Source organism: Streptomyces polygonati (genome assembly GCF_042650325.1).
Classification (GTDB): Bacteria; Actinomycetota; Actinomycetes; order Streptomycetales; family Streptomycetaceae; genus Actinacidiphila; species Actinacidiphila polygonati.
Genome location: NZ_JBHSBB010000003.1, coordinates 309,735 through 364,961, shown reverse-complemented (window position 1 = coordinate 364,961; position 55,227 = coordinate 309,735). Strand labels below are relative to the sequence as shown.

Annotated in this window: 54 protein-coding genes and 1 riboswitch (2 of these 55 running past the window's edge); of the genes, 28 read left to right on the top strand and 26 right to left on the bottom strand. The window is 73.5% G+C overall.

Annotated features, from left to right (window positions below):
- On the bottom strand, positions 1-280 hold the 5' portion of the coding sequence (locus ACFO3J_RS03565) for a DNA-3-methyladenine glycosylase (protein ID WP_386426007.1). It extends 359 nt beyond the left edge of the window; only the first 280 of its 639 coding nucleotides appear in the window; it begins with the start codon at positions 278-280; its stop codon lies beyond the left edge, outside the window.
- Between the two features lie 166 nt (positions 281-446).
- Here ACFO3J_RS03565 and ACFO3J_RS03560 point away from each other — a divergent pair, with 166 nt between their 5' ends.
- On the top strand, positions 447-986 hold the full coding sequence (locus tag ACFO3J_RS03560) for a YbhB/YbcL family Raf kinase inhibitor-like protein (RefSeq protein ID WP_386426005.1): 540 nt from the start codon (positions 447-449) through the stop codon (positions 984-986).
- Positions 987-1,310: 324 nt separating this feature from the next.
- Positions 1,311-1,814: an HNH endonuclease gene (locus ACFO3J_RS03555; protein ID WP_386426004.1), complete on the top strand. Its 504-nt coding sequence runs from the start codon at positions 1,311-1,313 to the stop codon at positions 1,812-1,814.
- Between the two features lie 54 nt (positions 1,815-1,868).
- Here ACFO3J_RS03555 and ACFO3J_RS03550 read toward each other — a convergent pair whose 3' ends face one another.
- The 4 genes from ACFO3J_RS03550 to ACFO3J_RS03535 all read right to left on the bottom strand — a co-directional run bounded on the left by ACFO3J_RS03550 (position 1,869) and on the right by ACFO3J_RS03535 (position 5,264).
- Positions 1,869-2,642 (bottom strand): sulfite exporter TauE/SafE family protein, encoded by a 774-nt coding sequence (locus ACFO3J_RS03550; protein ID WP_386426003.1) that lies wholly within the window; start codon positions 2,640-2,642, stop codon positions 1,869-1,871.
- 134 nt (positions 2,643-2,776) lie between these two features.
- The gene (locus ACFO3J_RS03545; protein ID WP_386426002.1) at positions 2,777-3,730 is read right to left on the bottom strand and encodes an SPFH domain-containing protein; all 954 of its coding nucleotides are present in this window, start codon (positions 3,728-3,730) and stop codon (positions 2,777-2,779) included.
- Positions 3,731-3,945: 215 nt separating this feature from the next.
- Positions 3,946-4,377: an NfeD family protein gene (locus ACFO3J_RS03540; RefSeq protein WP_386426052.1), complete on the bottom strand. Its 432-nt coding sequence runs from the start codon at positions 4,375-4,377 to the stop codon at positions 3,946-3,948.
- Positions 4,378-4,454: 77 nt separating this feature from the next.
- Positions 4,455-5,264, bottom strand: coding sequence for an ABC transporter ATP-binding protein (locus ACFO3J_RS03535; RefSeq protein ID WP_386426000.1), 810 nt, complete (start codon positions 5,262-5,264; stop codon positions 4,455-4,457).
- Positions 5,265-5,369: 105 nt separating this feature from the next.
- Between ACFO3J_RS03535 and ACFO3J_RS03530 the strand changes: the two genes are divergently transcribed.
- Positions 5,370-6,158 (top strand): hypothetical protein, encoded by a 789-nt coding sequence (locus ACFO3J_RS03530; RefSeq protein ID WP_386425998.1) that lies wholly within the window; start codon positions 5,370-5,372, stop codon positions 6,156-6,158.
- Between the two features lie 48 nt (positions 6,159-6,206).
- On the opposite strand, the gene ACFO3J_RS03525 is transcribed toward ACFO3J_RS03530, so the two are convergent.
- Together ACFO3J_RS03525 and ACFO3J_RS03520 are read right to left on the bottom strand one after the other, a co-directional pair.
- A complete protein-coding gene (locus ACFO3J_RS03525) occupies positions 6,207-6,836 on the bottom strand; it encodes a response regulator (RefSeq protein WP_386426050.1) in 630 nt (209 codons plus the stop codon).
- A 169-nt stretch (positions 6,837-7,005) separates the two neighbouring features.
- On the bottom strand, positions 7,006-8,157 hold the full coding sequence (locus ACFO3J_RS03520; RefSeq protein ID WP_386425996.1) for a GAF domain-containing sensor histidine kinase: 1,152 nt from the start codon (positions 8,155-8,157) through the stop codon (positions 7,006-7,008).
- Between the two features lie 198 nt (positions 8,158-8,355).
- Here ACFO3J_RS03520 and ACFO3J_RS03515 point away from each other — a divergent pair, with 198 nt between their 5' ends.
- From ACFO3J_RS03515 to ACFO3J_RS03505, 3 genes are all read left to right on the top strand, one after another.
- Entirely contained in the window at positions 8,356-9,075 is a 720-nt protein-coding gene (locus tag ACFO3J_RS03515; protein WP_386425994.1) for an SDR family NAD(P)-dependent oxidoreductase, read from the top strand.
- Positions 9,072-10,184: an S-adenosylmethionine:tRNA ribosyltransferase-isomerase gene (locus ACFO3J_RS03510; protein WP_386425992.1), complete on the top strand. Its 1,113-nt coding sequence runs from the start codon at positions 9,072-9,074 to the stop codon at positions 10,182-10,184. The genes ACFO3J_RS03515 and ACFO3J_RS03510 overlap by 4 nt, the downstream gene beginning before the upstream one ends.
- A 250-nt stretch (positions 10,185-10,434) precedes the next feature.
- Positions 10,435-11,346: a transglycosylase SLT domain-containing protein gene (locus tag ACFO3J_RS03505; protein WP_386425991.1), complete on the top strand. Its 912-nt coding sequence runs from the start codon at positions 10,435-10,437 to the stop codon at positions 11,344-11,346.
- A 92-nt stretch (positions 11,347-11,438) separates the two neighbouring features.
- On the opposite strand, the gene ACFO3J_RS03500 is transcribed toward ACFO3J_RS03505, so the two are convergent.
- Entirely contained in the window at positions 11,439-14,006 is a 2,568-nt protein-coding gene (locus ACFO3J_RS03500) for an FHA domain-containing protein (protein WP_386425989.1), read from the bottom strand.
- A gap of 206 nt (positions 14,007-14,212) precedes the next feature.
- Between ACFO3J_RS03500 and ACFO3J_RS03495 the strand changes: the two genes are divergently transcribed.
- Both ACFO3J_RS03495 and serB read left to right on the top strand, forming a co-directional pair.
- Positions 14,213-15,880, top strand: coding sequence for a streptophobe family protein (locus ACFO3J_RS03495; protein ID WP_386425988.1), 1,668 nt, complete (start codon positions 14,213-14,215; stop codon positions 15,878-15,880).
- Between the two features lie 88 nt (positions 15,881-15,968).
- Positions 15,969-17,207, top strand: a complete 1,239-nt coding sequence (serB, locus tag ACFO3J_RS03490; RefSeq protein ID WP_386425986.1) for a phosphoserine phosphatase SerB — start codon at positions 15,969-15,971, stop codon at positions 17,205-17,207.
- A 24-nt stretch (positions 17,208-17,231) separates the two neighbouring features.
- On the opposite strand, the gene ACFO3J_RS03485 is transcribed toward serB, so the two are convergent.
- From ACFO3J_RS03485 to ACFO3J_RS03460, 6 genes are all read right to left on the bottom strand, one after another.
- Entirely contained in the window at positions 17,232-17,753 is a 522-nt protein-coding gene (locus ACFO3J_RS03485) for a SixA phosphatase family protein (RefSeq protein ID WP_386425984.1), read from the bottom strand.
- Positions 17,754-17,842: 89 nt separating this feature from the next.
- Entirely contained in the window at positions 17,843-18,109 is a 267-nt protein-coding gene (locus ACFO3J_RS03480) for a hypothetical protein (RefSeq protein ID WP_386425982.1), read from the bottom strand.
- 223 nt (positions 18,110-18,332) lie between these two features.
- On the bottom strand, positions 18,333-18,455 hold the full coding sequence (locus tag ACFO3J_RS03475) for an SGM_5486 family transporter-associated protein (protein WP_386425981.1): 123 nt from the start codon (positions 18,453-18,455) through the stop codon (positions 18,333-18,335).
- A 200-nt stretch (positions 18,456-18,655) separates the two neighbouring features.
- Positions 18,656-19,423 (bottom strand): enoyl-ACP reductase FabI, encoded by a 768-nt coding sequence (gene fabI / locus ACFO3J_RS03470; RefSeq protein ID WP_386425979.1) that lies wholly within the window; start codon positions 19,421-19,423, stop codon positions 18,656-18,658.
- Positions 19,424-19,428: 5 nt separating this feature from the next.
- Positions 19,429-20,148, bottom strand: a complete 720-nt coding sequence (gene fabG, locus ACFO3J_RS03465) for a 3-oxoacyl-[acyl-carrier-protein] reductase (RefSeq protein WP_386425977.1) — start codon at positions 20,146-20,148, stop codon at positions 19,429-19,431.
- Positions 20,149-20,269: 121 nt separating this feature from the next.
- Positions 20,270-21,160 carry a lytic polysaccharide monooxygenase auxiliary activity family 9 protein gene (locus tag ACFO3J_RS03460; RefSeq protein WP_386425975.1) on the bottom strand — a complete coding sequence of 297 codons (891 nt, stop codon included), beginning with the start codon at positions 21,158-21,160 and terminating at the stop codon, positions 20,270-20,272.
- Positions 21,161-21,418: 258 nt separating this feature from the next.
- Here ACFO3J_RS03460 and ACFO3J_RS03455 point away from each other — a divergent pair, with 258 nt between their 5' ends.
- The 5 genes from ACFO3J_RS03455 (at position 21,419) to ACFO3J_RS03435 (ending at position 25,908) form a co-directional block, all read left to right on the top strand.
- Entirely contained in the window at positions 21,419-22,942 is a 1,524-nt protein-coding gene (locus tag ACFO3J_RS03455) for a TldD/PmbA family protein (RefSeq protein ID WP_386425974.1), read from the top strand.
- A complete protein-coding gene (locus ACFO3J_RS03450) occupies positions 22,939-24,330 on the top strand; it encodes a metallopeptidase TldD-related protein (RefSeq protein WP_386425972.1) in 1,392 nt (463 codons plus the stop codon). Before ACFO3J_RS03455 ends, ACFO3J_RS03450 begins: the two co-directional genes overlap by 4 nt.
- A gap of 5 nt (positions 24,331-24,335) precedes the next feature.
- A complete protein-coding gene (locus ACFO3J_RS03445) occupies positions 24,336-24,884 on the top strand; it encodes an RNA 2'-phosphotransferase (protein ID WP_386425970.1) in 549 nt (182 codons plus the stop codon).
- Positions 24,885-25,052: 168 nt separating this feature from the next.
- Positions 25,053-25,421 carry a DUF3099 domain-containing protein gene (locus ACFO3J_RS03440; protein ID WP_386425968.1) on the top strand — a complete coding sequence of 123 codons (369 nt, stop codon included), beginning with the start codon at positions 25,053-25,055 and terminating at the stop codon, positions 25,419-25,421.
- Positions 25,422-25,659: 238 nt separating this feature from the next.
- Positions 25,660-25,908, top strand: a complete 249-nt coding sequence (locus ACFO3J_RS03435) for a hypothetical protein (protein ID WP_386425966.1) — start codon at positions 25,660-25,662, stop codon at positions 25,906-25,908.
- Here the strand turns inward: ACFO3J_RS03435 and moaA are convergent.
- Positions 25,891-26,880 carry a GTP 3',8-cyclase MoaA gene (gene moaA / locus ACFO3J_RS03430; RefSeq protein ID WP_386425964.1) on the bottom strand — a complete coding sequence of 330 codons (990 nt, stop codon included), beginning with the start codon at positions 26,878-26,880 and terminating at the stop codon, positions 25,891-25,893. The two genes, ACFO3J_RS03435 and moaA, sit on opposite strands and share 18 nt — an antisense overlap.
- Positions 26,881-27,189: 309 nt before the next feature.
- Here moaA and ACFO3J_RS03425 point away from each other — a divergent pair, with 309 nt between their 5' ends.
- The 4 genes from ACFO3J_RS03425 (at position 27,190) to ACFO3J_RS03410 (ending at position 31,446) form a co-directional block, all read left to right on the top strand.
- The gene (locus ACFO3J_RS03425) at positions 27,190-28,239 is read left to right on the top strand and encodes a DEDDh family exonuclease (RefSeq protein WP_386425962.1); all 1,050 of its coding nucleotides are present in this window, start codon (positions 27,190-27,192) and stop codon (positions 28,237-28,239) included.
- Between the two features lie 133 nt (positions 28,240-28,372).
- Positions 28,373-28,624, top strand: a complete 252-nt coding sequence (locus ACFO3J_RS03420) for a hypothetical protein (RefSeq protein WP_386425960.1) — start codon at positions 28,373-28,375, stop codon at positions 28,622-28,624.
- Between the two features lie 99 nt (positions 28,625-28,723).
- Positions 28,724-29,554, top strand: coding sequence for an SURF1 family cytochrome oxidase biogenesis protein (locus tag ACFO3J_RS03415; protein WP_386425958.1), 831 nt, complete (start codon positions 28,724-28,726; stop codon positions 29,552-29,554).
- 74 nt (positions 29,555-29,628) lie between these two features.
- Positions 29,629-31,446 carry a glycoside hydrolase family 15 protein gene (locus ACFO3J_RS03410; RefSeq protein ID WP_386425956.1) on the top strand — a complete coding sequence of 606 codons (1,818 nt, stop codon included), beginning with the start codon at positions 29,629-29,631 and terminating at the stop codon, positions 31,444-31,446.
- A 19-nt stretch (positions 31,447-31,465) separates the two neighbouring features.
- Here ACFO3J_RS03410 and amaP read toward each other — a convergent pair whose 3' ends face one another.
- The 5 genes from amaP to ACFO3J_RS03385 form a co-directional block, all read right to left on the bottom strand.
- Positions 31,466-32,065, bottom strand: coding sequence for an alkaline shock response membrane anchor protein AmaP (amaP, locus tag ACFO3J_RS03405; protein ID WP_386425954.1), 600 nt, complete (start codon positions 32,063-32,065; stop codon positions 31,466-31,468).
- Between the two features lie 11 nt (positions 32,066-32,076).
- The gene (locus ACFO3J_RS03400) at positions 32,077-32,736 is read right to left on the bottom strand and encodes a DUF6286 domain-containing protein (protein WP_386426048.1); all 660 of its coding nucleotides are present in this window, start codon (positions 32,734-32,736) and stop codon (positions 32,077-32,079) included.
- A 53-nt stretch (positions 32,737-32,789) separates the two neighbouring features.
- Complete coding sequence (locus ACFO3J_RS03395; protein WP_386425953.1) at positions 32,790-33,161, bottom strand: Asp23/Gls24 family envelope stress response protein; 372 nt, start codon at positions 33,159-33,161, stop codon at positions 32,790-32,792.
- Positions 33,161-33,361 (bottom strand): hypothetical protein, encoded by a 201-nt coding sequence (locus ACFO3J_RS03390; RefSeq protein ID WP_386425951.1) that lies wholly within the window; start codon positions 33,359-33,361, stop codon positions 33,161-33,163. Before ACFO3J_RS03390 ends, ACFO3J_RS03395 begins: the two co-directional genes overlap by 1 nt.
- Positions 33,362-33,484: 123 nt before the next feature.
- Positions 33,485-33,988, bottom strand: a complete 504-nt coding sequence (locus ACFO3J_RS03385) for an Asp23/Gls24 family envelope stress response protein (RefSeq protein ID WP_386425949.1) — start codon at positions 33,986-33,988, stop codon at positions 33,485-33,487.
- Between the two features lie 134 nt (positions 33,989-34,122).
- Here ACFO3J_RS03385 and ACFO3J_RS03380 point away from each other — a divergent pair, with 134 nt between their 5' ends.
- Positions 34,123-34,869: a nucleopolyhedrovirus P10 family protein gene (locus ACFO3J_RS03380; protein ID WP_449343637.1), complete on the top strand. Its 747-nt coding sequence runs from the start codon at positions 34,123-34,125 to the stop codon at positions 34,867-34,869.
- A 22-nt stretch (positions 34,870-34,891) separates the two neighbouring features.
- Here the strand turns inward: ACFO3J_RS03380 and ACFO3J_RS03375 are convergent, their stop codons facing one another.
- From ACFO3J_RS03375 to ACFO3J_RS03350, 6 genes are all read right to left on the bottom strand, one after another.
- Positions 34,892-35,671: an enoyl-CoA hydratase/isomerase family protein gene (locus ACFO3J_RS03375; protein WP_386426045.1), complete on the bottom strand. Its 780-nt coding sequence runs from the start codon at positions 35,669-35,671 to the stop codon at positions 34,892-34,894.
- A 105-nt stretch (positions 35,672-35,776) separates the two neighbouring features.
- Positions 35,777-35,998 (bottom strand): helix-turn-helix domain-containing protein, encoded by a 222-nt coding sequence (locus ACFO3J_RS03370; protein ID WP_365384173.1) that lies wholly within the window; start codon positions 35,996-35,998, stop codon positions 35,777-35,779.
- A 415-nt stretch (positions 35,999-36,413) separates the two neighbouring features.
- On the bottom strand, positions 36,414-38,012 hold the full coding sequence (locus ACFO3J_RS03365; RefSeq protein ID WP_386425947.1) for an ABC-F family ATP-binding cassette domain-containing protein: 1,599 nt from the start codon (positions 38,010-38,012) through the stop codon (positions 36,414-36,416).
- 235 nt (positions 38,013-38,247) lie between these two features.
- Positions 38,248-39,639, bottom strand: coding sequence for a hypothetical protein (locus ACFO3J_RS03360; protein ID WP_386425946.1), 1,392 nt, complete (start codon positions 39,637-39,639; stop codon positions 38,248-38,250).
- Between the two features lie 65 nt (positions 39,640-39,704).
- Complete coding sequence (locus ACFO3J_RS03355) at positions 39,705-40,820, bottom strand: alpha/beta hydrolase (RefSeq protein WP_386425944.1); 1,116 nt, start codon at positions 40,818-40,820, stop codon at positions 39,705-39,707.
- Positions 40,821-40,965: 145 nt separating this feature from the next.
- Complete coding sequence (locus ACFO3J_RS03350; protein ID WP_386425943.1) at positions 40,966-41,622, bottom strand: class II aldolase/adducin family protein; 657 nt, start codon at positions 41,620-41,622, stop codon at positions 40,966-40,968.
- Positions 41,623-41,868: 246 nt separating this feature from the next.
- On the opposite strand from ACFO3J_RS03350, the gene ACFO3J_RS03345 reads away from it, so the two are divergent.
- From ACFO3J_RS03345 to cobM, 10 genes are all read left to right on the top strand, one after another.
- Complete coding sequence (locus tag ACFO3J_RS03345; RefSeq protein WP_386425941.1) at positions 41,869-43,110, top strand: inorganic phosphate transporter; 1,242 nt, start codon at positions 41,869-41,871, stop codon at positions 43,108-43,110.
- A 96-nt stretch (positions 43,111-43,206) separates the two neighbouring features.
- Positions 43,207-43,404 (top strand): hypothetical protein, encoded by a 198-nt coding sequence (locus ACFO3J_RS03340; protein WP_386425939.1) that lies wholly within the window; start codon positions 43,207-43,209, stop codon positions 43,402-43,404.
- Positions 43,405-43,626: 222 nt separating this feature from the next.
- Positions 43,627-43,755: riboswitch (cobalamin riboswitch) on the top strand.
- Between the two features lie 211 nt (positions 43,756-43,966).
- The gene (locus tag ACFO3J_RS03335; RefSeq protein ID WP_386425938.1) at positions 43,967-44,959 is read left to right on the top strand and encodes a cobalamin biosynthesis protein; all 993 of its coding nucleotides are present in this window, start codon (positions 43,967-43,969) and stop codon (positions 44,957-44,959) included.
- Positions 44,956-46,461, top strand: a complete 1,506-nt coding sequence (locus tag ACFO3J_RS03330) for a cobyric acid synthase (RefSeq protein ID WP_386425936.1) — start codon at positions 44,956-44,958, stop codon at positions 46,459-46,461. The genes ACFO3J_RS03335 and ACFO3J_RS03330 overlap by 4 nt, the downstream gene beginning before the upstream one ends.
- A complete protein-coding gene (gene cobN / locus ACFO3J_RS03325; protein WP_386425934.1) occupies positions 46,458-50,135 on the top strand; it encodes a cobaltochelatase subunit CobN in 3,678 nt (1,225 codons plus the stop codon). Before ACFO3J_RS03330 ends, cobN begins: the two co-directional genes overlap by 4 nt.
- A gap of 88 nt (positions 50,136-50,223) precedes the next feature.
- Complete coding sequence (locus ACFO3J_RS03320) at positions 50,224-52,251, top strand: putative cobaltochelatase (protein WP_386425933.1); 2,028 nt, start codon at positions 50,224-50,226, stop codon at positions 52,249-52,251.
- Complete coding sequence (gene cobO / locus ACFO3J_RS03315) at positions 52,251-52,856, top strand: cob(I)yrinic acid a,c-diamide adenosyltransferase (protein WP_386425931.1); 606 nt, start codon at positions 52,251-52,253, stop codon at positions 52,854-52,856. Before ACFO3J_RS03320 ends, cobO begins: the two co-directional genes overlap by 1 nt.
- Positions 52,853-54,211, top strand: coding sequence for a cobyrinate a,c-diamide synthase (locus ACFO3J_RS03310; protein WP_386425930.1), 1,359 nt, complete (start codon positions 52,853-52,855; stop codon positions 54,209-54,211). The genes cobO and ACFO3J_RS03310 overlap by 4 nt, the downstream gene beginning before the upstream one ends.
- Complete coding sequence (cobI, locus tag ACFO3J_RS03305) at positions 54,196-54,936, top strand: precorrin-2 C(20)-methyltransferase (RefSeq protein ID WP_386425928.1); 741 nt, start codon at positions 54,196-54,198, stop codon at positions 54,934-54,936. Before ACFO3J_RS03310 ends, cobI begins: the two co-directional genes overlap by 16 nt.
- Positions 54,933-55,227 carry the beginning of a precorrin-4 C(11)-methyltransferase gene (gene cobM, locus ACFO3J_RS03300; RefSeq protein ID WP_386425926.1) on the top strand. Its footprint extends 506 nt past the window's final position, so the window shows 295 of its 801 coding nt (coding positions 1-295); the start codon lies at positions 54,933-54,935; its stop codon lies off the right edge, out of view. The genes cobI and cobM overlap by 4 nt, the downstream gene beginning before the upstream one ends.

The window sequence follows — 55,227 nt, the reverse complement described above, 5'->3', positions numbered from 1 at the left end:
ACACCAGGTTCAGGCAGTGCCACATGCCGTAGGTGAAGTAGACGTAGGTGTGGCCCGGCGGGCCGAACATCACCGCGTTCCGGTCGGTGCGACCGCGGTAGGAGTGGGACCCGGGGTCGTTGGCGCCGTCGTAGGCCTCGACTTCGGTGAGGCGCAGTTCGATCGGGCCGTCGTCGGTGGCGCGTACCAGCACGCGGCCGAGCAGGTCGGGGGCGATCTCCAGGACCGGCCTGTCGAAGAAGGAGCGGGCCAGCGGGGTCCTCTCGGGTGCGGTGATCACAGGGCACGAGCGTAGTGGACCGCGCGCCGCCGGTGGCTCGCCGAGCCGGGCGCCCAGCCGAAGCCGTTCGGGGGCCGAGGCTTAGGCTCGGTCCCGCAGGCTGCCGAGGTCGGGCAGTGTTCTTGCTTCATGTGCGATCTTCATGTGCGATCAGGAGGTGTCGAGGTTGACCGAGCAAGCGCGACGGCCGCTCCCCCATGACTTCCATCCGCCGGTGGCGGCGTTCACGGTGGTGAGCGACGATCTGGCGCCGGGCGCGACGCTGAAGGACGACCAGGTGTACGCCGCCGGGAACGTCTCCCCGCAGTTGCGCTGGGAGGGCTTCCCGGAGGCGACGAAGAGCTTCGCCGTCACCTGTTACGACCCGGACGCACCGACCGGCAGCGGCTTCTGGCACTGGGTGCTGTTCGACCTCCCGGTGTCGGTCACCGAGCTGCCGACCGGCGCCGGGTCCGGGGCGTTCCCGGGTCTGCCGGACGGCGCGGTGCAGGCGCGCAACGACTACGGCAGCCGGGACTTCGGCGGCGCGGCGCCGCCGGCCGGGGACGGTCCGCACCGCTATGTCTTCACGGTGTACGCGGTGGACACGGAGAAGCTGGGGCCGGACGCCGACGCCTCGCCGGCCTTCGTCGGCTTCAATCTGCGGTACCACGCGATCGGGCGGGCCCAGCTGATCGGTGAGTACGAGGTGCCGGCGGAGGGCTGAGCGCCGGCCGGGGCCCGGTGGCGCCGGTTTCGGCACCACCGGGCCGCGCCGCCGGGCTTCGCGCCCCGCGCGCCCCTTCACAACCCTGGCAACGACCCCCGCAACGACCCCGGCACCGGCGGCCGCCCCGGACGCCGTGTCTTCTTCCGCCGTTGGCGGCGCCGCCTTCTCCCCCCCCCCGGGTTTCCGCAAGCTTCGCTGGGAACTTCTTCCCTGCTCACCTGTTGTCCTCCGGCGGGAAATTGCGTTGTCCACCGAGGTGCCCGCGGGCACAGTGGAGCGACTTCGCCCGCACGGGCGGATCGGGCCCGGGAGGTGGGCGGGATGCGAGAGACGCTGGTGCTCAACGCGAGTTTCGAGCCGCTGTCGACGGTGTCGCTGCGGCGGGCCGTCGTCCTGGTGATGCAGGACAAGGCGGTCGTGGAGCAGGCGCATCCCGGGCTGCGCATCCGGGCCGCCGATGTCGATGTGCCGGTGCCGCAGGTGATCCGGCTGTGCCGCTATGTGCGGGTGCCGTTCCGACAACGGGCCGCGTGGTCCCGGCGGGGTGTGCTCGTCCGCGACCGGCACCGGTGCGCCTACTGCGGCCGGCGGGCGACGACCGTGGACCACGTACAGCCGAAGTCGCGCGGGGGTGGCGACACCTGGCTGAACACGGTGGCGGCGTGCACGGAGGACAACCAGCGCAAGGCGGACCGTACGCCGGAGCAGGCGGGGATGCGGCTGCTGGTCCGGCCGTTCGAGCCGACTCCCGCGGACGCCCTGCTGCTGGCCATCGGGGTGCGGGACCGGGACAGCCTGCCGCAGTGGCTGGCGCTTCCGGCCTGAGCGGCTGACGATCCCCAAGCACGGCCGGCCATCATGTCCGGCCGGCCGCGGCGGTCAGCTGTGCTTGAGGATCAGCTGGACGATCGCTACGAGGCCGACGGCCACGATCAGGCCGCGCAGCGCCATGGGCGGCAGGCGGCGGCCGACGCGCGCTCCGATCAGGCCGCCGATGGTGGCTCCGACGGCGATGAGCGCGACGGCCGCCCAGTCCATGGGGGCGACGAAGACGAAGAAGAGCGCGGCAATGCCGTTGACGACGGCGGCGAGCACGTTCTTGAGTCCGTTGAGTCGTTGCAGCGGCTCGTCCAGGAACGGGCCCATCAAGGAGAGGTAGAGGACTCCCTGGGCGGCGCCGAAGTAGCCGCCGTAGGCGCTGGCGAGCAGCATGCCGATCAGGAGTACGGGGCCGCCGTGCGTGGGGGCGGCGGTCCCGGCCCGGTCCCGGCGGGACTGGACGGCGCGGGCGAGCCGGGGCTGCAGGACGACCAGCACGAGGGCGATGCCGATCAGGACGGGCACGATCGCGTCGAACGCCCCGGACGGCAGGGTGGTCAGCAGCACGGCGCCGCTGAGGCCGCCCACCAGGCAGACCGTGCCGAGGCGGAGCAATCGGGGCCGCTGGCCGCCGAGTTCGCGGCGGTAGCCGATGGCTCCGGTGATGGAGCCGGAGACCAGGCCGAGGGTGTTGGAGACGTTGGCCGTCACGGGCGGCAGGCCGATGGCGAGCAGCACCGGGAAGGTGATCAGGGTCCCGGAGCCGACGATCGTATTGATGGTGCCGGCACCGATTCCCGCGGCGAGCACCGCCAGGGCTTCTGCTGGGGACATGGGACTCTCCGTGATCTCCGCGCCGCCCTCCCCGCCTCACGGTCGAGGGGGCGCCGAGATCATGTCACGGCGAAGAAATCCGCCCGGCGGCACCCCTGCCGGGCGGATCGGCGCCTCCGGTTCGGTCCCTCGGGTCAGTCCTTGTCGAAGCGCGGGGATTCACGGCGGGGGGCGGGGGGGCCGGTCACGGCGGGGCCGGCGTCGCCGCTGCCGGGTGCGCCGGGGATGTTGACTATGCCGCCGAGGCCCTTGAGCGCGTCATTGAGTTCGCTCGGGATGATCCAGAGCTTGTTTGCGTCGCCCGCGGCGATCTTCGGCAGCATCTGCAAGTACTGGTAGGCCAGCAGCTTCTGGTCCGGGTCGCCTGCGTGGATCGACTCGAAGACGGTGCGGATGGCCTGGGCCTCGCCCTCGGCGCGCAGGGCCGCGGCCTTGCTCTCGCCCTCGGCGCGCAGGATCGAGGACTGCTTCTCGCCCTCGGCGGTGAGGATCTGGGACTGGCGGATGCCCTCGGCGGTGAGGATCGCGGCGCGCTTGTCGCGGTCGGCGCGCATCTGCTTCTCCATCGAGTCCTGGATGGAGGTGGGCGGCTCGATCGCCTTGAGCTCGACGCGGTTGACGCGGATGCCCCACTTGCCGGTGGCCTCGTCCAGGACGCCGCGCAGCGCCGCGTTGATCTCCTCGCGGGAGGTCAGGGTCCGCTCCAGGTCCATGCCGCCGATGATGTTGCGCAGCGTGGTGACGGTGAGCTGCTCGATCGCCTGGATGTAGCTGGCGACCTCGTAGGTCGCGGCGCGGGCGTCGGTGACCTGGTAGTAGATGACGGTGTCGATGTTCACCACCAGGTTGTCCTGGGTGATCACCGGCTGCGGCGGGAAGGGGACGACCTGTTCGCGCAGGTCGATCCGGTTGCGGATGGTGTCGATGAACGGGACGACGATGTTCAGTCCGGCGCTCAGGGTGCGGGTGTAGCGCCCGAAGCGTTCGACGATGGCGGCGCTGGCCTGCGGAATGACCTGGACCGTCTTGATCAGGGCGATGAAGACGAGCACCACCAGGATGATGAGCACGATGATGATGGGCTGCATGGCCAACTCCCGGCGCCGTTTGACTGCGAGCTTGACTGCGACTTCACTTGCGACCCCGCCTGCGGGTCCGTCGAGGACGTCCGACGGACCCTGTCATGATCAATTCTCGCAGACCACGGGTGCACCGCGTGCGGGCTTCGGCGAATTCCCGGACCGCGATTCGGTGCGGTCCCGCCAAGTGTGGCCTGCGCTCGACCGGCTGACTACAAGGCGATTCACATCACGACCGCGGTGGCACCGTCGATCTCCACCACATCCACGTGCTGACCGGGGTCGAAGACCTGACCGGACTCCAGGGCGCGGGCCGACCAGACCTCCCCGGCCAGCTTGATCCGGCCGCCGGCGCCACCGTCGACGGTTTCCAGTACGACGGCCTGCTTGCCCCTGAGGGCGTCCACGCCGCTGCGCTGCTCCGGCCGTTGGCGGTTGCGGTACGCGAGCGGTCGTACGAAGACCAGCAGGGCGACCGACACCACGACGAAGGTCACGACCTGGGCCACGATGCCACCGCCGAGTCCCGCGGCGGCCGCACCGGCCACCGCCCCGACGGCGAACATCCCGAATTCGGGCATCGCCGTGATCACCAGCGGGATGCCCAGTCCCACCGCGGCTATCAGCCACCACACCCATGCGTCCACATCGCCAATCCTAGGCGTGCGGGGGCCAGTTGCGGCAGGGTGCGGCCGACGGGCGGCGGTCGGGGGTGGATCGGCGCGGGAAAGGCCTAGGAAAGGGGCAGGCCCGCCGCGGTCCAGCGGTCGCCGCGGCGCTCGACGACGAGGGGGAGGCCGAAGCAGAGGGAGAGGTTGCGGGAGGTGAGTTCGAGTTCGATCGGGCCAGCGGTGACGACCTTGCCCTGGCGGATCATCAGCACGTGGGTGAAGCCCGGGGCGATCTCCTCGACATGGTGGGTGACCATGATCATCGAGGGGGCGATCGGGTCGCGGGCGAGCCGGCCGAGGCGGCGTACCAGGTCCTCACGGCCGCCGAGGTCGAGGCCGGCCGCGGGCTCGTCCAGCAGCAGCAGCTCGGGGTCGGACATCATCGCGCGGGCGATCAGGGTGCGCTTGCGCTCGCCCTCGGACAGGGTGCCGAACTTGCGGTCGAGGAACTCGCTCATGCCGAGCCGGTCCAGGAAGGCGCGGGCCCGGTCCTCGTCGACCTGCTCGTAGCCCTCCTGCCAGGTGGCGGTCATGCCGTAGGCGGCGGTGAGCACCGTTTCCAGTACGGTCTGGCGGCGCGGCATCTTCTCGGCCATCGCGGCGCCGGCCATGCCGATCCGGGGCCGCAGGTCGAAGACGTCGACCCCGCCGAGCTTCTCGCCGAGGATCGAGACGGCCCCCGAGGTGGGGAAGAGATAGCTGGAGGCGACATTGAGCAGGGTGGTCTTGCCGGCGCCGTTGGGGCCGAGGATGACCCAGCGCTCGCCCTCGGCGACCGACCACGAGACCTGGTCCACCAGAGCTCGTCCGTCGCGGACCACGGATACGTCCACCAGCTCCAGCACATCGCTCATGAGCGCGTTGTCTCCCATTGCAGTCTCGGCAGGCCGGTGTGCCCACATCGGCACGAGCCAGAAGGAACCCCCGGGGAAAACTTACGCCACCAGCGGTCGGGTCCAGTCCTTAGGCTGGGGGCCATGCTTGATGAACCTCGCTCAGGGCGGCTGACCGCGTGGGGAAATGCCCTGCTTGCCGGACTTGCCGCGCCCGATGACGTCGCCCAGCGGATCACGGCGGACGACGCCGTGCACCGGATCGCCGGGCTGCCAGGAGAGAGCACCCCGGTCGGGCTGACGCTGGGCCTCGGCCGGCTGCGGGCGCTGGGCGTCACCGGACTGCGGCTGGCGCTGCCGGTCGCCGGGCATCCGCTGGGGCTGAGCGGGCCGCCCGAGTTCAACGCCCGGGCGCTGGTGGCCGGTGAGGCGGTGGTCACGGTGGGCGCCGCGGCGCTGGGTCTGGTGCCGGCCGTGCACGAGGCGGGTCCGGCGGGCGATCTGCATGTGGAGGTGGAGTGGGAGTGCCTGCCGGTGCGGGACGCGCCGCCGGCCGATGTGCCCTCGCTCGGGGAGGCGGAGCGGGAGCTGGCGGAGGCACTGCGGGATGCCACCGACGCCCTGGCGCGCCTGGATGTGGCCGGCTCGGGTCCGGCCGCGCAGGCGGCCGTGGAGGCGTACCGGGCGCGGGCCGAGCGCGGGCGCGAGGTGCTGGCGCCGGGGTATCCGCCGCGTGCGGTACGGGTGCTGGCGCTGGCGCAGCGGGTGGGGGCGCTGGTCGGGATCGCGGCCGAGGGCGAGGGCGCGGCGGTGAGCGCGTCGCAGATCGCGGCGCGGGCGGATCTGCTGCGGCCGGTGGAGCGGACCGCGCGCCGGGCGCAGGTGGCGGCGTACAACGCCTACGTGGAGGAGGCGGAGCGCCGCCGGCCGTGAGGGCGCGGGGCGCCGAGGCCGGGGGATCCAGCCCGCCGGGGCCGGCGGTCAGTTCCCCATGCCGTTGCGGACCGCCCACAGCGCGGCCTGGGTGCGGTCGGCGAGGTCCAGCTTCATCAGGATGTTCGACACATGGGTCTTCACCGTCTTCTCCGACAGCACCAGCGCGCGGGCGATCTCCCGGTTGGAGCGGCCGTCGGTGATCAGGGCGAGCACCTCGCGTTCGCGCTCGGTGAGCGCGTTGCCGCGACCGGTGCCGGTGGCGTGCTGGTCCTGGGAGAGCAGGGCGCCGGCCACTTCGGGCTGGAGGAGGACGTGTCCGGCGTGCACCGAGCGGATCGCCCCGGCCAGGGCCACCGGATCGATGTCCTTGTAGACGTATCCGGCGGCGCCGGCCCGCAGCGCGGGCACCACCGTGCGCTGCTCGGTGAAGCTGGTCACGATCAGCACCCGGGCCGGGTTGCCCGCGTCGCGCAGCAGCCGCAGTGCCTCGATGCCGTCCGTGCCGGGCATCTTGACGTCCATCAGGATCACGTCGGGCCGCAGTTCCTGGGCGCGGGCCACCCCCTCCGCGCCGTCGGCCGCCTCGCCGACGACCTCGATGTCGCCCTGGACCTCCAGGAAGGTGCGCAGGCCGCGGCGTACCACCTGATGGTCGTCGACCAGCAGCACCCGGATCGCCCGCCCGTCGCCCGGCGCCGGCCTCGCCTCGCCCGGCGCGGCTTTCGGTTCGGGGCGGCGCGCGCCGACTGGTCGCTCGCCAGCCGGTCGCTCGTCGGCCGCCGGCGGGACCGCCGCCCGGACGGCCGGTCGGATCGCCGTTTCCACCTCGGGCCGGGCCGCTCGATCAGCCACCGGGCACCTCCATCTCGATGACGGTGCCCTTGCCGGGCGCCGATTGCACGGTCAGCCGGCCGCTCACGCCGTCCGCCCGGTCGCGCATGGAGACCAGGCCGAGATGCCGGCCGGCCCTGCGGACCGCGGACGGGTCGAAGCCCCGGCCGTCGTCGCGGATGCTCAGCCGGGCGCCTTTGCCGCGGCCTTCGAGGGTGACGCCGACGGTGGTGGCGTGGGCGTGCCGCAGCGCGTTGTGCATCGCCTCCTGGGCGACGCGCAGCAGCGCCTCCTCCTGGGCGGCGGGCAGCGCCCGCACCTGGGCGGCGGTGAAGGTGAGCCGGGCCGAGTGCACCCGGTCCAGCACCCGGACCTCGGTGCGCAGGGTGGCGATCAGGCCGTCCTCGTCCAGACCGGCCGGGCGCAGCTCGACCACGACGCCGCGCAGCTCGTCGGCGGCCTCGGCGGCGAGCGCCGCGACATGCTTGATCTCGTCCTTGGCGCGGGCCGGGTCGGTGTCGACCAGGGCGGCGGCGGCCTGGGCGGTCAGCCGCAGCGAGAACAGCTTCTGGGAGACGGCGTCGTGCAGCTCGTGGGCGATCCTGGCCCGCTCCCCGGTCAGGGTCAGCTCGCGGCTGCGCTCGTAGAGCCGGGCGTTGGTGAGGGCGATGGCGGCGTGGTCGGCGAGGATGCGCAGCAGCTCCTCATCCTCCTGGGTGAAGCCCTCGACGCCGCCGGCTGAGGCGGGGCAGGTCTTGTTGGCGAGGAAGACGGCGCCGAGCACGTCGTCGTCCTCCAGGATCGGCATGCCGATGAAGTCCTTCATCTCCGGGTGGGTGCGGGGCCAGCCCGCGAAGCTCTCGAAGGTGCGGACGTCGGCGAGGCGCTGCGGGGTGGCCTCGTGCAGCATCGCGGCCAGGACGCCGTGCTGGCGGGGCAGCGGGCCGATGGTCCGCCACTGCTCCTCGCTGATGCCGTCCACCACGAACTGCGCGAAGCCGCCGTGGTCGTCGGGCACGCCGAGCGCGGCGTACTCGGCGCCGAGCAGTTCGCGGGCGGAGGCGACGATGGTCTGCAGGACTTCGCGCACTTCCAGCCGCCGGTTCATCGCCAGCAGTGCGGCGCTCACCGCTTCTATTCCGCCCCTGGGCGTACGGCTGGACATGCGCTCAACCGTACCGGCGCGGGTGGCCGCGGGGATGCGGCGTACGGACCGGCCGTGCTCGGTCCTTCGGACCAGTACCAACTGACCACGTCCGCCGGGACGGGCGGCCGAGGCGGTCCGCGCGGACCCGTTCCTAGCGTGAGGCCCGGTGATCCGGCGTACGGCCGGGTCGCGGGGCTGGTACGGAAGGACGGGATCATGCCGGTAGCGATCATCACGGGCGCCTCGCGTGGGCTGGGGCGGGCGCTGGCCGCCGCGCTGGCCGGGCGCGGCTGGGACCTCGTGCTCGACGGGCGCGGCGCGGACGCGCTGCGGTCGGCGGCGGCCGGGCTGGCGCGGGAGGCGGAGTACCCGGGGCCGGCGCCGGGCCGGGTCACGGCGGTGCCGGGCGATGTCACCGACGCCGGGCACCGGGCGGAGCTGGTGGCGGCGGCGCTGGCGCTCGGCGGGGTGGACCTGCTGGTGAACAATGCCAGCGCGCTGGGCGCCGAGCCGCTGCTGCCGCTGGCCGAGCTGCCGGAGGCGGGGCTGCGCGAGGCGCTGGAGACCAATGTGATCGCGCCGTTCGCGCTGGTCCGGGCATCACTGCCGGCGCTGCGGGCGGCCGGTGGCGCGGTGCTGAACATCAGCTCGGACGCGGCGGTGGAGGCGTACCCCGGCTGGGGCGGCTACGGCGCGAGCAAGGCCGCGCTCGACCAGCTGTCGGCGGTGCTCGCCGAGGAGGAGCCGCGGATCAGGGTGTGGTGGGTGGACCCGGGTGAACTGCGCACCGACCTCTACGCCGCGGCCGTGCCGGACGACGCGGGCTTCGCGGACCGGCTGCCGCCGGCGGAGGTCGCGCCGGCCTTCCTGCGGCTGCTGGACGAGAAGGCGCCCAGCGGCCGGTATGTGGCGTACGCGCTGCTGGCGGCGCGATGAGCGCGCTGATCAGCTGTGTGACGTGCGACGAGCAGGCGGCCCGGGTGCGTACGGCGGGGCTGGCCGGCCTGCGGGTGCCGCCGGAGCTGCTCGCGTCGGCGCCGCCGCCCCGGCGGGACGCGGTGCGGCTGCTGCTCGGCCGGGCCGGCGGCGCCGGGGATACGGATGGCGACGGGGAGGTGACGCATCACGGCTTCCGGGAGCTGCCGCGGCTGCTGCGGGCCGGTGACGTGCTGGTGGTGAACACCTCCCGCACGCTGCCGGCCGCGGTGGACGGGCGGCTGGCCGGTGAGCCGGTGGTGGTGCACTGCTCGACCCGGCGCGACGACGGCCGCTGGGTGGTGGAGGTCCGCGCCCCGGACGGGCACGGCTCGACGGTGCGCCGGGCGGCGCCGCCGGCCGGCGCGGTGCTGGAGCTGGCGGGCGGCGCCCAGCTGGTGCTGAACGGCCCGCTGGACCCGGCCGGGGACCGGCTGTGGGTGGCGACGCCCTCGGTGCCGGACCTCGTGGCGGTGCTGCGCCGCCACGGGCGGCCGATCCGCTACGCCTACACCGAGCGGGACCAGCCGCTGGCCGCGTACCAGACGGTGTTCTCGGCCGAGGCGCCGGACGGCGCGGGGTCGGCGGAGATGCCGAGCGCCGGGCGGCCCTTCACTCCGGCGGTGGTGGCCGAGCTGGTCGGGCGCGGGGTGCGGATCGCGCCGGTGGTGCTGCACACCGGGGTGGCGTCGGCCGAGGCGCACGAGCCGCCGTACGCGGAGCGGTACGAGGTGCCGGCCGGTACCGCGCGTCAGGTGAACGCCGCGCGGGCGGCCGGCCGCCGGGTGGTGGCGGTCGGGACCACGGCCGTACGCGCCCTGGAGTCGGCGGCGGACGAGCGCGGGGTGGTGACGGCGGCCCGGGGCTGGACGGAGTTGGTGATCACCCCCGAGCGCGGCATACGGGCGGTGGACGGCCTGCTCACCGGGCTGCACGAGCCGGAGGCCTCGCATCTGCTGATGCTGCGGGCGCTGACCGGGGATCCCCTGCTGGCCCGCGTCTACGCCGAGGCGCTCCGCGAGCGCTATCTCTGGCATGAATTCGGGGATGTGAATCTGCTGCTCGGATAAGCGTCACATAAAGCACCCCCTCGGTCACCACGGGCGATCGAGGGGGTGTTGCTGTGTGACCTCACCTATAGGACGTGCGTCACATACTAGGCAGCCTAGTGTGCGAGGCCCGGAAAACCGGGCCGGAAACCGCGGAAATCAACTCGGTTGAACGATCCACTACGAGTCCAATTCGTAGCCGCGATTATTGACCCTCGATTTCGGACCCTCTAAGAATTCTCAGGTCCGCAATCGGAAGAGGTTATCCCGCATGCAGCTCCCCACGATCCCGAAGATCGGCCCACTGTCCAAGAAGCGCAAGATCACGGTTGCCGGTGCCGGTGCCGCCGCCGCGGCCGCGGTGGTTCTGACGGTCACCGGTCTCCAGGCGACCGGTGGGTCCGCGGTCGCCGTCGGTGACCCCACCGGGGTCTCCGCGACCGCCAAGCAGCAGGTCAAGAGTCCCGATACCAAGACCGACACGGCTTCCCAGCGCGCCCTGGCGGACCACGCCGCGGCGCAGCGGAAGGCGGCCGGCGGCACCGCCGCGAAGAAGGCTCCCGCCCCGGCCGCGGCCCCGGCGAAGAAGGCCCCGGCGGCTCCGGCCAAGCCGGCACCCAAGCCGGCTCCCAAGCCCGCGACCTCCACGCACCGCGTGGTGATCAAGCCGGCCCCGGCCGCCAAGGCCCCGGCGCCGCTCAAGGCCGCGGTCAAGCCGGCGCCCAAGGCTGTGGTGAAGCCCGCCGTCAAGCCCGTCAAGCCCGTGGTCAAGGCTGCCGTCAGGGCCCCGGTCAAGCCGGTCGTCAAGCCCGCCCCGGCGCCGGCCAGGGCGATCGACGCCGCCCCCGCGGCGGTGACGTACCCCAACAACCTGGACGGCTGGATCCGGCAGTCGCTGGCGATCATGCACGAGAAGGGTATTCCGGGCAGCTACAACGGCATTTACCGGAACATCATCCGTGAGTCGAGCGGCAACCCCAACGCGATCAACCTCTGGGACATCAACGCCCAGAACGGAATTCCGTCCAAGGGTCTGCTCCAGGTGATCCCCCCGACCTTCCAGACGTATCACGTCAACGGAACGTCGTGGAACATCTACGACCCGGTCGCGAACATCACCGCCGCCTGCAACTACGCGGCGGCCAGGTACGGCTCGATGGACAACGTGTACTCGGCGTACTGAGTCCGAGTCCGGGCAATCAGGCCCGGGTGATGCGGCCCGCACAAAAGGGCGGTGGGACCGGAAGGTCCCACCGCCCTTTCGGGTACCCGCGGTTACTTGCGCATGACTTCCGGCTCGTGCCGGCGCAGCAGCCGCGACACCACCACACCGCAGACCAGGCTGAGCGCGAGCAGCACGCCCATGTCCAGGCCCCAGGCGCCCGCCGTGTGGTTCCACGACGGGTCGGGATGGTGCACGTCCCAGGGCATGACGTGGTTGAGGTCGGCGGTCACGCTCAGCGCCGCCACCGCCCAGCGGGCGGGCATCAGCCAGGCGAACTGCTCGATGCCGGGTGAGCCGTAGAGCTGGAAGAGCACGCCGGTGAACACCACCTGGATGATGGCGAACATGACCAGCAGCGGCATCGTCTTCTCGGCGGTCTTCACCAGCGAGGAGATGATCAGGCCGAACATCATCGAGCCGAAGCCGAGGCCCATGATGGCCAGGGTCATCTCGACGGCGGGCTGGGCGTGGACGAGGACGCCGTCGACGGGCATCCGGCGCGGGGCGAAGCCGATACCGGAGATGATCGCGCCCTGGAGGGCGGTGATCAGGCCGAGCACGATGATCTTGGACATCAGATACGCCGAACGCGACAGCCCGGTGGCCCGCTCCCGTTCGTAGATCACCCGCTCCTTGATCAGCTCGCGCACCGAGTTGGCCGCCCCGGAGAAGCAGGCGCCGACCGCGAGGATCAGCAGGATGGTGCCGATGTCCTTGTTGACCCCGCCGTCCTTGGCCGGACCGGGGCCCAGGCCGCTCGGCGCCGGGATGACGATGCTGACCACGCCGAGCACCGCGGGCAGGATGAACATCAGCGCGATGAAGCCGCGGTCGGAGGCGATCACCGACAGATAGCGGCGGATCAGCGTGATCAGCTGCGCCGTCCAGCCGGTGGGTTTGGGCGGCTTGGCGACCTCGTGCGGGATGTCCGGGGCCGCCTGCGGGGCGGCGGCGTCGAGTTCGGCGGCGTACATCTGGTAGTGCTGCGAGCCGTGCCAGCGGCCGGACCAGTCGTAGTCGCGGTAGTTCTCGAAGGCGGAGAAGACATCGGCCCAGGTCTCGTAGCCGAAGAAGGTCAGGGCCTCGTCCGGCGGGCCGAAGTAGGCGACCGAGCCGCCCGGCGCCATCACCAGCAGCTTGTCGCACAGCGCCAGTTCGGCCACCGAGTGGGTGACCACCAGCACCGTGCGGCCGTCGTCGGCCAGACCGCGCAGCAGCTTCATCACATCGCGGTCCATGCCCGGGTCGAGGCCGGAGGTCGGCTCGTCCAGGAAGATCAGGGACGGCTTGGTGAGCAGCTCCAGGGCCACCGAGACCCGCTTGCGCTGGCCGCCGGACAGGGAGGTGATGCGCTTGTCCGCGTGGATGTCGAGCTTGAGCTCGCCCAGCACCTCGTCGATCCGCGCCTCGCGCTCGGCGGTCGCGGTGTCGCCGGGGAAGCGGAGCTTGGCCGCGTACCGCAGCGCGGTCTTGACCTGGAGTTCCTTGTGCAGGATGTCGTCCTGCGGGACCAGGCCGATGCGCTGGCGCAGTTCGGCGAACTGCTTGTAGAGGTCGCGGTTGTCGTAGAGCACGGAGCCCTGGTCGGCCGGGCGGTAGCCGGTCAGCGCACGCAGCAGGGTGGACTTGCCGGAGCCGGACGGGCCGATCACCCCGATCAGCGATTTCTCCGGCACCCCGAAGGAGACGTCCTTGAGGATCGTCTTGGTGGTCCTGCCGTGCGGCACGGTCACCGACAGCCGCCGGGCGGAGAAGGACACCTCGCCGGTGTCGACGAACTCCTCCAACTGGTCGCCCACCAGCCGGAAGGTGGAGTGCCCGACGCCGACGATGTCGTTGGGGACCAGCAGATGGCGCTGCACCGCCCGGCCGTTGACATAGGTGCCGTTGTGGCTGCCGAGATCCACTATCTCGTAGCGGCCGTCGGGGTGCGCCCGGAACTCCGCGTGGTAGCGGGAGACCTGGAGGTCGGAGACGACCAGCTCGTTCTCCAGCGCGCGGCCGATCCTCATCACCCGGCCCAGGGCGAGCCGGTGGAAGGTCGTCGGGTTGCGGTCGCCGGCGCCGCCGGAGGGCGCCTGCGGGCGCGGCTGCGCCTGCGGGGCCGGGGGCTGGGCGAGCGGGCCCGGAACCTGGGCCTGGGCCCGAGGCCGGGGCTGCGCGAGCGGTGCGGCCCGAGGTAAACCCTGGGCCGGTTCGGCGTACGACGGCGCCTGGGCCTGGGCCTGTTGGTAGTGCGGCTGCTGGTACTGCGGCTGCTGCGCGATCCCGGCGGAGGCGCCCGCCACCGCGCCCGCCGCGGCCTGCGGCGCCGCCTCGCCGCGGAAGTCCAGCCGCGGGCCGTCCGTGGCGTTGCCCAGGTGGACGGCCGAGCCCGGCCCCACCTCTGTCTGCTGGACCCGCCGTCCCTGCAGATACGTGCCGTTGGTGCTGCCGAGGTCCTCGATCAGCCAACCCCGGTCGCCACGGCGGACGGTGGCGTGCCGCCACGAGACCCGCGCGTCCTCGAAGACCACATCCGCCCGGGGGTCGCGCCCCAGGCTGTACGACCGCGACGCATCCAGCGTGACGGTCCGTCCGTTCCATTCCAGTACGAGTTCAGGCACCCCAAGCCCCATGTGTTGTCCCCCGAGTAGTCCTGCTTGTGGGGGAGTGTAGGGACAGCGAACAACGTGAGGAACGCTTACGGGCTCCCATCTCGTAACAGAAAGCCGCATCCTGTACCCGTTCGGTCCCGGGCCGTTGACGCTCCTGGCCAACACCCCGACAGTTGGGCACACTTGCGGGCGGTTGGTTGGGGGACGACGACCTCGGGGGTCGAGTGATGGCACGGAGTACGCCCTGGTTCAGAGTGCTGCTCGGCGCGCTGGCCGCGGTGAGTTGGGCGTTCGCGGGAATGGTGGGCGTCGCGGCGCTGGGACTGCATCTGCTCGGCGCCGACGCGTCGGCCTCGCTGGGCCCGATGACCGCGGCGGTGGTCGCGATGGCGGTCGGCGGGAAGGTGCGGCCGGCCGGTGACATCGGGGTGTTCGGGCTGACCGGGCCGCAGACGGACGCCGCGCTGGGCATCACACCGCTGGGCGTGGCCCTGGTGGGCGCGCTGCTGCTGGCCTGGGTCTTCCTGCGGTCCCTGCGGCGCGCGGGAGCCGGTGTCACACCGGGCGAACTGGCCGCGCGGGTCGCCACCACGGCGGCGCTGTTCCTGGCACTGGTGGGCGGGCTGGCCTGGGCCGGGCAGGACACGGTGGCCATCGACGCGGGCTCGGTCGGGCCGCCGCGCGGCGCCACCGACGACCTGCTCGGCCGGCTGCCCGGGATCGGGGACATCAGCGGCGGCCTCGCCGACGGGCTCCAGGACATCGTGAAGACCCAGGCCTCGGTGACCTTCCAGGTGGACACCGGGCGGACGCTGCTCGGGGCCCTGGTGTGGGTGCTGGTGGTGCTGCTGATCGCGCTGCTCGCCTCCCGCCGGACGCCGTTGCCGGACGGCTGGGGCGCGGTGCACCGGGTGGTCCGGCCCGCGGTGTCGGCGGTGAGCGCGGTGATGCTGGTGGCGGTGCTGGCCGGCTTCGCCGCGGCGGTGTTCGCGGCGGCCACCGGCGACCAGCCGGGCCGGATCCTGGGAGCGGCGCTGATCGGGACGCCCAACGGGGTGTGGCTCGCGGTGCCGCTCGGCCTGTTCGTGCCGTGGAAGGGTACGGCGTCGGGGCCGCTGGCCGCGCTGCTGCCCGATCCGGTGGACCGCTTCCTGGCCGGGCACGGCGGCGCCACGATCACGCCGGGCGGCCTGGCCGGCCTCGACGGACGGGTGTGGCTGCTGCCGGTCGCCACCGCGCTGCTGATGCTGCTCGCCGGCGCGCTGACCGCGCGGCGCACGGCGGTGGACGGCCCGCCGTCGCGCTTCGTGGCGGCCTGCGCGGTGCGGCTCGGGGTGGTGACCGCGGTGACGCTGCCGCTGCTGGTGTGGCTCACCCGGGTGAAGGTCGACGCGAGCCTGTCCGTCTTCGGCGTCGACGCGGTCGGCGCGGGTGTCGACCTGCGCGGCAGCGCGGTGCTCGCCGTGCTGCTCGGGGCGGCGTGGGGGGCCGGGGCCGGGGCGGTGGGCGCGCTGCTGGCGCTCGCCGCGGGTTCGGCCGGGCGCGGGGCCGCTCCGGCGGCACGGCGGGCGTCGGCGGCACCGCTGTGGGCGGGTCCGGCCGAGCCCGCGGACGCCCCGGCGGCGGCCGCCGCTCCGCCGGTTCCCTCCGCTCCGCCCGCTCCCCCGGCGCGGCCGCGGCCTCCCGCCCGGCCCGCGCCGGCGGACCGCCCCAGGCCTCCCGCACCGCCGGCGCCGGCGAGCCCGCCCGGTCCTCCCGGTCCTCCTGTCGCGGACTCGGCCCGTACGTATCCGGAGGTCGCCTACCAGCCGGGCCCGTATCAGCCGAGCCGGCCCTACCGGCCCGAGGAGGAGCGCAACCCGTACGCGGAGCCGCCCGGGGGCGACGCCGAGTAGTCCCCGACGGCGCGAACCGGCGGGTAGCTGTCCGCCAGGCGGGACGGGGGTGAAGCGGGGCGCGCGGGCCGGATAGCGTGTACCCACCATGAGCGACGTCTCGCAGAGCCCCGCCTCCGTCCCTTCGGACACGCCGACCCTGCTGGTCAAGATCTTCGGCAAGGACAGACCCGGCATCACCGCCGGGCTCTTCGACACACTCGCCGCGTACGGCGTGGACGTGGTGGACATCGAGCAGGTCGTCACCCGGGGCCGGATGGTGCTGTGCGCCCTGGTCACCGCGCCGACCGAGCGCGGGGCGGAGGGCGAGCTGCGGGCCACCGTGCACACCTGGGCCGAGGCCTCGCGGATGCAGGCCGAGATCATCTCCGGCCTGGGCGACAACCGGCCGCGCGGCGAGGGCCGCAGCCATGTCACCGTGCTCGGCAGCCCGCTGACGGCGGAGTCCACCGCGGCCATAACGGCGCTGATCACCGGGGCCGGCGGCAATATCGACCGGATCTTCCGGCTGGCGAAATACCCGGTGACGGCGGTGGAATTCGCCGTCTCCGGCGCCGAGCCCGCCGTGCTCCGCTCGGTGCTGTCCCCGCAGGCGGCGGCACGCGGGGTCGATGTCGCGGTGGTGCCGGCCGGCCTGCAGCGCCGGGCGCAGCGCCTGGTGGTGATGGACGTGGACTCGACCGTGATCCAGGACGAGGTGATCGAGCTGTTCGCGGCGCACGCCGGCTGCGAGGAGGAGGTCGCCGAGGTGACGGCCGCGGCGATGCGCGGCGAGCTGGACTTCGAGCAGTCGCTGCACGCCCGGGTGGCACTGCTGGCCGGCCTGGACGTCTCGGTGGTGGACAAGGTCCGCTCCGAGGTGCGGCTGACCCCGGGCGCCCGCACCCTGATCCGCACCCTCAAGCGCCTCGGCTACCAGGTGGGCGTCGTCTCGGGCGGCTTCACCCAGGTGACCGACGACCTCAAGGAGCGGCTGGGGCTCGACTTCGCCGCGGCCAACACCCTGGAGGTGGCGGACGGCCGGTTCACCGGCCGGGTGATCGGGCCGATCGTGGACCGGGCGGGCAAGGCCCGGCTGCTGCGCAGCTTCGCCGAGCAGGCCGGGGTGCCGCTGAGCCAGACGGTGGCGATCGGTGACGGCGCCAACGACCTGGACATGCTGAACGCGGCCGGTCTCGGCGTCGCCTTCAACGCCAAGCCGGTCGTCCGCCAGGCGGCGGACACCGCGGTGAACGTACCCTTCCTCGACACCGTGCTGTACCTGCTGGGCATCACCCGGGAGGAGATCGAGGCGGCCGACGAGCTGGACGGCGTCGTCACCGGCTGACCCCGGGAGGTCGCGGCGCCGGGGCTACCCCTTGTGCGGTGTCCAGAAGCCCGTCAGGCGGCCCACGCCGTGTTCGACGGTCTTCCAGGAGCCGGTGAAGGTCAGCACGGCGAAGGCGGCGGTGGGGAAGCCGATCCGGGTCATCCGGGTCAGGGTGTCGCCTTCGGCGGAGCCGGTCAGCGCCTCGGCGAGGGCGTGCATCCCGGGGTTGTGCCCCACCAGCAGGAGCGAGCCGACATCGTCCGGGGTCTCGTTGACCAGCGCCAGCAGCTCGCCGAGGCTGGCTTCGTAGAGCCGCTCCTCGTAGACCGTCCTGGGCCGCTGCGGCAGCTCGTGGGCGGCGAGTTTCCAGGTCTCACGGGTGCGCTCGGCGGTGGAGCACAGCGCGAGATCGAGGCTGATGCCGTCGTCGAGGAAGCGGCGGCCGACGGCCGGGGAGTCATGGCGGCCGCGGTCGGCCAGCGGCCGCTCATGGTCCGGGACCGAGGGCCAGTCGGCCTTCGCGTGCCGGAGCAGGACGATGGTGCGGGGCGAATCTGCGGTCATGCTCTCAAGCTTTCCAGAAATCCGGCGGGCAGGCGCGCGCTGGCGACGAGGTCGCGGGTCCGGACCGGCCGGCGATCACAGCGGCCGGATCACAGCAGCTGGTGGACGAGGTCGGCGAGATCGGCGGCGAACCGGGCGAGCACGCTCGCGGTGGGTACGGCGGCGGCCGAGGCGCCGGCCGAGGCGTTGGCCGGGCCGGCGCTGAGCAGGGCCAGCAGCGCCGCGAAGGCGACCGCCGGCAGCGCGACCGCCCACCACGGCAGCCGGGTCTGCACCCCGGCCGCCTTGTCGGGGGCGGGGCCGGGGGCGGCGGGGCGGCCGCGCCGGGTGTACAGGTGCGGGGACTGCGTGGTCACGGTGACCGCCTCCGTGGTTGGACCGTCGAACTGCCGTATTCCTGCGTACGGTTCGACGCTACGGGGGCGGGGCGGACGGTCCCATCCGGTCGTCCACCCACTTGACCCTGACCCTGGCCCCCTAGGGATGGTGGGGTTGTCCCCACCCCCCGCTCGGGGTCGGGCCCGGGGCGGCTCCGGACCGGGTCCGGCCGCGGCGGACGGGCGGCGCGGGTGCGGCGGGTCAGCCCATGCGGGCGGCGATGGTGGCGACCACCGCGACGAACGCGGGAACGGCCATCATCACACCGAAGATGATCAGCAGGCGCCGCTGGGGCCGCGGCGGATTCGGCTCGAGTACAGGCATGCGCCCAGTCTCGCACCGCCGCCGCGGCGGCCCGCCCCGGGGTGGCCGTTCGACCCGTACGTGTCGGGGCGAGCCCACCGGTTCCGCTCTTCCCGCATCCCGTGCGGGAAGAGCGGAGGGCACCCCGCGGTGGTGCCGCTGCGGGGTGCCCTCCGCCTGGTCCGGGGTGCCGGAGCGCGTGCCGGAGGAGGCGGTGCGGGTCAGGCCCCGACCGCGTGCAGTCCGCCGTCCACGTGGATGATCTCGCCGGTCGTCTTGGGGAACCAGTCCGAAAGCAGGGCCACGACGCCGCGGCCGGCCGGCTCGGGGTCGGAGGGGATCCACTCCAGCGGGGCGCGCTCGTTCCACACGTCGACGAGCGCATCGAAGCCCGGGATGGAACGGGCGGCCATCGAGCGGATCGGTCCGGCCGAGACGAGGTTGCAGCGGATGTTCTGTTTGCCCAGATCGCGGGCCACATAGCGCGAGGTGGCCTCCAGCGCGGCCTTGGCCGGGCCCATCCAGTCGTAGTGCGGCCAGGCGACCTTCGCGTCGAAGGTGAGGCCGACCACCGAACCGCCGTTCTGCATCAGCGGCAGGCAGGCCATGGCGAGGGACTTCAGCGAGAAGGCCGACACGTGCATGGCGGTCGAGACCGACTCGAACGGGGTGTTGAGGAAGTTGCCGCCGAGCGCGTCCTGGGGCGCGAAGCCGATCGAGTGCACGACGCCGTCGAGGCCGCCGAGCTCCTCGCCGACGACGTCCGCCAGCCGGCCGAGGTGCTCGTCGCTGGTGATGTCCAGCTCTATGACCTTGGCGGGCTTGGGCAGCTTCTTGGCGATGCGCTCGGTCAGCGTGGGCCGGGGGTAGGCGGTCAGGATGACCTCCGCGCCCTGCTCCTGGGCCAGCTTGGCGGTGTGGAAGGCGATGGAGGACTCCATCAGCACGCCGGTGACAAGCACGCGCTTGCCGTCGAGGATTCCGCTCATGGTGATCAGTGACCCATGCCCAATCCGCCGTCAACAGGGATGACGGCTCCGGTGATGTACGAGGCGTCGTCGGAGGCGAGGAAGCGGACGACCGCCGCGATCTCCTCCACCTGCGCGTAGCGGCCGAGCGGCACCTGGGCGACGATGCCGGCCTGCTGCTCGTCGCTGAGCGATCGGGTCATGTCGGTGTCGACGAATCCGGGGGCCACCACATTGAAGGTGATGTTGCGCGAGCCGAGCTCGCGGGCGAGGGAGCGGGCGAAGCCGACCAGGCCCGCCTTGGAGGCGGCGTAGTTGGCCTGGCCGGCCTGGCCGGTCAGCCCCACCACCGAGGAGATGAGGACGACGCGGCCCTTGCGGGCGCGCAGCATGCCGCGGTTGGCGCGCTTGACCACGCGGAAGGTGCCCGTGAGGTTGGTGTCGAGGACGCTGGTGAAGTCCTCCTCGGTCATCCGCATCAGCAACTGGTCCTTGGTGATGCCCGCGTTGGCGATCAGCACCTCGACATTGCCGTGCGCGGCCTCGACCTCTTTGTAGGCCTGCTCGACCTGCTCGGGGTCGGTGATGTCGCAGCGCACCGCGAGCACGCCGAGGTCGATCAGGTCGACCGGCGGCTTGCCCGAGCGGTAGGTCACGGCGACCTTGTCGCCCGCGTCGGCGAATGCCCGGGCGATGGCGAGGCCGATGCCCCGGTTTCCTCCGGTGACGAGAACCGAGCGGCTCAACGGATCACCCTTCCCACTAGACGTCCTGTCCAGTGAAAGGTATCGGTCCTCGCTCCGTCCCGGGGGATCGGCCCCGACAGGCTGCTCCGCGGTCCCCTGTGGGTTTCCTACAGGGGACGTGTCAGCTCCCGGTGCGCGCTCCGACCTTGCGGCGGCTCCAGAAGAGCAGTCCGAGGGCGCCGGAGGCGAGCACCGCGCTGGCGGACAGGGCGGCTTCCAGGGTGGCCCCGCTGGGGACGGAGTCGGCTGCGTCGCTGGTCGCGATCGGCTCGGTGCCGCCGTGGCCGTGGTGGCTGACGGTCGACTCGGGCTCCCCCGCGGCGATCTGCGCGTCGGTCGGCGCCTTGAACGCGGGCACGGCCGCGGCGGCGGCCGTCTGGCCGAAGACGACATCCGAGCAGCCGTAGAAGGCCTCCGGGCTGTCGCTGCGCTGCCAGACCTGGTAGATCAACTGCCGCCCGGTGCGGGCGGGCAGCGTGGCGCTGAAGGCGTAGTACCCGCTGGGCGCCGACGCGGCGGTGCTGTAGGTCGCGATCGGGGTGGCCGCCAGGTCCGACCACTTCAGCGGCTTGGTCGGGTCGTAGCCCTGGTTGGTGATGTACAGGGTCATCGTGCCCTTGTGCGGGGCGGTGACCCGGAAGCTCACCGAGGTCGGTCCGGCCGTGACGGGCGTGGCCGGCCAGTCGGTACGCGCCCAGTCCAGGGCCCGGTACTTGTCGCGGTTCGCGGAGCAGAGGTGGCCGTCGGGGATGATCGTCCGGCTCTGCCCGTTGGCGTTGGCGATGTTGACCTCGTTCCAGTCGTAGAGCGGCTGGGTGCCGCTGTCCGCGACGAGGTCCTTGCAGACCTGGGTCTTCGGGTTCTCGGGACCTTCGGCGTAGCAGCCGGAGACCCGGCTGACCGGAGCGCTGAGCGCTCCGTGCGCGCTGGCCATGCCCGGCGTGAAGGCGCCGATCAGCAGGGCGGCTGCGCCGACCGCGCCGATCGACGCGGTGGTACGGCGTACTGACATGTGGGGGGCTCCTGTCGTGCCTGAGGTGGTGCTCTGCGGACAAGAGAGGGCGGTTGTCATGAGCATACGGATTGGTCTGGACCAAACTCAAGAGCCGGGGCGGCAGTCGGCGGCCCCGGAATCCCGGTCGCCCCGGCGGTCCGGGAGCCGCCGCACGAGTTGTCCACAGGGCCGGAGAATGTCCGCGCAGGCGGCCGGGCCACCGTGATTCACTTCCCCTACCTGTCGAAACGGTCGAAGTCGAAGGGGAACACCGTCGTGCCTCATGAGGTCGATCAGTCATTTCTGGCGCTGCCGCTGCGGGCCCTCGCGGACGCGGCGCTGGCGCGGGCCCGGGCGCTCGGCGCCGAGCACGCGGATTTCCGGTTGGAGCGGGTGCGCAGCGCGTCGTTGCGGCTCCGGGACGGACGGCCGACCGGGAGTTCGGACAGCACCGGGCTCGGCTTCGCGGTGCGGGTGGTGCACGGCGGGGCCTGGGGGTTCGCGTCCGGGGTGGATCTGACGATGGACGCGGCCGCCCGGGTGGCCGGGCAGGCGGTGGCGATGGCGCGGCTGTCGGCGAAGGTGATCGCGGCCGCCGGGTCCGAGGAGAAGGTGGAGCTGGCTGAGGAGCCGGTGCACGCCGACCAGGTGTGGGTGTCGTCCTACGAGATCAATCCGTTCGACGTGCCGGACACCGAGAAGACCGCGCTGCTCGCGGACTGGAGCGGCCGGCTGCTCGCCGGGGAGGGGGTGTCGCACGCCGACGCCAGCCTGCTCACCGTGCAGGAGAACAAGTTCTACGCCGACACCGCCGGCACCAGCACCACTCAGCAGCGCGTCCGCATCCAGCCGCAGCTGACCGCGGTCTCGGTCGACCCGGACAGCGGGGACTTCGACTCGATGCGGACCCTGGCGCCGCCGGCCGGCCGCGGCTGGGAGTACGCGACCGGCACCGGCTGGGACTGGGACGCCGAACTCGCCGCCATCCCCGAACTGCTGGCCGAGAAGATGCGCGCGCCCTCGGTCGAGGCCGGGACGTACGACCTGGTGGTCGACCCGTCGAACCTGTGGCTGACCATCCACGAGTCGGTCGGCCACGCCACCGAGCTGGACCGCGCGCTGGGATACGAGGCGGCGTACGCGGGCACCTCCTTCGCCACCTTCGACCAGCTGGGCACCCTGAAGTACGGCTCCCCGCTGATGAACGTGACCGGTGACCGCACCGCCGAGCACGGCCTGGCCACCATCGGGTTCGACGACGAGGGCGTGGCCGGGCAGTCCTGGGACCTGGTGCGGGACGGCGTCCTGGTCGGCTACCAGCTGGACCGCCGGATCGCCCGCCTCACCGGCTTCGAGCGCTCCAACGGCTGCGCCTTCGCCGACTCCCCCTCCCACGTCCCGGTCCAGCGGATGGCGAACGTCTCGCTGCGTCCCGACCCGGACGGCCCCTCGACCGAGGAGCTGATCGGCGGGGTGGAGCGCGGGATCTACGTGGTGGGCGACCGCTCCTGGTCGATCGACATGCAGCGCTACAACTTCCAGTTCACCGGCCAGCGGGCCTACGCGATCCGCGACGGCCGCCTGGGCGGCCAGGTCAAGGACTTCGCCTATCAGGCCACCACCACCGACTTCTGGGGCTCGATGGAAGCGCTCGGCGGCCCGCAGACCTATGTCCTCGGTGGGGCCTTCAACTGCGGCAAGGCCCAGCCCGGGCAGGTGGCGGCGGTCAGCCACGGCTGCCCGTCCGCGCTGTTCCGGGGCGTCAGCATTCTCAACACCACGCAGGAGGCCGGCCGATGAGCACGGGGACGAAGCCGCACGAGATCGTCGAGCGGGCGCTGGAGCTGTCGCGGGCGGACGGGTGCGTGGTGATCGCGGACGAGGAGTCCAGCGCGAATCTGCGCTGGGCGGGCAACGCGCTGACCACCAACGGCGTCACCCGGGGCCGTACGCTCACCGTGATCGCGGTGGTGGACGGCGGGCAGGGGGCGGCCACCGGGATGGTGTCGCGGTCCGCGGTGACCGCGGACGAGCTGGAGCCGCTGGTGCGCGCGGCGGAGGCGGCGGCGCGGGAGGCCGGGCCGGCCGAGGACGCGCAGCCGCTGGTGTCAGGGGTGCCGGGGTCGGCGGACTTCACCGAGGGGCCGGCCGAGACCGGTTCCGAGGTGTTCGCCGCCTTCGCGCCGGCGCTGGGCGAGGCCTTCGCCACCGCGAGGGCCGGCGGCCGGGAGCTGTACGGATTCGCGTACCACACCGTGAACTCCACCTATCTGGGCACCTCCACCGGGCTGCGGCTGCGGCACGACCAGCCGACCGGCACCCTGGAGCTCAACGCGAAGTCCCCGGACCGGACCAAGTCGGCCTGGGCGGGCGCCGCCACCCGGGACTTCAGGGATGTGGACCCGCTGGCGCTGGACGCGGAGCTGGCCCGGCGGCTGGCGTGGGCGGCGCGCCGGGTGGAGCTGCCCGCCGGGCGGTACGAGACGCTGCTGCCGCCGACCGCGGTCGCCGACCTGCTGATCTATCAGCTCTGGTCGTCCGGCGCCCGGGACGCCGCCGAGGGACGCACGGTGTTCAGCAGGCCCGGAGGCGGCACCCGGATCGGCGAGAAGCTGGCCCCGCTGCCGCTGACGCTGCGCAGCGACCCGGCCGAACCAGGCCTGGAATCCCCGCCGTTCGTGGTCGCCTACTCCTCCGGCGACGACAGCTCGGTGTTCGACAACGGGCTTCCGATCGGCCCGGTGGACTGGATGCGGGACGGCACGCTCAACCAGTTGGTCGCCACCCGCTACAGCTCCGGCCTGACCGGGGTGCCGGTCGCCCCGGCGGCGGACAATCTGGTGCTGGACGGCGGCGGTGAGCGCTCGCTGGCGGAGATGGTGGCCGGCACCGAGCGCGGTCTGCTGCTGACCTGCCTGTGGTACATCCGCGAAGTCGACCCGGGCAATCTGCTGCTCACCGGCCTCACCCGGGACGGCGTCTACCTGGTGGAGAACGGCGAGGTGACCGGCGAGGTCAACAACTTCCGGTTCAACGAGTCGCCGGTGGACCTGCTCGGCCGGGCCACCGAGGCGGGCCGCACCGAGCGGACGCTGCCGCGCGAGTGGAGCGACTGGTTCACCCGGGCGTCGGCGCCGGCGCTGCGGATCCCGGACTTCAACATGAGTTCGGTCAGTCAGGGGGTCTGAGGGCGGTGGAGGAGAAACGGGCGGTGCGGGTGTCGAAGTTCCTGTCGATGGTCCTGCGGCACAAGCCGGAGACGGTCGGCGTGGTGCTCGACGAGGGCGGCTGGGTGGACGTGGGCGTGCTGATGGCCGCCTGCGCCGCCAAGGGCCGCCGTTTCTCCCGCGCCGAACTGGACCATGTGGTGGCGACCAACAGCAAGAAGCGGTTCGCCTTCTCCGAGGACGGCCTGCGGATCAGGGCCAACCAGGGGCACACGGTGGCGGTCGAGCTGGGTCTGGCCGCCACCGCGCCGCCCGGCGTCCTCTACCACGGGACGGCGGCGGCCACCGTGCCGGTCATCCTGCGCGAGGGACTGAAGCCGATGACGCGCAGGGACGTACACCTGTCGGCGGACGTGGAGACCGCGATACGGGTGGGGTCGCGGCACGGCCGCCCGGTGGTGCTGGAGGTGGACGCGGCCGGACTGGCGGCCACCGGCCACGAGTTCCGGGTGAGTGCCAACGGGGTGTGGCTGACCGACGCGGTGCCGCCGGAGCGGCTGCGTCCGCTCCCTTGACCTCCCCGCTGACCGGTGTGCCGGCCGGCCGCGCCTGACGGCTCGTGACAGGGCCGCGACCCGTACCTGTGGGCCGGTGCGCGGCGGCGTACGGTGGTGCCTGGCCGGGACGGGGCGGGTGACCGGTGCTCAGCACGGTCCGGGCGAGTCGAGCGGTGGGTGAACGGCATGCGGAAGCAGCACCGGTCGGAGGTCTTCCACATCTCCGGGGCGCGTACGAGTCTCACCGAGGACGTCCGCGGCAGGCAGCGGCGCTACATCATCTCGATGGCGATCCGCACCGTGTCGGTGATCCTGACCGTGGTGCTGTGGAACGTCGAACGCCCGGTGGCCTGGGTGATGCTGGTGGCCGGCGCCGCGCTGCCGTATGTGGCGGTGGTCGTCGCCAACGCGGGCCGGGAGAACACCCCGGTGGCCCCGGCGGCGTACATCCCGCAGCCGGTAAGACCGGTGCTTGAGGCAACGAAAGTGGAATCCGCCGCGGAGCGCGCGGCGGAGCCCACCGGCGAGCCGGCCGAGGAGACCGACGCCGGTTGAGGCCTCGCGGCCCCCGGAACCGGGCGGTCTGGACCTCTGAAACCGGACGCCGAACCTCAAGAAAAGCTCAGATCAATCGTGCGGATACCTCTCCACGACGGGCTGAGCTCGTGACATACTTCGTACGCGCTCCGCATCCCCCGTCGGAGCGACGGACCGACGCCGGGCGGCTCCCCCCGTGGCTGCCCGGCGTCGCCATGTTCACGGCGGGGTCGCGCGGGCCTGTTTACTGGGTGCTGTGAACGACGAGACGCCGATCTGCTCGGCCAAGGACTGCCGTGCCACCGCGCTGTGGGTACTGGTCTGGAACAACCCGAAGCTGCACACGCCGGAGCGGCGCAAGACGTGGGTGGCGTGCGAGGAGCACCGCGAGCACCTGGCCGGGTTCCTCGGGATGCGGGGCTTCCTCAAGGACGTGGTGACGCTCGCGGACTGGGAGTCGGCCGCCGCCCGGCCGGCCGCCGGCGGCTCAGCCGCCGATCGCTGACATCGGCCGGGCCGGCTGGAGGAACGCCGGGTCGTCCAGGCCCGAGCCCGCCTTCTTCCCCCACATCGCCGCCTTCCAGCGGTCCGCGATCTCCGCGTCCGAGGCGCCCGAGCGCAGCGCACCGCGCAGATCGGACTCCTCACGGGCGAACAGGCAGTCGCGGACCTGGCCGTCGGCGGTCAGCCGGGTGCGGTCGCAGGCGCGGCAGAAGGGGCGGGTGACCGAGCCGATCACACCGACCCGGGCCGGCCCGCCGTCCACCAGCCAGCGCTCGGCCGGCGCCGAGCCGCGCTCCGTCCCGCCTTCCGGGGTCAGCCGGAATCGGGTGGCGAGGCCGGCCAGGATCTCCTGCGCGGTGACCATGTCGGCGCGCTGCCAGCCGTGCTGGGCGTCCAGCGGCATCTGCTCGATGAAGCGCAGTTCGTAGCCGTGCTCCAGGGCCCAGGCCAGCAGGTCGGGGGCCTCTTCGTCGTTGCGGCCGCGCATCAGCACGGTGTTGACCTTGACCGGGGTCAGGCCGGCCGCCGCGGCGGCTTCGAGTCCGGCCAGCACGTCGTGGTGGCGGTCGCGCCGGGTCAGGGCGTGGAAGACCTCCGGGCGCAGGGTGTCGAGCGAGACATTGACCCGGTCGAGACCGGCCTCGCGCAGCGCCCCGGCGGTCCGGGCGAGCCCCAGCCCGTTGGTGGTGACCGACAGCCTCGGCCGCGGCTCCAGGGCGGCGCAGGCCTGGACGATGCCGACCAGGCCGGGCCGGATCAGCGGCTCGCCGCCGGTGAAGCGCACCTCGGTCACCCCGAGGTCGGTGACGGCGATCCGTACCATCCGGACGATCTCGTCGTCGGTGAGCAGATCGGGCTTGGGCAGCCACCGCAGGCCTTCCTCGGGCATGCAGTAGGTGCAGCGCAGATTGCACCGGTCGGTCAGTGAGACGCGCAGGTCGGTGGCCACCCGGCCGTAGGTGTCAAGGAGCATGGGCCCGGGCCTCCCTTCGGGCGCTCGCGCGCCGGCTGTCCGCTCCAGGGTAGGCCCGCCGCCGGTCGGTGGGTGGGGCGCGGCGCCGTCACCGCAGCGTACGCGACGGCGGGCGGCCGGCGACATTTTGTTGAACCAGCAGGTGGGGGCGCCGCACGCCGGTGCGGCGGGTCATCGGGAAGCACGCGTGTCCGGCTTCCCGATCGGCAACTCGCGGGCCCCTGTGGGGGATCGTGCGGGGAGCGGGGGACCGGCAGGAAGTGGAGCCGTTGACCGCGGTGTCGGTGGCGGCCCTTATCCTCGGTGACCATGCTGGACAATCTGACCGAGCTCGCCGCCCCGACCCCGTGGCCGGCCGGCTACCCCGAGGGCTATGCCGTGGTCGACGTCGAGACGACCGGGCTCGGCCGGGACGACCGGATCGTCTCCGCGGCCGTCTACCGGCTGGGCCCGCGCGGCGAGGTCCAGGACCACTGGTATTCGCCGGTCAACCCGCAGCGCGACCCCGGCCCGGTGTGGATCCACGGGCTGACCGGCGCGATGCTGGCCGACGCCCCGCTCTTCCCGGAGATCGCCGAGGAGCTGGCCGAGCGGCTGGCCGGGCGGGTGCTGGTCGCGCACAACGCGGTCTTCGACTGGTCGATGCTCGCCCGTGAGTACGCCCGGGCCCGCTCCGCGGCGCCCGTGGAGCACCGGCTGTGCACCATCGTGCTGGCCAAGGAGCTGCGGCTGCCGCTGGCCAACCACAAGCTGGAGTCGCTGGCCGCGCACTACGGCGTGGTCCAGCGCCGGGCCCACCACGCGCTGGACGACGCGCGGGTGCTGGCCGAGGCGTTCCGGCCGAGCCTGCATCTGGCGGCGGCGGCGGAGCTGCCGCTGCCGCTGCACGCCTGCCGGCCGCTGACCGAGTGGGCGGACTCCGCCGCCGGCGGGGCCCCGGAGTCCGCGTGGGGGACCCCGGCCGGGCCGTCCTCCCTCGCCCAGGTGCCCGAGCCCCGCTACGGGCGGCTGTACGGCTCCGGCTACCGCACCTGGCGGCCCGCCCGCAAGCGGCCCGCCTGCCCCTACCCCAACCCGGGCCGGCTGGCGGCCGGCGGACCGCTGGTCCAGGGCATGCGGGTGGCTTTCTCCGGTGACACCGGGACGGACCGCGAGCTGCTGGAGGACCGGGCCACCGAGGCCGGACTGCACGTGGCCTCCTCGGTCAGCCGGCTGACCAGTGTGCTGGTCACCAACGACCCCGATTCGGCGACCACCAAGACGGTCAAGTCCCGCGAGTTCGGCACGCCGGTGATCGACGAGGCCACCTTCGCCGACCTGCTCAAGGCGGTCCGGCCCGCCCCGGGCGTGCACGGATAGCCTCGGTTCGGGTTCCGTGCCCGCCTCCGTCCGGCGTCCGCCCGGCCCGGCGCTGCCCCGTTCGGGTGGTGCCCATGGCCCCGGCCGCGCGCTGTGTTGACCCCGGCGGGGGCCGGACCGGAGCCTGTGCCGCATGGCCCGTTGTGAGGTTTGCGGAAACGATTACGCGATGAGTTTCGAGGTGCACGCCCAAGGCGCGGTGCACGTCTTCGACAGCTTCGAGTGCGCCATCCACCGGATGGCGCCGAGCTGCGAGCACTGCCGGGTCCGGATCATCGGCCACGGCGTGGACGTGGACGGCCACTGGTACTGCACCGGCCACTGCGCCCGGGCGGAGGGCGCGGCGGGCATCGTGGACAAGGTGGGCTCGGGCACCTCCGGCTGAGCCCGGGCCCCGGCGGGACCGGCGGCCGACGGCCGGTGTCCGGCGGCCGGCGGACGAGGCGCTGTGCGCAGGCGGCGGAAGGGCCGGTACGGTCGTGCGGTGTACCGGTTCCTGCTCTCCCGCTCCTGGGTGTTCCTGACCCTGCTCGGCCTGGCGGTGATCCCCGGCATGGTGGAGCTGGGGAACTGGCAGCTCCACCGCCATCAGTACCGGGTGGCCGGTAACGCGATCGTCGCGGCCGGCCTGAAGGCCGCGCCCGTCCCGGTGGAGTCGCTGGCCCGCCCCGGCGCCGCCCTGCCGCGCCGGCACCTCTACCGCACGGTGACCGCCGAAGGCCGCTACGACACCGCGCACGAGGTCGTCGCCCGGCGGCGCACCGACGCCGACGGACGGCGGATCGGCTATCACGTCATCACCCCGCTGCTGCTGACCGGCGGCCGGTCGGTGCTGGTCGACCGCGGCTGGATCCCGGCCGGCGACGACCTCACCGCCTTCCCGCCGATCCCGCGGCCCGCGCCCGGCCGGGTCACCGTGACCGGCCGGCTGCGCCCGGACGAGACCGCGGCGGCCACCGGCATCCGCGACCGCCACGGACTGCCGCCCCGTCAGATCTCGCTGATCAGCGGCACGCTGGCGACCCGGCGGATACGGGGCGATGTCCTCGGCGGCTATCTGGAGCTGATCGGCACCGTCCCCGGCCCCGCGGGCCCGCAGCCGCAGCTGATCCCGGAACCGGACCACAGCGGCGTCGGCCCGCATCTGGCCTACGCGGTCCAGTGGTGGCTGTTCGCCGCGCTGGTGCCGGTGGGCTGGGTGGTGCTGGTGCGGCGTCAGCGCGCCGAGATCCTGGCGGCCCGCGCGAAGGGCGGCGGCGAGGGCGGCGCGGGGAACGGCGGCGGGGACGGCTACAGTGCCGCTCTGGCGCTCTGATCCCCCGCCGGGCACGCCGGGACGCCTTGACGCGATCCGGAGACGACCCGGCCCGGACATGATGCGACCCGGACATGACGAAGGCGGCGAGGCGGAACGTGCCAGGACCCATAGAGGACTACGCGATCATCGGCGATCTGCAGACCGCCGCCCTGGTGGGCCTGGACGGCTCCATCGACTGGCTGTGCCTGCCCCGCTTCGACTCGGCCGCCTGCTTCGCGGCCCTGCTCGGCGACAGCGACAATGGCCGGTGGCGACTGGCCCCGCGCGAGGGGGAGCGGTGCTCGTACCGCAGCTATCGCGGTGACACGCTGGTCCTCGACACGTTCTGGGAGACCCCGACCGGCACCGTCAAGGTCACCGACTTCATGCCGCAGCGCGACCGCGCGCCCGACGTGGTCCGGATCGTCGAGGGCGTGACCGGCGAGGTCGCGATGCGCGGTGAGCTGGCGCTGCGCTTCGACTACGGCAGCGTGGTGCCGTGGATGCGGCGTACCGACGGCCACCGGGTGGCGATCGCCGGACCGGACTCGGTGTGGCTGCGCAGCGTCCCGGCGATACCGATGCACGGGCGGAACATGCGGACCTACGCCGACTTCACCGTCACGGCCGGCGAGCGGATCGCCTTCGTACTGACCTGGCACCCCTCGCACGAGAAGCGGCCGCTCCTGGTGGACCCGTACGCCGCGCTGGAGCAGAGCCTGGAGGACTGGGACGCCTGGTCGGCCACCTGCGCCTACGAGGGCCCCTGGCGGCCCGCGGTGCTGCGTTCGATGATCACCCTGAAGGCGCTGACCTACGCGCCCAGCGGTGGGATCGCCGCCGCCGCGACGACCTCGCTGCCCGAGGAGATCGGCGGGGTGCGCAACTGGGACTACCGCTACTGCTGGCTGCGGGACGCCGCCCTCACCCTCAACGCGCTGATCTCCGGCGGTTTCCTGGAGGAGGCCGGCGCCTGGCGGGACTGGCTGCTGCGGGCGGTGGCCGGCGATCCGGCGGACCTCCAGATCATGTACGGCATCGCGGGCGAGCGCCGGCTGCCGGAGTACGAGGTGCCCTGGCTCAAGGGCTATCAGGGCTCCGCGCCGGTCCGGGTCGGCAACGCGGCGGCCGGCCAGCTCCAGCTGGACGTCTACGGCGAGGTGCTGGACTCGCTGTATCTGGCCCGGGAGCGCGGCCTGGACGACGAGGCGCACGCCTGGAATCTGCAGCGGAAGCTGATGGACTTCCTGGAGTCCAAGTGGCGCGAGCCGGACGAGGGCCTGTGGGAGGTACGCGGCGGGCGCAAGCACTTCACGCACTCCAAGGTGATGGCGTGGGTCGCCGCCGACCGCGCGGTGCGCACCATGGAGGCGCACCCCCGGCTCAAGGGCGATCTGACCCGCTGGCGCTCGATGCGGGCCCAGGTGCACGCCGAGGTGTGCGAGAGGGCCTACGACCCGGTCCGCAACACCTTCACCCAGTCGTACGGTTCGGCCGAGCTGGACGCGGCGACCCTGCTGATCCCGCAGGTGGGCTTTCTGCCGGCGACCGACCGCCGGGTGGTGGGCACGGTCGAGGCGGTGCGCCGCGAGCTGGACCACGGCGGCTTCGTCCGCCGCTACACCGCGCGGGGCGGCACGGTGGACGGGCTGCCGGGCGACGAGGGCGCCTTCCTGGCCTGCTCGTTCTGGCTCGCGGACGCGCTGCACGCCATCGGCAGGCGGGACGAGGCGGTGGAGCTCTTCGAGCGGCTGCTGGCGGTGCGCAACGACGTGGGGCTGCTCGCCGAGGAGTGGGACCCGGTGGCGGGCCGCCAGCTCGGCAACTTCCCGCAGGCGTTCAGCCACATCGGGCTGGTCAACACCGCGCTGGCCCTGTCGGGTTCGCAGGGCCGGCTGCCGACGTCGTGAAGTGTCCGGGGCGGGTTCGCTAACTGACCCGCCGGGCGCGGTGTTTGACGGCCCGCAGCCTTGCCTCGGCGGGGAGTTCCCGCAGCCCCGCCGAGGTGCGGGCGTTGGCCAGCACCTCGGCGTCCAGCCCGGCGACCAGGTCCCGCGGCGCGGCGTGCGGGGCCAGGCCGAGGATCAGCCGGGCGAAGGGACCGCCGCGCCGCGGGACCAGCGCCGCGCCCGCCCATTCCACGCCCTCGTACGCCTCCGACTCGGCGACCAGCACGTTCTCCACGGCGCGGCCGCGCAGCAGGGCGCCCTGGCCGTCGCCGCTGTCGATGCGCAGCTGGCGCAGCCGCCGGGTGTGGGCCTGGCCCAGCAGCCACCACAGCATGCCGAGGAAGACGACCGCGAGCGAGGCGATGCCGACCGGCCACCACCAGTCGCGCGAGCGGTAGAGGGTCCGGTCGTGGTTGGTGAGCAGTACGTCCTTCGGGCCGCTGAAGGGCCAGGACGGGGGCAGCGTGAAGTCCCAGTGCCGCTGGAGGTTCAGACTGCCGATCAGGACGGCGACCCCCAGGGCGAGCAGCACCAGGCCGACGAGGGCGAGCAGGATCCGGTTGACCGTGACGCGGCGCATCGGCCTTCTCCTCACGCCTTCTTGTCGGCGCGCTCGACACGCACGCGCAGGTCGGGTGGCTCGGCGAGTCCGAGCTGGTGTACCGCCTGGTCCAGTGCCCGGTCCAGGTCACGCCGTACGTCCGCCAGGTCGCGGAAGTGCGAGGCGGCGTGGACCTTGACCCGGCCGCGGCCGACGGCGACCCGGGCCGAGCGGATCCCGGCCACCTCCATCGCCCGGTCGCGCAGCACGAGCGCGGCGGCGTGCCGGTCGAGTCCGGCCCGTACGCCGCCGGCGCCGGCCCGGGCCATCGGCAGCACGCCGCGCTCGCCGGGGGTGAGCGCGAGCACCAGCAGCCACAGGCCCAGCAGGGCGCAGACGATGGCGCCCAGGATGATCCACACGTTGTCCAGGTGGCGGGTGGCGAGCTGCTCGGCGAGGGTCTTGCGCCAGCTCATCGCCTTGCGGCCGGCCCGCACCGACGACACGTCGTACAGGAACAGCCCCGACAGCGCGAAGACGCAGGCGGCGGTGATCGCCGAGGGCACCCGGCGCGGCGACCAGAAGCGCTTGGTCTGCGCCTCGCCCGCCTCGTCGTCCGCCGGGGCTTCCTGCTCGTCGACCGCTCCCGCGTACCGGAGGCTGCCCACCGGCTCGCTGCCGGGGGCATGGGCGCCGATGGTCGTGGGCATCTCACGGGTGGGTTCGTCGTCCCGCTCCGGCCGCTCGGGCGGACCGCTGTGGCTCACCGCACCCTCCCGTCGTTCGCCCGGCGGACGGACGCCGAGTGCAGCCGCTCGATCTCGACCGCCAGCTCGGGAACGGCCAGCCCCGTCAGCGCCTCGACCCGGCTGCCGACATGACGGCGTACCGACGCGCTCACCGCCCCGAGGTCGGCCGGATAGCCGAGCTCCAGGGTGAGCCGCAGCCGCGCGGTGTCCCGGCGGATCGACACGGTGGCGTGCGGGACGGCGTCGCGCGGCACCAGCTCGGCCCCGGGCGCCTCGGCCAGCACCTCACCGGCCGCGTACGAGGCGATCTTGGCGACCACCCGGTCCGCGATCCGCAGTGAGCCGCGCTCGGCGGGCGGCAGCTGCTGGGGGACGGGCGCCGCCATCAGCGCCGCCGGTCACGATCACGGTCGCGGTCACGCGGACGGAAGAACTCGCCCAGTTCGTAGTCGCCGTCGAAGAACTTGCCCACCAAGAAGCCGATCGCGCCGAGTCCCGCCACCAGGCAGAAGGCGCCGAATCCGCCGAAGAATCCGGCGAAAGCGAGCACCATCCCGACGGCCAGGCCGATCACCGCCATGCTCATTCCGCGCTCTCCGTCCCCTGGTGAATCCCCTGGTACATCCGCTGGTCCGTCCCCTGCTCCGCGCACCGGCACGTGCTCCGGTCCTTCGTCCGCCGCACGGCCCGCGCGCCGCGACGGGTCCCGCTACTGGACCCGTTGCTCACGGTCGTCCTCGTCCTCCTCGTCGGGGAGCTTCACATCGCCGACGGCGACATTGACCTCGACCACTTCCAGTCCGGTCATCCGCTCCACCGCCGCGATCACGTTCTCCCGCACGGCGCGGGCGACATCCATGATCGAGACGCCGTAGTCGACCACGATGTCCAGGTCGAGCGCGGTCTGCACCTCGCCGACCTCGGCCTTGACGCCCCGGCTCACCGAAGTCCTGCCGCCGGGCACCCGGTCGCGGACCGCGCCGAACGTACGGGTCAGGCCGGTGCCCATCGCGTGCACGCCCACCACGTCCCGGGCGGCGAGTCCGGCGATCTTCTCCACCACGCCGTCGGCGATGGTGGTCCGCCCACGGCCCGCCGGCGGACCGAGGACCTTGCGACCCGGGTCGCCGGGGCCGCCCTTCTCCAGCGTCCGGCCCCCGCTGGGATATGACGGGCCGTCCGGTTCCGGCCTGCCCTGCTCTGCGTCGGTCATCGCGAGTCGTCCCTTCGTATGGGCTGCTCCGTGTTCCACACTAGGCGGACGTGTCCCGAAGCGCTCCGGGGATGCGTCCGAAGGGTTCCGCCGACCCCCCGTTCGAGTGGTCGGCCCACGGAAGGCGATGCCTGGTGACCATGGACCGACTGACCCGCGGTGTACGGGAGCAGCTCGCCCTGGGACGGCTCCTTCCGCTCGGCGAGGCCGAGGACGCGGTGTGGATCACCGAGAGCGCGGCGGTGCGGGCGCTGCGGCGGGCGGTGGCCGGCATGTCCGGGGTGCGGCTGCGCGAGGTCGAGGTGCTGCCGGCGGACCCGGACGAGGCGGAGGTGCCGGCCGTGGCGCCGGCCGGCGCGCTGCCGCATCTGCCGGTCCGGGTCGAGGCGGCCTTCGACGCGGCGGCCGACGAGCCGCTGCCGCTGACCGCGCAGCGGCTGCGGGACGTGCTGTGGGAGGCGGCGGCGGAAGGGGTGGGGCTGGCCGTGGCGGCGGTGGACCTGCGGATCACCGGGCTGCTGGAGGACGTCCCGGCGCTGCCGCCGGGCGAGGTGGTCGAAGGCGTCGTCCTGCCGGAACCGGAGGAGATCCCGCCGGTCGGGGCGCCGGACGCCCCGGCCGCGGTCGGCGCCGCCGCCGCTGCGGTCCTCGGCGTGCGGCGCCTGACGCGCCGGCTGGCCGGCCTGGGGCCGGGCGTCCGGGTCCGCGACCTGCCCGAGACCGCTCCCATGACCCGTCAGGTGCAGGTCCAGATCGCCGTCGCCGCCGGCCACAAGCCGCTGGTGGTGGCCCGCGCGGTCGTCGCCGCCGTCGCCTCGGCCGCGGCCCCGGGCGCCCCGGGGCCGGTGGAGGTGGCCGTCGTGGTGACGGACGTGGGCTGAGCCATGCGGGCGGGCTCCCCCGCTACTCCCCCAGCCCCGCGAGGTCGCGCAGCCGGCGCCCCTGGGCGGCGCGTTCGGCCGCGTACTGCTGCGGTTCGGTACGGGTCAGGGCGCCGCGCAGCAGCCCCTTGGTCTCGTTGACCGCGTCGCGGGCCGGCCCGAGGAGCGCCGCCACGAGATCGGCGACCGCCGCGTCGAGTTCGGCGGCGGGCACGACCGCGTTGGCCAGGCCGGTGCGCTCGGCCTCCTCGGCGCGGACGAAACGGCCGGTGACGCACATCTCCAGCGCGCGGGCGTAGCCGACCAGCTCCACCAGTGGCCTGGTGCCGGTGAGATCGGGTACCAGGCCGAGCCCGGTCTCCCGCATGGCGAACTGGACGTCGTCGGCGCAGACCCGGAGATCGCAGGCCAGCGCGAGCTGGAAACCGGCGCCGATGGCATGGCCGCGCACGGCGGCGACCGTGATCAGGTCGGTGCGGCGCCACCAGGTGAAGGCCTCCTGGTACTCCGCGATGACCGCGTCGAGTTCGGCCTCCGGACGGCGCGCCAGCTCCAGGAAGGAGGGCTCGCCGTCGAAACCCTTGGGCGTGAACGCCTGACGGTCCAGCCCGGCGGAGAAGGAGATCCCCTCGCCGCGCAGCACGACGACCCTCACCTGCCCCGGCAGCAGCCGCCCCGCCTCGGTCAGCGCCCGCCACAGGGCGGGCGACTGGGCGTTGCGCCGGGCCGGGGCGCACAACGTGACATGGGCGACGGCGTCGTCGACCGTGAGCCGGACCCCGTCACGTTCGAGCAGGGGCATGACGGGCATGACGTCGGGCATCGAGAACCTCCGAGCGGACCGCGGACATGATTACCGAAGAGTAACCTTCCGGGTCCGGCGGACACCGCCCGGCCCCTCGCGGGGTCAGGCGGCAGCGGCCTTCTTGCCCCGTGTCGCGCCGCCGCGCCCTCGCAGGGTCACGCCGGACTCACTGAGCATCCGGTGCACGAATCCGTAGGAGCGGCCGGTCTCTTCGGCCAGCGCCCGGATACTCGCACCGGAGTCGTACTTCTTCTTCAGGTCCGCCGCGAGCTTCTCGCGCGCGGCGCCGGTTACCCGGCTGCCCTTCTTCAGAGTCTCGGCCACCCGTGCCTCCTCTAGGGAAGTGCGCTATGGAACTCTCATGATCACCCCTCGGCGCGTTCCTGGCCACCCATTCGACAAGGTCGATCGCGGGACATTCGCCCGCTGAATGCCGGGAAAGCGGCTCCGGAACGGGCGCGGCGGGAAATTCGCGCCGCCGGCATTCCGGCGGGGGTCCGGACCCCGGAGAATACTGGCAGGTCAGGAGTGGTCGGTAAGGAGTTCACCGACGTCACACCACTGATCACCGGCTCCGGCGGTGCCGCGGGGCCCCGCGGCACCGGTACCAGCCGGACTCATACAGATGAAGGATCACCGATGGGCCGAATGATCCAATCGACATGATCATCCGACCGCCGGGGGACCGCCGGGGCCCCGCGGTCCTCGGGCCGGCGCCACCCTCACACCGGCCCGACCGTCACGCCAGGGCCACCAGATCCACGTAGTGCTGGCTCCACAGGTCCTCGACCCCGTCCGGCAGCAGGATGATCCGCTCCGGCTGGAGGGCCTCCACCGCGCCCTCGTCGTGGGTCACCAGGACCACCGCGCCGGTGAAGGTGTGCAGCGCGCCCAGGATCTCCTCACGGCTGGCCGGGTCGAGGTTGTTGGTGGGCTCGTCCAGCAGCAGCACATTGGCGCTGGAGGACACCAGCGCGGCCAGTGCCAGCCGGGTCTTCTCACCGCCGGACAGCACACCGGCCGGCTTGTCCACGTCGTCGCCGGAGAACAGGAAGGAGCCGAGGATCTTGCGGATCTCGGCCAGGTCGGTGTCGGGCGCGGAGGACCGCATGTTCTCCAGCACCGTCCGCTGCGGGTCGAGCGTCTCGTGCTCCTGGGCGTAGTAGCCCAGCTTGAGGCCGTGCCCGGGGGTGACCTCGCCGGTGTCGGCCTTCTCCACCCCGGCCAGCAGGCGCAGCAGCGTGGTCTTGCCGGCGCCGTTGAGACCGAGGATGACCACCCGGGAGCCGCGGTCGATGGCCAGGTCGACGTCGGTGAAGATCTCCAGCGAGCCGTAGGACTTCGACAGCCCGGAGGCCATCAGCGGGGTCTTGCCGCAGGGCGCGGGATCGGGGAAGCGCAGTTTGGCGACCTTGTCGGAGGCGCGGACCGCCTCCAGCCCGGCCAGCAGCTTCTCCGCGCGCCGTGCCATGTTCTGCGCGGCGACGGTCTTGGTGGCCTTCGCACGCATCTTGTCGGCCTGGGTATTCAGCGCGGAGGCCTTCTTCTCGGCGTTCGCCCGCTCGCGCTTGCGGCGCTTCTCGTCGGCTTCGCGCTGCTGCTGATAAAGCTTCCAGCCCATGTTGTAGACATCGATCTGGGACCGGTTGGCGTCGAGATAGAAGACCTTGTTGACGACCGTCTCGATGAGGTTCACATCGTGGGAGATGACGATGAATCCGCCGCGGTACGTCTTCAGGTAGTCGCGCAGCCAGGCGATGGAGTCGGCGTCGAGGTGGTTGGTCGGCTCGTCCAGCAGCAGGGTGTCGGCGTCCGAGAACAGGATCCGGGCCAGCTCGACCCGGCGGCGCTGGCCGCCGGACAGGGTGTGCAGCTGCTGGCCGAGCACCCGGTCGGGCAGGCCCAGCGCGGCGGCGATGGTGGCGGCCTCGGCCTCGGCGGCGTAACCGCCCTTGGTCAGGAACTCCGTTTCCAGGCGCGAGTACTTCTTCATCGCGTTCGCCTGGGTGGCGCCCTTCCCGTTGGCCATCCGCTCCTCGTTCTCCCGCATCTTGCGCAGGACGGTGTCGAGGCCGCGGGCGGACAGGATGCGGTCGCTGGCGAGGGTCTCCAGGTCGCCGGTGCGCGGGTCCTGCGGGAGGTAGCCGACCTCGCCGCTGCACGTCACGCTGCCGGCGGCGGGCTGGCCCTCGCCGGCCAGCACCTTGGTCAGGGTGGTCTTGCCGGCTCCGTTGCGGCCGACCAGGCCGATGCGGTCGCCCTTGGCGACACGGAAGGAGGTGGACTCGATGAGGATGCGGGCGCCGGCGCGCAATTCGATACCGGTGGCAGTGATCACGGGAAAAGCTCCAGGGCGATGCGGACGACGGTCAGGGGGCGTCGAGGTGGCACGCCGCGGCTAATCGAGGAGGAAAACTGCCATGCCGCCATTCTACTGGGGTCCGGCAACCGATGTGCCGGGCCCCGGGTGCGGACCGCGGCCGGCCGCACCGGGCGGGCGGGACGGACCGCCGCGACAGGGCCCGCGACACCGCCGGCCGGGCCGGGGCGGGCCGCCGCCGGGCGTCCGGCCCTCACGCCTCCCCGGTGTGCACCTGGAACGCGGCCCTGCGCATCGCCTTGGCCACCGCCGGGTCGGGATGGGCGGCGGCCAGGGCGACCAGGACCTGCACGGTCCGCGGGTGCCCGACGTTGCGGACCTCTTCCAGCAGGCCGGGGACCGAGCCCTGCACGGCCGTCTCCAGATGGCTCACCAGCAGGTGGTCCTCGCCGTGGTCGGCGACGGCCGCCGCGGTGTCCACCCACAGCCAGGTGGCCTCCTCGCGGGTCAGCAGCCCGGTGGCGTCGTCCGGATCGCCGCCGCCGTGCTCGGCCAGCCACAGCACCGCGTACGGCCGGAGCACCGGCTCGTCCACCCCGGCCCGTACCGCGGCCTCGGCCGGATCGCCGACCACCCGCAGCGCCTCGAAGGCCAGGCCGCGCAGCAGGGCGTCGTCGCCGCGGGCGGTCTCCAGGAGTTCGGCGACGGCGGGGGCGATCGGACGGGCCGCCAGCCAGGCGCGGTACTCGGCGCGGGCCGGGCCCGGGGACAGGCGGGCGCAGGCGCGCAGCATCGTCTCGGCGGACTGCTCCATGTGCCCGGCCGGGCCCTGGGCGGCCACGCAGATCTGCTCCAGCTTGACCCAGACCGCCCAACTGCCCAGCGGGGTCAGCGCCACCTCGTCCGGGCGGCGCGGATCGCGCGGGCCGAGCGCGCCGACGAGGGCGGCCGCCTCCAGGGTCCAGTCGAGCAGCGCGGGCAGCGGGTCGTGGGCGCCGTCGGTGGGCGGTTCGTGGCGCTCGGAGCGGAGTTCGGCGACGCGCTGGCGCAGCAGGTCCAGCAGGATCTCGATCGGCACCGGGCCGTTCGACAGGTGCAGGAAGGAGAGCAACTGCGGTGCGGCCTCGATGACTTCGGCGACCAGCGCCGCGTCGGGACCGGAGGATCCCGGTGTCTGGGCCGTGTCGCCGCCAAGCCGGAAGGGGTGCGCCAGCGACCAGGCGTCGAAGAGCGCGACCCAGCCGCGCAGCACCGCCGTGTCGTCGTTGTCCCAGGCGCGCAGCCGCCAGCCTGGCCGGGCGGCGCCGCCGTGCAGTTCGATCAGACCGGCCAACCGGGCCCGGTCCCAGGCGGTACGGATCTGGCCCGGCGTCAAGTCCAGGGCGTCCGCTGCCTCCTTGAGGGTGGCGTCGTCGAGTATGCCGGTCGGCCCCGCGGTGCCCGGGCCGGTGCCGGCCCAGCGGGCGAGCCGTACGGCGGCGCCGAGTTCGATCCGGGCCAGCCGGGCGAGGTCGGGCACCGAGGGCGTGCCCTCAGGGGGGCGCGGAGGTCTGGGCCTGCGCGTCGTGGCGGTCCTGCGGGCGGCGGTGAGCGGCCGGCGGGGGACGATGCGGAGCGGAGTGTCTCGCGGGCTACGGGACGTCACTGGAGCAGTCTCGCCGCTCAGTGCCCGGAATCCCAAACGGGACCGGTCCGCACCCCGGCCAGCGCTCACATGAGCGGGGTCAGAAACCGCCGCAGCGTCTCCTCGTAGCCGTCGGGATCGACGTTCCACATGGCGGCGTGCGGGGCGCCGGGCACCGTGTGCAGGGCGACGAGCTCGGGCCGCCGCTCGGCCAGCTCCCGGGTGTCCTCGAAGGAGGCGAAGGTGTCGTCGGGCCCGTGGATGAGCAGAGTGGGCACGGTCAGCCGCTCCGGCTCGACGGCCTCGGCGTGGCGGGCGCCGTGCTGTCCGGTCCGGCCCTCGGCGGCGCGCACCGCCAGCGGCGTGAGCAGTCCGGGCAGCCGGTGCTGGGTGACCGCGGCCCGTACCGTGGACCGCCAGTCGAGCACCGGCGAGTCCAGGACGAGTCCGGCGACCCGGTCCCGCACCGGCGACTGGTGCAGGGCGCGCAGCGCCATGGTGGCGCCGCTGGACCAGCCGTAGAGCACGATCCGCTCCGCGCCTCGGTCCCGGGCGTAGCGCATGGCCGCGTCCAGGTCGCGCCACTCGGTCTCGCCCAGGTGGCCGATCCGGTCGGGCGAGGCGGGGGCGCCGGGGTCGTTGCGATAGGCCGGTACGAGCACCGGGAAGCCGAAGCGGTGCAGGATCGGCAGCACGTTCAGGGTGTCCTCGCGGGTGGCGCCCACACCGTGCACGGCGATCACCCAGGTGGCCCGTGCGCCGGGCACGAACCAGGCGGGCAGCGCGCCGAGTTCGCCGCGCACCCGCACGTCGGCGTAGTCCAGGGCGAGCGCGCTGGTCGGGTCGCCCGTATAGACCTGCGAGGTGACCCGGACGAAGGTGCCGACGCCCAGTACGCCCTTGTCGACCCGCAGCAGCCGGCGGGTGACCACCCGCGTGTCCTGGCCGACCACCCGGCCGACGGTGGCGTGCACGCCGATGCCGGCCAGGCCGTACACACCGGGCCGGGCGGAGGACTCGGTGCGGTCCAGGGTGACCTGGTCACGGGTGACGGCCCGCACCCGGATCAGGGCCCCGGGCGCGGGTCCGGCGACCGACGGCTTGAGGGCGAACGCGGATCCGTACCGGCCGGCCGCCAGCGCGGCCGTACCGGCACCCACCAAGGTGGTGGCCGTCAGGGCCACCGCGGTTCGAAGGCGCATCCCCTCCAGTGTGAGCGGTCGGCGGCGCGGCTGCCAGGGGGAGACGAGGGTTGGGTGGGGCGGCGGGAAACGGGGTAGGGGAGGTGGTTCGGGGTGGCGGGCGCCGATCGCGCTCCCCGCGTCCCTGCTGGGCGCGGGCCCCGGCTCAGTCCTGCCCGTACCCCTTGAGCTTGGCCGCCGCGCGGGTGATGTCCCGCTGGGACAGGGTGCGCGGGGAGGTGTCGTTGGCGGCCCGGGCCAGCAGCCACACCCGGCACATCCACTCCAGCTGCGCGGTGTGGTCGTAGGCCCGGTCGAGCGTGTCGGCGTGGACGAGGGTGCCGTGGTTGCGCATCAGGCAGCCGGTCCGGTCGCCCAGCGCCTTGAGGACCGCGCCGGCGAGTTCCTCGGTGCCGTACAGCGCGTAGCGGGCGACGTGGATCTGGCCGCCCATCGCGCCGGCCATGTAGTGGATGTTGGGCAGCTTGTCCACCAGCGCGGAGACGGCGGTGGCGTGCGGCGCGTGGGTGTGCACGATCGTCCGGGCCGGTGTCCGACGGTATACGGCCAGATGCATGGGCAGCTCGCTGCTGGGCCGCAGCTCGCCGCGCACCTGCCGTCCGTCGAGGTCCACGGCGACCGCGTCGTCCGGGCCCAGGCGGTGGTACGGGACGCCGGTCGGGGTGATCAGCACCAGATCGCCGACCCGGGCGGAGACATTGCCGGAGGTGCCGACGACCAGTCCGTCGGTCACCGTGCGGCGGGCCGTGTCCACCACGTCCGACCAGGCCTTCTCCACCGCGTCCTGCACCGCGTCGTGCATCGTCGGCCACCTCGCTCGTCGCTCGCCGGGGATCTCGCGCCATCGCAGGGGCATTATGCGGGGCCCGGCCGGTCGGCGACCGGACGGGGCGGATTCACCGGGCCGACCGCCCATGATCGGTTCCGCTTGACATCCCGTTCAGCTTCCGGACATCTCAGCACCTCACGTACGGCGACAGTTCATCTTCCGTTCATCAAAGATCCGTACGTTCGGCTCGCCCCTGCCCGATCCACCGAATCCAGGTCCATGGAACACATCACGCTCCTGATCGGAATCGTGGTCGCCACCGCCCTCGTTTTCGACTTCACGAACGGCTTCCACGACACCGCGAACGCGATGGCCACCACCATCTCGACCGGGGCGATGGGGCCCCGGACGGCGGTGGGCATGTCCGCCGTCCTCAACCTGGTCGGCGCCTTCCTGTCGGTCGAGGTCGCCAGGACCATCTCCGGCGGCATCGTGGACGAGTCGGCCGGCGTACGGCCCGAGGTGATCTTCGCCGGGCTGGTGGGCGCGATCCTGTGGAATCTGCTGACCTGGCTGGCCGGACTGCCGTCGAGTTCCTCGCACGCGCTGTTCGGCGGCCTGATCGGCGCGACGCTGGTCGCGGTCGGGACGCACGGGGTCAACGGCGACGCGGTGGTCATGAAGGTGATCGTCCCGGCGGTGGCCGCGCCGGTGGTGGCAGGGCTGGCCGCGACGCTCGCCACCCGGCTCAGCTACCGGCTGGGCCGCCGCGCCGATCCGGCCGCCACCGCCAAGGGCTACCGCGCCGGGCAGATCGCCTCGGCGGCCCTGGTCTCGCTGGCCCACGGCACCAACGACGCGCAGAAGACGATGGGCGTCATCACGCTGGCGCTGATCACCGGCGGCGCCGTCGCCCCGCACTCCGACCCGCCGCTGTGGGTGATCGTCTCGGCCGGCACCGCGATCGCGCTGGGGACGTATCTGGGCGGCTGGCGGATCATCCGCACCATGGGCCACGGCCTGACCGACATCGAGCCGCAGCAGGGCTTCAGCGCGCAGACCGGCGCCGCGGTCACCATCCTGACCTCCTCCCACCTCGGCTTCGCGCTGTCCACCACGCAGGTCTGCTCCGGCGCGGTGATGGGCGCCGGGCTGGGGCGGCGCGGCGGGGTGGTGCGGTGGAGCACCGCGGGCCGGATGGCCGCCGCGTGGGGGCTGACGCTGCCGGCCGCCGGGCTGGTCGCGGCGGGCGCGGCGCTGCTGGCCGACCGGGGGGACTGGGGAGTGGCCGCGGTCGCGGTGCTGGCCCTCGCCGCCTGCGGCACGGTGTGGACGGTGGCCCGGCGCCGGCCGGTCACCCACGCGAACGTCAACGACCCGCGGCCGGAGGGAGCGGTGACCGGGACCATTACGGCAGTGGTCCCGGCCGCGGGCGCGGCGGGTCAGGCCGGGGGCGCCGGCTCGGTCCAGGCACAGACCCCGGCCCCGGTCTCCCCCGCTTCCCGGCCCACCACGGCCTGAGCCGCCCGGGCCACCCGAGCCACCCGGGCCCCGGCACTTCGCGGGCGTCGTGGGCGTTACGAACCCTTCTCGGCCCTTCTTCGGCAAGGATCCCTGATGAGCATCGACTGGCACGCCCTCGGCACCGTCCTGGCGGTCACCCTCGTCGCGACGGTCGGCCTGGTCGGCGTCTTCACCCTCGGCGTCGTCGGGCTGTCCCGGCAGTCCGCCGCCTGGAGCCGTACCGGCGCGTGTCTCTGCTTCGCCGCCTGCGCGGCGGCGGTCGCGTACGGCATCGACCTGATCGTGGGCTGAGGCCCGGCCGGGACGCCGCCGGGCGGCCCACCGAGGCCCTGACCCGTGCGCTGATCAGGCAAGGCACCGGCGGGAGTTGGTCCCCGGGCCCGGCGGACCGCCCCCGGCCCGGCCGCCGGCCGCCCGCTGTGGACCTCGCCACATTGCGTCGGCGCAGGTCAAGGGCGAGTTGACGGGGTATGGCGGGCATGGTGAACTTCCGGGAGCCATACGGCGGCAGGAGAGGAAGTCCGGTGCGAATCCGGCGCGGTCCCGCCACTGTCACCGGGGAGTGCACTCCCAACCCGTACGTCACGGCCGGTTTTCCGGCTGGAAGACCGGGAGTGCGTAGATCCGGGAGCCAGGAGACTCTCACCGCCGGTCACGTCGAGCCAGGGCGCGGACCCTGAGTGAGGACTTCTGCCATGACCGGCCCACGCATACGTGTTCCCGGCGTTCCCCGTATTCCCGGTATTCCCGGTATTCCCCGCATAGCGCGCGGTGCCCGTACCGCCGTCGCGCACCCTCCGGCTGCCCGACGGTTCCGGGGTCCTTCCCTCCGGAGTGCGACGGCGGCCTGAGGATGCGTGCCGATCGTGTGTTCGGGTACGGCGCCGCTCTCGGTTTTCTCGCCGATCTCGTCGTCGGTGATCCGCGTCGCGGCCATCCCGTCGCCGGGTTCGGGCGGGCGGCGGGCGCGCTGGAGCGGCGGATGTGGCGGGACGACCGGGGCAGCGGCGCGGTGTACGCGGCGCTGTGCGCCGGAGGCGCGGTGGCCGCGGCTGCCGTGGCGCGGCGCGCGGTGGCCTCCTCCCCCGCGCTGTCCGTCGGGCTGACCGCGGCGGTCACCTGGTCGGTGCTGGGCGGGAGTTCACTGGCCCGGGAGGCACGGGCGATCGCGGCGGCGCTGGAGGCGGGGGATCTCGCCGCGGCGCGCGAGCGGCTGCCTCATCTGTGCGGACGGGACCCGCGGGCGCTGGACGCGGACGGGATCGCCCGGGCGGTGGTGGAGTCGGTCGCCGAGAACACCTCCGACGCGGTGGTGGGCGCGCTGGTGTGGGGCGCGCTGGGCGGGGTGCCCGGTCTGGCCGGCTTCCGCGCGGCCAACACCCTGGACGCGATGGTCGGGCACAAGTCCCCCCGCTATCTGCGCTTCGGCTGGGCCGGCGCCCGGCTGGACGACCTGCTCGGCTACCCCGGCGCGCGGCTCACCGCCGCGCTGGCCGCGGCGGCCGGCGGCCACCCCCGCTCCGCGGTGCGCACCTGGCGGGCCGACGCCGCGTCCCATCCAAGCCCCAACGCCGGCCCCGTCGAGGCGGCCTTCGCGGGCGCGCTGCGCCTGCGGCTGGGCGGCACGCTGTCGTACGCGGGCCGGGTCGAGCACCGCCCGGTGCTGGGCGCGTCCTTCCCCCCGCCGGCCGCCGCCGACATCTCCCGGGCGATCCGCCTGTCCCGCCGGGTCGGCGCGCTGGCCCTGGCCGTCTCGATCGCCGTGTCGGTGGGCCTGTCGGCCGCCGCCGCGGCGGGCCGGCCGGACCGCGCGCGGCCGGTCGCGCTGCCCGGAGGTGTCCGGTGAAGGGCCTGCTGGTCGCCGGGACGACGAGCGACGCCGGGAAGAGCGTGCTGACCGCCGGGATCTGCCGGTTCCTGGTGCGCCGAGGGGTACGGGTCGCGCCGTTCAAGGGCCAGAACATGTCGCTGAACTCCTTCGTGACCCGGCAGGGCGCCGAGATCGGGCGGGCGCAGGCGATGCAGGCGCAGGCCGCCCGGGTGGAGCCGTCGGCGCTGATGAACCCGGTGCTGCTGAAGCCGGGCAGCGACCGGAGCAGCCAGGTGATCGTGCTGGGCAAGCCGGTGGGCGAGTTGAGCGCGCGGGGCTATCACGGCGGCAGGCAGCGGGAGTTGCTGGACACCGTGGTGGGGTGCCTGGAGGAGCTGGGGTCGACGTACGACGCCGTCATCTGCGAGGGCGCCGGCAGCCCGGCCGAGATCAATCTGCGCCGTACCGACATCGTGAACATGGCGCTGGCCCGCCGGGCCGCCCTGCCGACCCTGATCGTCGGCGACATCGACCGCGGCGGCGTCTTCGCCTCCTTCTTCGGTACGACCGCGTTGCTCTCCGCCGAGGACCAGGCCCTGGTCTGCGGCTATGTCGTCAACAAGTTCCGCGGCGACCCGGCCCTGCTCCAGCCCGGCCTGGACATGCTGCGCGGGCTCACCGGCCGCCCGACCCTCGGCGTCCTGCCGTACACGCACGGCCTCGGCATCGACGAGGAGGACGGCCTGCGCGTCCCGGTCCGCGGCGCCGTTCGGGACAGCGCCGCGGGCACGCCGCACGGCGAGGATCTGCTGCGGGTCGCGGTCGCCGCGGTCCCGCTGATGTCCAACTTCACCGACCTGGACGCGCTCGCCGCCGAACCGGGCGTCGTCGTACGGTTCGTGGACCGCCCGGAGGAGATGGCGGACGCCGATCTGGTGGTGCTGCCGGGCACCCGGGGCACCGTCAGGGCCCTGGAGTGGCTGCGGGCCCGGGGCCTGGCGCGAGCCGTCGAGGAGCGGGCGGCGCGCGGCCGTCCGGTGCTGGGGATCTGCGGCGGCTACCAGATGCTCGCCGAACGCGTCGAGGACGAGGTGGAGTCGAAGGCGGGTACGGTCCCGGGCCTCGGACTGCTGCCGGTCCGGATACGGTTCGCCGTCGAGAAGACGCTGGCGCGTCCGGACGGCAGCGCCTACGGCGAGCCGGTGGCCGGATACGAGATCCACCACGGCGTGGCCGAACGGACCGGTGGGGGCGAGGCGTTCCTGGACGGCTGCCGGGTCGGCGCGGTGTGGGGCACCCACTGGCACGGCTCGCTGGAGAGCGACGGCTTCCGCCGGGCGTTCCTGCGGGAGGTGGCCGCGACGGCCGGCCGGCGCTTCGTCCCGGCGCCGGACACCGTCTTCGAGGCGCTGCGCGAGGAGCAGTTGGACCGGCTCGGCGATCTGGTCGAGGAGCACATGGACACCGCCGCGCTGCTGCGGCTCATCGAGGACGGCGCGCCCGCCGGCCTCCCCTTCATCGCACCGGGGGCACCATGACCACCGTTCTGCTGCTGTCCACCGCCGACACCGATCTGCTGGCGGCCCGCGCGGCCGGTTCGGCCGGGGCCGCGTACCGGATCGGCAACCCGTCGCGGGTGGACCCGGACACCGAGCTGCCCGCGCTGCTGGACGGCGCCGATCTGGCCGTCGTCCGGCTGCTGGGCGGGCGGCGCACCTGGGAGCGCGGGCTCGATGTGCTGGCCGCCTCCGGCGTGCCGACCGTGCTGCTCGGCGGCGAATCGGTGCCGGACGCCGAGCTGATGGGGCTGTCGTCCGTGCCGGCCGGGGTGGTGGCGCAGGCACTGCGCTATCTGGTCGAGGGCGGCCCGGCCAACCTCGCCGAACTCGCCCGCTTCCTGTCCGACACGGTGCTGATGAGCGGCGAGGGCTTCGAACCGCCGCACGCGATGCCGGAGTTCGGCGTGCACGGCGGCTACGCGGACGAGAGCGGCCGGCCGACGGTCGCGGTCCTCTTCTACCGGGCGCACCAACTGTCGGGGAACACCGCCTTCGTCGACACCCTGTGCGAGGCGATCGAGGCGAAGGGCGCCAACGCCCTGCCGGTGTACTGCGGTTCGCTCCGCAACGCGGACGACGGGCTGTACGAGCTGCTGGGCCGGGCCGACGCGATCGTGACGACGGTACTGGCGTCCGGCGGCACCGTCGCCTCGGCGGCGACCGCGGGCGGCGACGACGAGGCCTGGGACATCGGCGCGCTCGCCGAGCTGGACGTGCCGATCGTCCAGGGCCTGTGCCTGACCTCCTCCCGCAAGACCTGGCAGGAGTCGGACGCCGCGCTGTCCCCCATGGACGCGGCGATGCAGGTGGCGATCCCGGAGTTCGACGGGCGGCTGATCAGCGTGCCCTTCTCCTTCAAGGAGACCGGCGAGGGCGATGTCCCCGTCTATGCGGCCGACCCGGAGCGGGCGGCCAGGGTGGCCGGCATCGCCGTCCGGCACGCCGCGCTGAAGCACAAGCCCAACGCGGGCAAGCACATCGCCCTGGTCTTCACCGCCTACCCGACCAAGCACTCCCGGGTCGGCAACGCGGTCGGCCTCGACACGCCCGCCTCGGCCGTGGGGCTGCTGCGCGCGCTGCGCGACGCCGGCTACACCACCGGTGAATTCCCGGAGGACGGCGACGAGCTGATCCACCGGCTGATCGCGGCCGGCGGCCACGACGTGGAGTGGCTCACCGAGGAACAGCTGGCCACCGCGCCGGCCCGGGTCCCGCTGGCCGACTACCGGCGCTGGTTCGCCACGCTGGACGAGGAGTTGCGGGCCGGAATGCTGGCGCACTGGGGTGAGCCGCCGGGTTCGCTCTACGTGGACGGCTCGGACATCGTGCTGGCCTCGCTGCGGTTCGGCAACGTGGTCATCATGATCCAGCCGCCGCGCGGCTTCGGCGAGAACCCGATCGCGATCTACCACAACCCCGACATGCCGCCCTCGCACCACTATCTGGCGGCGTACCGCTGGCTGGAGACCCGGCCGGAGGACGGCGGTTTCGGCGCCGACGCGATCGTCCACCTCGGCAAGCACGGCACCATGGAGTGGCTGCCCGGCAAGGGCCTCGGGCTGTCCGCGGGCTGCGCGCCCGACGCCGTCCTCGGTGAACTGCCGCTGATCTACCCCTTCATCGTCAACGACCCCGGTGAGGGCACCCAGGCCAAGCGGCGCGGCCACGCCACCGTGGTGGACCATCTGGTGCCCCCGATGGCGCGCGCCGACTCCTACGGCGACCTGGCCAAGCTGGAGCAGCTCCTCGACGAGTACGCCATGGTGAACGACCTCGACCCCACCAAGGCACCGGCGATCCGCAGCCAGATCTGGACCCTGGTGCGGGCCGCGGAACTCCATCACGACCTGCAGGTGGAGGAGCAGCCCGGCGAGGACGACTTCAATGACTTCGTGCTGCATGTCGACGGCTGGCTGTGCGAGATCAAGGATGTCCAGATCCGGGACGGCCTGCATGTCCTCGGCGACGGCCCGGTCCGCGAACCGCGGGTCAACCTGGTGCTGGCGGTGCTGCGTTCGGCCCAGGTGTGGGGCGGGGTGGGCGCGGCGTTCCCCGGGCTGCGGGCCGCGCTCGCCGAGCATTTCGGCCTGGTGGAGAAGGAGTTGCTGGCCGAGCCGGGCGCGCGGGTGGCCGTCCCGGAGGCGCTGACCGCCCTCGCCGACGGCCCGGCCCGTACCGCCTCCGACACGGTGGACCTGCTGGAGCTGCTGGCGCGGCGGCTCGCCGAGGCGATGGAGGCGGCCGACTGGGCGCCCGGCGCGGCCGGGGACGTGGTGCGCGGCGCGCTGGGCGGACGCGACGTCCCGGACGCGGTGCGGGTGCTGGAGTTCGCCGCGACCGAACTCGTACCCCGGCTGGTGCGTACCACCGACGAGATCGACCACATCGTACGGGCGCTGCGCGGCGGTTACGTCCCGGCCGGCCCGTCCGGTTCCCCCACCCGCGGCCTGGTCAACGTGCTGCCCACCGGCCGCAACTTCTACTCCGTCGACCCCAAGGCCATTCCCTCCCGGCTCGCCTGGGACGTCGGCACCGCCCTGGCGGACTCGCTGCTGGCCCGGCACCTCGCGGACACCGGCGCCTACCCCGCGTCGGTCGGCCTGACGGTGTGGGGCACCTCCTGCATGCGCACCCAGGGCGACGACATCGCGGAGATCCTGGCCCTGCTGGGCTGCCGCCCACTGTGGGACGACGCCTCCCGCCGGGTCACCGGCTTCGAGATCGTCCCGCCGCAGGAGCTGGGCCGCCCCCGGATCGACGTCACCGTCCGCATCTCCGGCTTCTTCCGCGACGCCTTCCCGCACGTGGTCGCCCTGGTGGACGACGCGGTACGCGCCGTCGCCGAACTCGACGAGCCCGCCGAGACCAACTACGTCCGGGCGCACGCCGACGAGGACACCGCCGCCCACGGCGACCGCCGCCGCGCCACCGCCCGGATCTTCGGCTCCAAGCCGGGCGCGTACGGCGCGGGCCTGCTGCCGCTCATCGACGCCCGCAACTGGCGCTCCGACGCGGACCTCGCCGAGGTCTACGCGGTGTGGGGCGGCTACGCGTACGGCCGCGGGCTGGACGGGCGCGCGGCGCGCGGCGACATGGAGACCGCGTTCCGCCGGATCCAGGTGGCGGCGAAGAACGTGGACACCAGGGAACACGACATCGCCGACGCGGACGACTACTTCCAGTACCACGGCGGGATGGTGGCGATGGTCCGCCATCTCACCGGCACCTCGCCGGAGGCCTACATCGGCGACAGCGCGCTGACCGACCAGGTGCGCACCCGGACGCTCGGCGAGGAGACCCACCGCGTCTTCCGGGCGCGGGTGGTCAACCCGAAGTGGATGGCGGCGATGCGGCGGCACGGCTACAAGGGCGCCTTCGAGATGGCCGCGACCGTCGACTACCTCTTCGGCTACGACGCGACGGCCGGGGTGGTGGACGACTGGATGTACGAGCGGCTGGCCGCCGAGTACGTCTTCGACCCGGAGAACCAGGAGTTCATGAAGAAGTCCAACCCGTGGGCGCTGCGCGGGGTGACCGAGCGGTTGCTGGAAGCCGCCGACCGCGGCCTGTGGGCGGAGCCTGATCCCGCCACCCTCGACCGCCTCCGGGAGACCTACCTCGCGCTCGAGGGCGATCTGGAGGGGGAGGCATGAGGGACGTCGCCGTTGCCCTTTGGTATCCCTCCGCCGGCCGAACGCACGCGGCGGGCAGCCGCCCCTGGATGAAGGACGAGGCCCGATCGTGAGTACGCCGTATCCGTTCAGCGCGCTGGTCGGGCAGGAAGAGCTGCGGCTGGCGCTGCTGCTGAACGCGGTGAGTCCCGCGATCGGCGGTGTGCTGGTCCGGGGGGAGAAGGGCACCGCGAAGAGCACGGCGGTGCGGGCGCTGACCACGCTGCTGCCGCGGGTCGCGGTGATTCCCGGCTGCAGATTTAGCTGCGATCCGGCGGCGCCGGACCCGGGCTGTCCGGACGGCCCGCACGACCCGGCGGTCGAAGGCACCGCCAGGCCCGCGCGGATGGTGGAGCTGCCCGTCGGGGCCTCGGAGGACCGCCTGGTCGGCGCGCTGGACATCGAACGGGCCCTCGCCGAGGGCGTGAAGGCCTTCGAACCGGGCCTGCTGGCGGCGGCGCACCGCGGCATCCTGTACGTCGACGAAGTGAACCTGCTGCACGACCACTTGGTGGACCTGCTGCTGGACGCGGCGGCGATGGGGGCGAGTTACGTCGAGCGGGAGGGCGTGTCCGTGCGGCATGCCGCCCGCTTCCTGCTGGTCGGCACGATGAACCCCGAAGAGGGCGAGCTGCGCCCGCAGTTGCTGGACCGGTTCGGGCTGACCGTCGAGGTCGCCGCGTCCCGGGAGACGGACGAGCGGGTGGAGGTGGTGCGCCGCAGGCTGGCCTACGACGCCGATCCGGCCGGCTTCGCGGCGAAGTGGGCGGCGCAGGAGGCCGATGTGCGCCGGCGCGTCCTGGCCGCGCAGTCGTTGCTGCCCGAGGTGCGCCTCGGCGACAGCGCGCTGCGCCAGATCGCCGCCACCTGCGCCGCCTTCGAGGTGGACGGGATGCGCGCCGACATCGTGATGGCGCGGACCGCGACCGCGCTGGCGGCCTGGGCGGGCCGGACGGTGGTGCTGGCCGAGGACGTGCGGCAGGCCGCGCTGCTGGCGCTGCCGCACCGGCGGCGCCGCAATCCCTTCGACGCGCCGGGGCTGGACGAGGACAAGCTGGACGAGACGCTGGAGCGCGAGCGCGGCGAGGGCGGCGACGATCCCGACCCGGACCCGGACGGCGGCCCGGAGGGCCCGCAGGACCCGGACGACGGGGGCGGGCCCCCGCGGCGGTCACCAGGGGACGCCCCCGAGGCGGGCTCAGGACAGGGCCCCGCCCCGGATTCCGGCGGCGCCGAGCCCTCCCCCGCGGCGGCCGGCGGCGCCCAGGACACCCAGCCGCCCGCCGCGGCGGCGCAGCCGTACAAGACGCGCCCGCTGACCGTGCCGGGCCTCGGCGAGGGCGCCGCCGGCCGGCGCTCGCGGGCCCGGACCGCGCACGGCCGCACCACCGGGGCCCGCCGGCCCGAGGGCGCGCTGGGCAGGCTGCACCTGGCGGCGACCATCCAGGCGGCGGCGCCGCACCAGCGGGCGCGTGGCCGCGAGGGGCGCGGGCTGGTGATCCGCGAGGACGATCTGCGGCAGGCGGTCCGGGAGGGCCGTGAGGGCAATCTGGTGCTGTTCGTGGTGGACGCGTCGGGCTCGATGGCGGCGCGGCAGCGGATGGGCGCGGTGAAGGGCGCGGTGCTGTCGCTGCTGCTGGACGCGTACCAGCGGCGCGACAAGGTCGGGCTGATCACCTTCCGGGGCAGCGGCGCCGAGTTGGCGCTGCCGCCGACCTCTTCGGTGGACACCGGCGCCGCGCGGCTGGAGAAGCTGCCGACCGGGGGCCGGACGCCACTGGCCGCCGGGCTGCTGAAGGCCCATGAGGTGCTGCGGATCGAGCGGTTGCGGGACGCCTCGCGCCGCCCGCTGCTGGTCGTGGTGACCGACGGCCGGGCGACCGGCGGTCGCGAACCGGTGGCACTGGCCGCACGCGCGGCCCGGCTGCTGGCCGCTTCCGGCACCGCGGCGGTCGTGGTGGACTGCGAGTCGGGACCGGTGCGGCTGGGCCTGGCGGGCGCGCTGGCACAGGAGTTGGCCGGGCTCGCGGTGACGCTCGGGGAGTTGCGGGCGGACAGTGTGTCCGCGCTGGTCAAAGACGTACGGAGGGCCGCCTGATGCCGCAGGGACAGCCGAGTGCGGTGCCGGACGACGGGCTGACGACCCGTCAGCGCCGCAACCGGCCGCTGACGATCGTGCATACCGGTGTGGGCAAGGGCAAGTCGACAGCCGCGTTCGGGCTGGCGCTGCGCGCCTGGAACCAGGGCTGGCCGGTCGGGGTGTTCCAGTTCGTCAAGTCCGCGAAGTGGAAGGTCGGCGAGGAGCGGGCGTTGCGGGTGCTGGGCGCCTCCGGCGAGGGCGGCACCGTCGCCTGGCACAAGATGGGTGAGGGCTGGTCGTGGGTCCAGCGGACCGCCGAGCAGGAGCTGAACAGCGAGGAGGCGGCCCGCGAGGGGTGGGAGCAGGTCAAGCGGGATCTGGCCGCCGAGACCTACCAGCTGTACGTACTGGACGAGTTCGCGTACCCGATGCACTGGGGCTGGGTGGACACCGCCGAGGTGGTGGCGGTGCTGCGGGACCGGCCGGGCAGCCAGCACGTGGTGATCACCGGCCGCAACGCGCCGGCCGAACTGCTCGACGCCGCCGATCTCGTCACCGAGATGTCCAAGGTCAAGCACCCCATGGACGCGGGCCAGAAGGGCCAGAAGGGCATCGAGTGGTGACCTCCGCCGCCGTCCCGCGCCTGGTGGTCGCCGCGCCGTCGTCGGGCAGCGGCAAGACCACGGTCGCCACCGGCCTGATGGCGGCCTTCGCCGGGCGCGGTCTCGCCGTGTCCCCGCACAAGGTCGGCCCGGACTACATCGATCCCGGATACCACGCGCTGGCCACCGGCCGCCCGGGCCGCAATCTCGACCCCTATCTGTGCGGGACGCGGGCCATCGCCCCGCTCTTCCTGCACGGCGCGGCGGGCAGTGAACTGGCCGTGGTGGAAGGCGTGATGGGGCTGTTCGACGGCGCCTCCGGGCACGGCGAACTGGCGTCCACCGCCCAGGTCGCCAAACTGCTGCGCGCGCCGGTCGTCCTGGTGGTGGACGCCTCCTCGCAGGCCCGCTCGGTCGCCGCCCTCGTCCACGGTTTCGCCTCCTGGGACCCGGAGGTCCGCCTCGGCGGCGTCATCCTCAACAAGGTCGGCTCGCCCCGCCACGAGGAGATCCTCCGGGCCGCCCTCGACGAGGCCGGTGTCCCCGTCCTGGGCGCCCTGCACCGCGCGGACGACCTCCATGTGCCCTCCCGTCACCTGGGCCTCGTCCCGGCGCCCGAGCGGGCCGCCCAGGCACGCGACTGGGTCCGCGCCTCGGCGGCGCGGGTGCGGGCGTCCTGCGACCTGGCAGGGCTGCTGGCGCTGGCCCGGACGGCCCCGCCCCTCGACGCGGCGCCCTGGGACCCGGGAGCGGCGGGAAGCCCGCCGCGCCGCGCGCCCGTGATCGCCCTCGCCGCCGGCCCGGCCTTCACCTTCGCCTATCCGGAGCAGGCGGAACTCCTCACCGCCGCCGGAGCGGAGCTGGCCGCCTTCGATCCGCTCAGCGACGAGACGCTCCCCGAGGGGACCGCCGGAATCGTCCTCGGCGGCGGCTTTCCCGAGGTCTACGCACCCGAGTTGAGCGCCAACACCCGTCTCCGCAAGGAGGTCGCCGCCTTCCGGGGGCCGATCGCCGCGGAATGCGCCGGCCTGCTCTATCTGAGCCGGGAGGTGGACGGCGCCCCCATGTGCGGGGTGCTGGACGCCACCGCGGCCATGTCCGACCGCCTCACCCTGGGCTACCGGGAGGCCGTGGCGCTCGGCGACAGCGTGCTGGCGCCGGCCGGCACCCGGCTGCGCGGCCACGAGTTCCACCGCACCCGGCTGGAGCCGGGCGCGGGCGACCGCCCCGCCTGGGGCTTTACCCGTCCCGAACGCCGTACCGAGGGCTTCGCGGAGAACAACGTGCATGCCTCGTACCTGCATGTGCACTGGGCCGCCGAGCCGTCCCTGGCCCGGCGCTTCGTCGAGAGGTGTGCCGGATGGCCATGCGACTGACCGGGGTCGGGGTCGGCCCCGGCGACCCCGAACTGGTGACGGTGAAGGGCGTGGGCGTCCTGCGGGCCGCGGGCGCCGTGGTCGTCCCCGTGATGGACAGCGGTGAACTCGGCCGCGCCGAGGCGACCGTACGGCACTACGTACCCGAATCCGCCGTCGTACGGGTGGTGTTCGCCCTCAACGAGCGCACCGACCGGGCCCGCCGGGAGGCGGCATGGGACGCGGCGGGCGAGCGGGTGGCCGAACTGCTGCGTACGCACGGCACGGTGGCCTTCGCCACCATCGGCGACCCCAATGTGTACTCGACCTTCACCTATCTGGCCGCGACGGTGTCCGGACTGCTCGGCGGCGAGGAGCGGTTGACCGTGGAGACGGTGCCGGGCATCACCGCGATGCAGGATCTGGCCGCCCGCAGCGGGGCCGTACTGGCCGAGGGCACCGAGCCGCTGACGCTGGTGCCGGTGACGGCGGGGGCCGAGGCGCTGAAGGACGCGCTGGAGGGGCCGGGCACGGTGGTGGCGTACAAGTTCGGCCGGCTGGCGGCGGAGGTGGCCGCGGCGCTGCGGGCGACCGGGCGGATCGAGGGCGCGGTGTGGGGCAGTTCGCTCGGGCTGCCGGAGGAGTCGATCCGTCCGGCGGCCGACCTGCCGGACGGGCCGCTGCCCTATCTGTCGACGCTGATCGCGCCCGCCCGGCGCGACGGCGGCCGGGGAGGAAAGCTGTGAGCGGCAAGGTGACGATCGTGGGCGCCGGCCCGGGGGCGGCGGATCTGCTGACCTTCCGGGCCGCGCGGGCCATCGCGGACGCGGATGTGGTGATCTGGGCGGCGAGCCTGGTGCAGGCCGAGGTGCTGGAGCATGCCCGGCCGGGCGCGGAGATCCTGGACTCGGCGACGATGTCGCTGGAGGACGTGGTGGCGGTCTACGAGCGGGCCGGCCGGGAGGATCTGCGGGTGGCGCGGATCCACTCCGGTGATCCGTCGCTGTGGGGCGGGACGCAGGAGCAGGTCGACCGCT

Bases quoted from the DNA above. Each gene is read 5' to 3' on its own strand.
- ACFO3J_RS03440 (WP_386425968.1), top strand. From the start codon at position 25,053: ATGCGGAAGCAGCACCGGTCGGAGGTCTTCCACATCTCCGGGGCGCGT.
- ACFO3J_RS03425 (WP_386425962.1), top strand. From the start codon at position 27,190: ATGCTGGACAATCTGACCGAGCTCGCCGCCCCGACCCCGTGGCCGGCC.
- ACFO3J_RS03550 (WP_386426003.1), bottom strand. From the start codon at position 2,642: ATGTCCCCAGCAGAAGCCCTGGCGGTGCTCGCCGCGGGAATCGGTGCC.
- cobN (WP_386425934.1), top strand. From the start codon at position 46,458: ATGACCACCGTTCTGCTGCTGTCCACCGCCGACACCGATCTGCTGGCG.
- ACFO3J_RS03385 (WP_386425949.1), bottom strand. From the start codon at position 33,988: ATGACCGACGCAGAGCAGGGCAGGCCGGAACCGGACGGCCCGTCATAT.
- ACFO3J_RS03495 (WP_386425988.1), top strand. From the start codon at position 14,213: ATGGCACGGAGTACGCCCTGGTTCAGAGTGCTGCTCGGCGCGCTGGCC.
- amaP (WP_386425954.1), bottom strand. From the start codon at position 32,065: ATGCGCCGCGTCACGGTCAACCGGATCCTGCTCGCCCTCGTCGGCCTG.
- ACFO3J_RS03400 (WP_386426048.1), bottom strand. From the start codon at position 32,736: ATGCCCACGACCATCGGCGCCCATGCCCCCGGCAGCGAGCCGGTGGGC.
- ACFO3J_RS03390 (WP_386425951.1), bottom strand. From the start codon at position 33,361: ATGAGCATGGCGGTGATCGGCCTGGCCGTCGGGATGGTGCTCGCTTTC.
- ACFO3J_RS03475 (WP_386425981.1), bottom strand. From the start codon at position 18,455: ATGCCTGTACTCGAGCCGAATCCGCCGCGGCCCCAGCGGCGCCTGCTG.
- fabI (WP_386425979.1), bottom strand. From the start codon at position 19,423: ATGAGCGGAATCCTCGACGGCAAGCGCGTGCTTGTCACCGGCGTGCTG.
- ACFO3J_RS03350 (WP_386425943.1), bottom strand. From the start codon at position 41,622: ATGCACGACGCGGTGCAGGACGCGGTGGAGAAGGCCTGGTCGGACGTG.
- ACFO3J_RS03375 (WP_386426045.1), bottom strand. From the start codon at position 35,671: ATGCCCCTGCTCGAACGTGACGGGGTCCGGCTCACGGTCGACGACGCC.
- cobI (WP_386425928.1), top strand. From the start codon at position 54,196: ATGGCCATGCGACTGACCGGGGTCGGGGTCGGCCCCGGCGACCCCGAA.
- ACFO3J_RS03535 (WP_386426000.1), bottom strand. From the start codon at position 5,264: ATGGGAGACAACGCGCTCATGAGCGATGTGCTGGAGCTGGTGGACGTA.
- ACFO3J_RS03340 (WP_386425939.1), top strand. From the start codon at position 43,207: ATGAGCATCGACTGGCACGCCCTCGGCACCGTCCTGGCGGTCACCCTC.
- ACFO3J_RS03460 (WP_386425975.1), bottom strand. From the start codon at position 21,160: ATGTCAGTACGCCGTACCACCGCGTCGATCGGCGCGGTCGGCGCAGCC.
- ACFO3J_RS03545 (WP_386426002.1), bottom strand. From the start codon at position 3,730: ATGCAGCCCATCATCATCGTGCTCATCATCCTGGTGGTGCTCGTCTTC.
- moaA (WP_386425964.1), bottom strand. From the start codon at position 26,880: ATGCTCCTTGACACCTACGGCCGGGTGGCCACCGACCTGCGCGTCTCA.
- ACFO3J_RS03510 (WP_386425992.1), top strand. From the start codon at position 9,072: ATGAGCGCGCTGATCAGCTGTGTGACGTGCGACGAGCAGGCGGCCCGG.
- ACFO3J_RS03420 (WP_386425960.1), top strand. From the start codon at position 28,373: ATGGCCCGTTGTGAGGTTTGCGGAAACGATTACGCGATGAGTTTCGAG.
- serB (WP_386425986.1), top strand. From the start codon at position 15,969: ATGAGCGACGTCTCGCAGAGCCCCGCCTCCGTCCCTTCGGACACGCCG.
- ACFO3J_RS03485 (WP_386425984.1), bottom strand. From the start codon at position 17,753: ATGACCGCAGATTCGCCCCGCACCATCGTCCTGCTCCGGCACGCGAAG.
- ACFO3J_RS03345 (WP_386425941.1), top strand. From the start codon at position 41,869: ATGGAACACATCACGCTCCTGATCGGAATCGTGGTCGCCACCGCCCTC.
- ACFO3J_RS03500 (WP_386425989.1), bottom strand. From the start codon at position 14,006: ATGGGGCTTGGGGTGCCTGAACTCGTACTGGAATGGAACGGACGGACC.
- ACFO3J_RS03335 (WP_386425938.1), top strand. From the start codon at position 43,967: ATGCGTGCCGATCGTGTGTTCGGGTACGGCGCCGCTCTCGGTTTTCTC.
- ACFO3J_RS03395 (WP_386425953.1), bottom strand. From the start codon at position 33,161: ATGGCGGCGCCCGTCCCCCAGCAGCTGCCGCCCGCCGAGCGCGGCTCA.
- ACFO3J_RS03555 (WP_386426004.1), top strand. From the start codon at position 1,311: ATGCGAGAGACGCTGGTGCTCAACGCGAGTTTCGAGCCGCTGTCGACG.
- cobO (WP_386425931.1), top strand. From the start codon at position 52,251: ATGCCGCAGGGACAGCCGAGTGCGGTGCCGGACGACGGGCTGACGACC.
- ACFO3J_RS03515 (WP_386425994.1), top strand. From the start codon at position 8,356: ATGCCGGTAGCGATCATCACGGGCGCCTCGCGTGGGCTGGGGCGGGCG.
- ACFO3J_RS03450 (WP_386425972.1), top strand. From the start codon at position 22,939: ATGAGCACGGGGACGAAGCCGCACGAGATCGTCGAGCGGGCGCTGGAG.
- ACFO3J_RS03355 (WP_386425944.1), bottom strand. From the start codon at position 40,820: ATGCGCCTTCGAACCGCGGTGGCCCTGACGGCCACCACCTTGGTGGGT.
- ACFO3J_RS03530 (WP_386425998.1), top strand. From the start codon at position 5,370: ATGCTTGATGAACCTCGCTCAGGGCGGCTGACCGCGTGGGGAAATGCC.
- ACFO3J_RS03410 (WP_386425956.1), top strand. From the start codon at position 29,629: ATGACGAAGGCGGCGAGGCGGAACGTGCCAGGACCCATAGAGGACTAC.
- ACFO3J_RS03520 (WP_386425996.1), bottom strand. From the start codon at position 8,157: ATGTCCAGCCGTACGCCCAGGGGCGGAATAGAAGCGGTGAGCGCCGCA.
- ACFO3J_RS03505 (WP_386425991.1), top strand. From the start codon at position 10,435: ATGCAGCTCCCCACGATCCCGAAGATCGGCCCACTGTCCAAGAAGCGC.